We start from the raw sequence: 57,671 nt of genomic DNA, 5'->3' as shown, positions 1-57,671 counted from the left end.
GAAGGAATCTCTTCTACTATGCCTTCTCCATCCACCGCAAACAGCGGATAAACAAGGGACTGCCTGGATACTCTGGTCTCCCTGACCATCTTTCTTAAGGATTCAGATGTTCTGAGTCTTCTAGGTCTGAATAATAAATCCATTTCCATTACCTCCCTTTTATTCCTGTCCTATTATACACCCTCTCAAATAAGATTCAAGTAATTCTTGCGGCATTGGAAAAGATTGCTTATAATAGCAGATGTACAATACGAACCAGAAATGAGGTACTTTATTATGGAAGAATTCTATCAGGCAATCGAAGAAGCCATACGTAATACCGGATATAACGGGCCGGCGAACGGACAGGAAATCTACGATGAGATCTGTGATGAAATTGAAGACAGGGAACCGGGAGCTTATGTGTTCATGTCTAAAAAAACGGAGGAAATTTTCTTTGAGTACAAGATTCAGATCTTTGAAGATCAGTTTAATTTAAGTGCCATTGACATTCACTCCCCGGATAAGGTTTACCACGCAGACCTTGATTAACCGGAAAAAGGATATCCGAAAGACTGTGTTCATCTTCCGGATATCCTTTTTTCTTACTGTTTCACTGTTTTTCTGCGTTTTAAGCGTTCTTTCGCCCAAATTCTTTTATTCACGGTTTCTCTTAAAACAGCATAGAAGACGGAGCAAAGCGGGATAAAAATCAGCATCCCCACAATTCCCATGGCACTGCCGCCTATGGTTACCGCTACCAGAACCCAGATAGCAGGAAGACCAACCGAATTCCCCACCACATGAGGATAGATTAAATTACCTTCAATCTGCTGCAGAACGAAAAAGATGATGAGAAACAGGGCAGCATCAAAGGGTTTTACCATCAGCATTAAAAAGGCTCCGATTGCACAGCCGATGAATGCCCCGAACATTGGAACCAGCGCGGTAAACGCGATCAGCACTCCAATGAGAAGTGCATACGGAAGACGCAATATGGATAAAGTGATAAAGAACATACTTCCAAGTATAACTGCCTCCACACACTGTCCTGCAAGGAAATTGGAAAAGGTACGGCTGGCGAGACTTAATATTTCCAAAATTCTCTCAGATGCATGGTCAGGAAGAAATGCTTTCATAAGTTTTTTCATCTGCCTGGATAAATTTTCCTTCTGCAAAAGAATATAAACTGCAAACACAAGACCAATTGCAAAGGTGGTTACTCCGCTTATTATGCTTAAAGCTGCAGATATAGTGGAGGATAATACAGTACCGGCGCCAACAGATAAAAATTGCACAATCTTCTCAAGATAAGATTTCCAGTCAATATGGATGTTGTTAATATAATCTGCTATTTCCGGATATTGGAAAAACAGCTTTTCTGCCTCTGCCTTTACTCCGTTCCAAAAAACAGGTAAACTGTACTGCAGGCTTAAGACTGTATCAAATAACTGGGGCATGACTACAAAAATAACCAGAAGTAAAATTCCAATTACAAACAAAAAAGTCAGGCACAGGCTTAAGGGACGGCGAAACTGACTCTCTTTTTTTACCGGCAGAATCCCTTCTATAGCGCGCATTGGAACATTTAAAACAAATGCCATGACACCTCCTAACAAAAAAGGAGTAAGAATCGCAACTGCCCGTACAAGAAGGGCAAATAAACTTCTATAATTAATACCTGCTACTACGGCAACCACAGTAAATACAATCAGCCAGCGTATTTTTTTAATTGTGCTGTCATTTAATTCCATTCAATCCTCCTCTTAAAGCTCTTCTTTAAACACTTTCTGAATTTCCTGAAACGATGTCTGGAAGGTTCCCTGCGCCAACAGGGTGTTACCGCCTCCGCGTCCATTTAATCTTTCATTTAACTGACGGCTGAGTGCCCGCATGTCTGCCGTGCTGCTTCCTGCTGCATATTGATACAGACCTTCTTCCCCGGAACATACCAATACGATGCTGCCCTTTTTTTCTTCGTACAGCATCGTGCAGAACTGTCTTAGCTGCGCCGGCAGAAGATTCTCTTCTAGCACCAGCACAGGGGCGTCAGATTCCGGATATTCTGCTGCCTTTCGCACGAGCAGCTCTCTGGTAAGGCGGTTTCGATCACTGTCCTTCCTGATTCCTTCCTCTTTTAGCTTTGAAACCGCATCGGACACACTGTCCGGCTTTGCCGATAATAATACGGAAATGTTCTGGACAGCCTTTAATTTTTTCCGGTAATCAAGCAGTGCCTCCCTGCCGCACAGCAGTGACACTCTCACCCCGCCTTTATAACGTGCCAGCCCTGTAACTTTTAAGATGCCAATCTCTCCTGCAGTCATTACGTGGGTTCCGCAGCAGGCACATACATCCGCTCCCGGAAATTCGATAATCCGGACCTGTCCGCTTAATTCCTTCTTGCTTCTGTAATCCAGAGCATCCAGTTCTTCTTTTGAAGGATAAGTCTCCAGAACCGGTATATTCTGCCAGATCAGTTCATTGACCTCTGCTTCCACTTCTTCTAACTGTTCCATGGTCAAAGTTCCGTTAAAATCCACCGTCACTTCATCTTTGCCCATATGAAATCCTATATTATCGTAACCGTAATGCTTATGTACCACGCCTGAAAGCAAATGCTCTCCGGAATGATTCTGCATATGGCTGAATCTTCTCTCCCAATCCAGGATTCCAGTTACCAGCGTCTTTTCCGGAATGGGCCTGTCCGTAATATGAACGATCCCCTCCGGACGCTCCCTGACATCGCAGACAAGGGCTTCTCCCAACGTTCCTGTATCCGCAGGCTGCCCTCCTCCCTCAGGGTAAAAGGCTGTCCTGTTTAACCGAACCAGATAGTTTCCATCTTTATCAGGTCTGCACTCAACTACCTCTGCTTCAAATTTCTTCACGTAGGGTCTCTCATAATATAATTTTTCCATCTTTTGCTCCTTTTAATCCTGTTGCTACTAATTATACACAACATTTCTTTAAGTTCAATCATATCAAATCTAAAATTTTTCAGAAAAAATGGAAACAGTGGCAAGCTGACTTTCATACACTTACAGTGTAAACAAATTATTTGGAGGAACCAATATGAGTGATCTGGCAGCAACTAACTGTGGATGCGGATGCGATTGCAACAACGGAGGATGCGGTAACAACGGTTGTAATATTATCTGGATTATCCTTCTTCTGTGCTGCTGCGGCGGTAATGGCTTCGGCGGCGGCGGATGCGGCAACGGTTGTGGCGGTTGCGGAAATGATGGTTGTGGCAGTTGGATTTGGATCATCATTCTTCTGTTCTGCTGCGGCGGCTGGGGCGGCGGATGTGGCGGCAATAACTTCTGCTGCTAAACAAAACATAAAGCAGGACCCGAACCACTTTTGGTTCGGGTCCTGTTTACGTTTACCCCCGGCTCTGTCCCTTCTCCTGCCCCGGTCTCGTAAAAGAAGCCTGATTCATTGTGCCTTCCTGTGTATTTCTGTTTTGTTTCTGTTTCATGCATTCATCATCAATTTCGTAAACTGCATTTCCATCTATGATTAATCGGTTTCTCATATATATCACTCTCCTGTAATACTAATATATGCGGCTGCATATATTGTCAACAAGAAAAGTAAGGATCCCTTTGTAATGAATAATGAACAAAATTTGCATGCAAATGAATTAGACTCCCGTATCGGCGATAATCATCTTGATATGATGAAGGCTGCCCTGCCTTATATGAATGTTCCCCAGCAGCGTTTTATCTCCACCTTTGTCAAATTCAGGGAACTGCAGCGTACCATAAACTTATTTGAGGATGATGAAGTGGCAGCCATGGGAATCTGCTCTGTAGGTGAAAAGGAGCGGTCTGACTCCCCTATCGAAATGTTAAACACCATCAAGCCTTATGCCAATCCTTCCGAGCAGGATTTAATTGATTTATTTATCAACATTTTCCAGGGATTTAACCTGGCAAACGCCTACTCAGAAGTTGTACCCAGTTCTACGATTCCGCTGCAGACACAGGAACAGCCGCAATCCCAGTCACAAAACCAGACTCATTGTGACGGACAAAAACGTCCCAATAATACCCGCCGCCAGAACAATCCGTTTGGAAAGATGCCCTTAGAGCAACTAAAAAACTTCATGCCGCCGGAACAGCAGTCACGCCTGGAAACCATGCAGCTTATGATGTCCGCCATGCAGCAGATGAATTAACGTTTGGCTGTCCCCAACCCGTTTTTTTACATATTCACAGGAAAGGAAGCGTATCAACTTATGAATACCAACTGGAAACAGGACCCACGGTTAAAAAATATGAATCCCCAGAAGCTATCCATGCTGACCGAATTCGCAAAGCGGGCAGAGTCCGCTCCAAAAGACCAGCTGTTCCCGACTCTTATGAGCCTGAGTGCGGAGGCCAGTCAAAAGGGCATCCAGTTCAGCGATGAGGAAACGGATCTTCTTATTTCTATTATCAGCGCCAATATGAATCCAAGTGAACGGCAGCGGGTGGAAACCATTCGCATGCTTTCGAAAAATATGATGAAACGAAATGGAAAGAAATAAAGAACCGGTGCCAGGATCACAAGCCCTGGCACCGGCTTTTTATACAAATATAGTATTTTACTAAAAACTTAGTGCTGCCAGAAAAACTTGAATCAGTAACACTGATAAATAAGAACTTCGAATACGCAGTCTGTATATATATCCAATGGTACAATATATCAGCCACATTTTCAGAACATTAATTGCTATTACTCCATCCTTAACAAATATCAGAATCGCAGCACTGATACAAATGCTTCCAAGCAATATTACCAGCCTAAGTATATCCCCCATCCGGAACAATATATCTTTGAATTTTGTACGACTGGAAAAATACATAATACCATCTGAGCATATTCCTTTACCTTGTATAATATCGTAAATGTCACCTGCAAAATATAACAGAAAAACAATATTCAATGCCAGGTAAAGCACTAAACTCATCTGATTGAAATATAAATTTCCTTTGTCTATCAATAATATTTTCAGCACCAGACTGATTATAGAAAGTATGAGTAATATTAAAATAAGAGCTGCAGATTTTTTCAAGGGAATGCCAAGTAATTTATTTTGTTTTTTTACAATATCTGATTTTGATCCATCAGCTTCACTGGAGGGGATTCCAAATATGATATAATGATTATTCTGGCATAGCATTTCCATTTTTTCAGCTTTCATTTTTTCAATTTCTGCATCTATCTTTTCATCTAAATGTTTGTGATAAATTATGCATGACTCTGGTTTTTTAGTTTTATCATAACAAAATTTTAATATATTGCTGGATTCACCTATTATGCCACAAAGATAATATCCTTCGTTCATCTGCTTTTCTATCAATTCAGACAAAGCGGTATTCTCATAAAACTGATAATTATTATATACTATTTTACATTTGTTTTTCTGTCTCTCAAACACTGGAATCAATCCTCCTTCGCTTTTATTGAATTCTATCACTCAGCATATACCCAATGCGAAGAGTTATCAACCCAAATGCCAAAATTATATACATTGAGTGCCAAAATCAGCATTTACCCCCGAATCAGGCATTGAACCAAAATAAGGACACTACAACTGTACTTCTACAGTCATAGTGTCCTTACCTTAATGCTCATTATTTTTTCTTACTCCAATGCATCATAAACTATTTGCAGACAATATTAATAATCCTTCCAGGAACATAAATTTCCTTCACAATGGTTCCGGTAATCTTATCCGGAATCAGTGCTTTGCCTGCTTCAATTGCATCTTCCTTTGAAACATCCGCCGGAAGTTTTACCACAGCTCTTGTTTTTCCATTCACCTGAACGGCCACTTCGATTTCATCCTCTTTCATGGCCTCTTCACTCCACTCCGGCCATGTAGCATGGAATACAGAGTCTGTGCCGCCAAGCTGCTGCCACAGTTCCTCTCCGATATGAGGAGCAAATGGTGCGAGAAGAATTACAAAGGTTTTTAACGTCTCTTTATCAATGCCGCCGGCTGTTTTGGCAAGCTCGATCAGCTTGTTGTTATATTCCATAAAACCGGAAATAACCGTATTTAAGTTAAACTGGTTGAAACGCTGTTCAATGTCAAATACCAGTTTGTTGCGAAGACGGATCATTTCCTTTGTCGCTGCCACGTCCTGACCGCAGTTATCTGATACCAGATTATAGAAACGGTTTAAGAAACGGCTGACGCCTTCAATTCCTCTGTCATCCCACTCTGCATCTAACTCCGGCGGTCCTACAAAGAGCTCATACATACGGAGAGAATCACATCCATAATCCTGAACAAGCTCGTCGGGAGATACCACATTGCCCTTTGATTTACTCATCTTAATTCCGTTTTTACCGGTAATCATTCCCTGGTTAAACAGTTTGGTAAATGGCTCATCAAAATCCACCACACCGATGTCAGATAAAAACTTGGTGTAGAAACGGGAATACAGAAGATGGAGAACCGCATGCTCCACACCGCCGATATACATATCAACAGGAAGATATTTATCTGCCTTTTCTCTGGATACCAGTTCCTTATCATTGTGGCTGTCTACATAACGGAGGAAATACCAGGAAGATCCCGCCCACTGAGGCATGGTATTTGTCTCTCTCTTTGCAGCTGCTCCGCATACCGGACAGGTGGTGTTTACCCACTCGTCAATATCTGCAAGAGGGGATTCTCCTGTACCAGTGGGCTGGTAGCTTTCCACTTCCGGAAGGGTAAGAGGAAGCTGGTCTTCCGGTACCGGAACATTGCCGCAGTGAGGACAGTGAATGATCGGAATCGGCTCTCCCCAGTAACGCTGTCTGGAAAATACCCAGTCACGAAGCTTGAAGTTCACCGTTTTCTTACCAAGACCTCTTGCTTCGATCATGGCAGGTGCTTCCTTTTTAAGAACTGCTGATTCCATGCCGTTCCATTCGCCGGAATTGATCATGGTTCCGTTTGCCTCTGTATAAGCCTCTGTCATGTTCTCAATTTCTTTGCCGTCTTTTGCAATTACCTGAATGATGGGGATATTGAATTTGGTTGCAAATTCAAAGTCTCTGTCATCATGAGCCGGAACGCACATGATTGCGCCCGTACCGTAGTCACCCAGTACGTAATCGGAAATCCAGATCGGAACCTTTGCACCGCTTAAAGGATTAATAGCATAAGTACCCGTAAATACACCGGTTTTTTCCTTATCCTGCAGACGGTCAACATTGGATTTCATGGAGGCATCATAGATATACTGGTCCACTGCCGCTTTTGTCTCCGGTACTGCAAGAGAAGACGCAAGCGCATGCTCCGGTGCAAGCACCATAAAGGTTGCTCCGTATAACGTATCAGGTCTTGTGGTATAAACCGTTATGGCCTCTTTTCGTCCCTCTACTTTAAAGTCCACTTCTGCACCGTAGGATTTTCCAATCCAGTCCGTCTGCATCTTCTTAACCTTTTCCGGCCAGTCAAGCTTATCTAAATCATTTAAAAGACGGTCTGCATACGCAGTGATTTTTAACATCCACTGTCTTAAGTTCTTCTTTGTTACTGTAGTTCCGCAGCGCTCGCAGCAGCCGTTTACCACTTCCTCATTGGCAAGGCCTGTTTTACAGGAAGGACACCAGTTAATGGGGAATTCCTTTTCATAAGCCAGACCCTTCTTAAACATCTGGACAAAAATCCACTGAGTCCACTTATAGAATGCAGGATCAGTCGTATTGACTTCCATATCCCAGTCATAAACAGCAGCAATCTCATTAATCTGCCTTTTAATATTGCTCACATTCTCAGCTGTGGATTTAGCTGGATGAACACCCATTTTAATTGCATAATTTTCTGCAGGAAGGCCAAATGCATCCCAGCCCATGGGGTGGATCACATAATGGCCCTTTAAAATCTGATAGCGGCTCCATACGTCAGAGATTACATAACCTCTCCAATGTCCTACATGAAGACCGCTGCCGGACGGATAAGGAAACATATCCAGACAATAATATTTAGGTTTTTTTCCATCGTCAACATTGATCGGGTTCTTCGCCCAATTCTCACGCCATTTTTTTTCAATGGCACTGTGGTTATAAGATGATGCCATAACAATATTCCTCCTTTTGTGAAAGGGATTGCCCCTATTTTTTAACATTCACGGGTAAATCAATTCTGACTGCATAAAAAAAAGCGCCTCCAACCGTAATAAAACGGCTATAGAGACGCAGAATCTACCGCGTGGTACCACTCTATTTCATACAAACTGTATGCGCTCAACCGGACAGACTCTCCTGTCCGCCCGCTGTAACGGTCGGGATTCCGGCTATACCTACACAAAAGCCATGGCTTTCTTCAGTATGCTACTCAAAGGCCAGTTCAGCTGTCTTCCCCAACCGGCTCTCACCAGCCGCCGGCTCTCTGAATGATTCAGACTGCTTACTACTCCTAATCACAGTATTTTTGCTAACTGTAAATGTAACATAATCGGCCGAATGTGTCAACCCGATTTTATGAAAACTCTGCGATAACAAAGGAAATGGCAGACAATACAAAAAATAATATCATTCCAGCATTCAAAAATAGTACTTTACCCGTTCCTCTGCCCCATACTGCTTCGTCGCCCTGCCAGAAAATCCAATCTCCCTTCGTGATAAAAAACAACACGATCCCTGCAATCATGGACCCGTACAGAAGCATAGCATAGATGCCTGCAAGCACTAAGTTATTCTGAATATAAATCGCTGCGGCCGATCCCAGAAAGTTAATGATCATATGAAATAAAATGGTATAGCGAAGCCTGCCTGTTCTGGTATAAATGTAACCAAACACAAGACCAATTCCGAACGCGTAGAAGAACTGATAAAAGTTCCCATGGCAGAGTCCGAAAATTACTGCAGATACCAAAATAGCAGCTTTATCTCCATATCTTCGTATCCGGTCAATTAAGAGTCTGCGAAAGAGATATTCTTCACAGACCGGCGCCATAACCACCATAATTGCAATGATAGTTCCTGTATTCAGCCCCTTAAGCACTTCCTCAACCGGATTGATCATGGGCTTTCCTTCCAGAGCACTGATTACGGTCATGAGAAGCCGTCCCAATAAATTTCCGGCTATCAATGCGCTGATGCAGATAAAAAAAGAACAGATTAACAGCTTTTTTTCCGCTCTCCGGCTTACCGGTTTATGGGTAACAGGCATATTCTTTATAATCAAAAATAAAACCAGCCCTCCTGCTGCATAATTTGCCAGAGAAGCAGCAAACAGATACCAGCCCCGTGACAAATTCAAAATTCCTTCCTGATCTAACACATGAACCATAACCTTTAAAATTATCTGTAAAACAATTGATGCACTAAGAAAACCGGTATATCCGATCCCTATTCTTCCAAAAACTTTTCCTGCGGTCCTCGTCTCTTCCACTTAAAACCTTACCTCCTGCTGAACTGATACCAGTTTAACACAGATTCATCAATTACGCAATTCATCCGGCAGCCGCAGCCTGATTCAGAAAATGGCGGATCCATTTATTCTTTGGATCCGCCAGGATTATCACTTCATTTAAACATCCATACGGTCAACCTTGGCTGCCCGTTCCTCTACCTCTTTCTTTTGTACATCTCCCGGAGCCAGTTCATAGCGGCTGAACTCATATTCAAAAGTACCGATACCCCCTGTCATGGAACGAAGGTCTGTGTTATAGCCAAACAGCTCGGATACGGGTATATCAGCCTCAATGACCTGCTTTCCATGGTGATTGGAGTTCATTCCCAGAACCCGTCCTCTTCTCCGGTTTAAATCTCCCATAACATCTCCGGTAAACTTATCCGGCACTGTGACTTTTAAGGATGCGATTGGTTCTAAGAGCACCGGATTGGCGTCCATAAAGCCTTTTTTAAAGGCAAGCGTTGCAGCCATCTTAAAGGCAAGCTCTGAGGAATCCACCGGATGATAGGAGCCATCAGTCAGAGTCGCTTTGATACCCACAACGGGATATGCAGCAAGAGGGCCTTTTAAAACGCACTCCGCAATCCCCTTCTCCACAGCAGGGAAATAATTCTTGGGAACAGCTCCTCCAAAGACACATTCTTCAAATACATAGGGAGTTTCCAAATCCCCGGAAGGCTCAAAGGTCATCTTTACATCACCGAACTGGCCATGACCGCCTGACTGCTTCTTATATCTTCCCTGGACCTCCACTTTTTTACGGATTGTCTCGCGGAAGGCAAACTTAGGCTTGCTTAATTCAATCTCAACTTTATAGCGGTTTAACAGCTTGCTGACCACTACCTCCAGCTGCTGGTCACCGATTGCATACAGAAGAGACTGCCGGTTCTCCGTATCATTCACTGCTTTTAAGGTCCAATCCTCTTCCGTCAGTTTCGCCAGTGCGTTGGAAACCTTATCATCGTCACCCTTTGTCTTCGTTTTATATCTCATATAGGTATACGGGGTGGAAATCTCAGGCTTATGATATACGATGGGTGCGGATCGAAGCGCTATGGTATCACCGGTCTGTGTCACGTTTAATTTAGATACGGCACCGATATCCCCAGCCTTTAATTCCGGCACCTCTATGGCATCCTTTCCTCTCAGCAGATAGAGTTTTCCAATCTTTTCTTCCGTGTCCTTATTTACATTATAGATCGCGGAATCCGATTTCAGTGTTCCCGTACAGATCTTTAACAGGGAATACTTTCCGATAAACGGATCCAAGATTGTCTTAAATACACGGGCTGACAGAGACACATTGTCGTTGTATCTGGCAGTAAACCGTTCTCCGGTGGAAACGTCCACACCAATACATTCATAGCGCTCCGGTGAAGGGAAATACTTGTCAATCGCCTGTAAAACCATCTTGACACCCTGGGCATTAATTCCGGAGCCCAGCATAACCGGAACTATATTGCCCTGTATTACATGTTCCCGCAGTGCAGAAGAAATCTCTTCCAGGGTAAACTCATCTCCTGAGAAATACCGTTCCATGTATTCCTCGCTGATCTCAGCAACTGCCTCCATCAGAGCTTCTCTGGCTATTCCTAAATTCTTCTGGCTGTAATCAGGAATCTCACATTCAACATAATCGCTGTTAACGGTAAAGCGCCGCCCAGCCATTTTCACCACATTCACAAATCCTACGAACTTTTCATTCTCTCTGATAGGAAGGTGGAACGGTGCTATTTTTCTTCCGAACTCTTTTTCCAGCTTTAAAAGCAGCTCACGAAAGCTGGCCTGATCATCATCCATATTGGTTACAAAAAACAGTCTGGGAAGCTTGTACTTTTCGCAAAGCTCCCATGCCTTTAACGTACCAACTTCAATTCCTGCCTTGCAGTTTACTACGATTACAGCAGCATCTGCTACGCTGATTGCCTCTTCAACTTCACCAACAAAATCAAAATAACCGGGAGTATCAAGTAAGTTAATCTTGATCGGTCCATCCTCTCCTTCATATTCCAACGGAATCAGGGAAGTGGAGATGGAGAACTGTCTCTTAATCTCTTCTTTGTCATAATCGCTGATGGTATTGCCATCGGAAATTTTTCCCATTCTGCTGATGGCTCCGGTCACTAACGCCATAGCTTCAGCAAGGGTAGTTTTACCGGCGCCCCCGTGCCCAAGTAAGGCGACGTTACGGATCTGTTTGGTTCCATACACGTTCATAAACATTCCTCCTGTTCGGTATTTAAGTCTATAACAATATTTTACTAAAAATGTCTTATAATTGCAAGCAAAAGGTACAATTTGCACAAATATTTTTCGACATTTTTCTATTTTTAGATAAAAGAAAAGAGGGTTCACCTCTCCCTCTCTCTCATTTTTGCCTAACAATATTATCTTTTTCCCTAAATCCGACTTTTCAGCGCGTAAGACTGCTTTTCTCTGCAGCCTGAAGTGCAGCATCAAGGGCCGTGATACGGGGTATGGCAATTCTCACCTGATGCAGCCCGTTTCGGGCTTTTTCTTCCACCATACCACGGAGAATATCGTTTTTCACCAGAAGACTTCCCCATAACCAGAGGTTAAGTCCGTCCGTTTTCATCTTAGCTGCTGTATCGCGGATCAGCCCCCATAAAGCATCTGCACACTCCCGGTGAATGCCCATGGCTGTCTCATCTCCTGATGCTGCCGCCTGATATGCAAGAAGGGAAAATCTGGCTATCTGGGACTTTTCCATCAGATTGGCATTGATATAGTCATCGATTTTCCCCAATGTATCAAGCCCGGCTGACTTTATAAAAAGCGGCGTGAGAATGGGACTCTTACCCCGTCCGGATAAATCATTTGCAACTGCCTTTAACACCTTCAGTCCCAGATCAAAGCCGCTTCCCTCGTCACTTATAATATGATTAAAACCGCCTGTCCGGTATATGGACCCATTCTGATCTCTGCCAAAGCAGACAGAGCCTGTACCGGATACGATTACAAGAGCCGGCAATTCCGTCAGATAAAGAAATACTTCACAGTCATTCATTACCATCAGCTTATCTGGCAAGAATCCCATCTCTTCAAAAAAGGATCTGCATTCCTGCTCATGAAACGGGGAATCAATCCCACTTGCTGCCACGCAGATTCCCAGACAGCAGCCAGGAGAAAGTTTCAGTTCCTTAAGGGCGGGCATCACCAGTTCGCGGTAACGCAGCCTGCTTTTTTCCGCTCCGTCTGTATTAAGGCTGCAGCCAGGAGCCGTAAATTCGCCCAGTACGTTTCCTGTGGGACCGCAGACCTTTAGTCGTCCGTTGGTTCCCCCCACATCCAGTCCGGCATAATATCCTGTCATATTCAAGTATTCCTCCCAGTTGTCATTTCCATGGCATAAAACCCGCTGTGGTAAACATCTCATTTCCGTCCAGAAGATACTTCTTTAATGAGGTCTGCAAGGATGTGGTACAGGAAAAATCCTCCAGCGCTTCCATGGAAAAATCAAACCCCATGACCCGTTCCAGTATCTGTGGACGCTCTGTCATCACGGGCATTTTATAAAATCTCTTCATAAAGCTGATGAGCCTCCCTGTTTGAGGCAGGATTTGCTCCAGATGCGCATCCAGCATCCAGCTTTCGCAGACAAGAATATCATTCTCATAATAGTTCTTTGCAGTCTTTAAAGAAGAATCAACACTGCCCGGAGACAAATCAGAACCTTCCGGAATATGAACAGCAACCGCCTTCTCTCCCGGAGCAAGCTTAATCTCCCACTCATCCAAATTTAATGAGACAGGTGTATTCACGCTTACAGTTCCCCTTTTTAAATCCGCAGAGTATCCGGTTACAGTCCTGTCTTTAAAATCCAGATAAGTTCTTATTTCTCTTATCATGCTTCTTCCGTTTGTACCGGAAATATATCCGTCCTGATCAATCAGAACCTCCGGGCAGGCCAGTGCCATAAACGCTCCGGATTGTCTGTTTTCAAAGACCAGAAAGGGAAATTCATAAGTCACTTCCTCGAACTGCAGGCTGCCGTATCTTCGTACTTTTCCGGCCAGCGAACGGAACACCCACTCAATCCGGTCAAGCCCGGCCTGTCCCTGGTGATATTTGCGGTATGACTGAATCCAGATTTCAACGTCCTTTAAGGACTCCCAGACAACAAATTCCGGAATGCCCTGTTTTTTCAATTCTTCTTCCAGCTCCGGCAGCATCCAGTCAATGTAAACAACCGGCAGCAAAAAATCATCCAAATGAAGGAGCCTGGCATGCCTGATTCCAAACATCACGGCTTCTGCTGCTTTCTCAGGATCTTTTTCCACCAGCAGAAGCTCACGGCATCTGCTGTAATTTCTCATAAAATAATCGTTACTTTCATAGGCAGCGGAGGAAAAATCCACCGCCGCCTGAGTATCTTCATTAAATATATTGTGTTTTGTCATTGTTATCTGTAAATCCCACTTTTAACGGTCCTGCTGTTAAAATACGTTCTTTCCCATCAAATACCGGTCGGAGATTCTCTGCATAGGCCGAAAATTCAGCCAGGGATTTAAAATCCTGATTGCTGCCGCATACACAGAAATATGCAATATCATCCCCATAGGTCCGGTATTCGCATTCAAACAGCTGGTCATCGACGGGCTCCAAAGCACTGCTGCACCAGAGTGCCGCAAAACCTCCTGCCTTACTGCCGAAAAGCCAATTGCCGGAGATCTTCGTTTCCAAAAACTTCGGTGCTGGAAAATAAGCATGTGTAAAATGAATCGGGTGTTCCTCCGGTATATGATAAACAGCTCCCAGTAAATTCCCTTCCTGAACCAGCGCAGGCATTACCCCATTTCCGTACCAATACCCCGGCCTCATGGAACTGGAATCACAGGTTCCGCCCGGGTGGTTCGTAAAGATATCCGTTTCCTTATCAAGGGCAGCATACCACATGTGCTGCTGATATCCATATACTCCAGGCTCAAAGCAGGTGGTTCCATGAAACCGCTCGTTCAGTGACTTGGTGTATTCACAGGTGGTTGTATCTGAATCCGGATCCAGGGTGAGGTTCCTCCAGCGTTTAAATTCCGGGTCCGGTCTGGGGGACTGAACGGAAGTCATACAGTACTCCGGCGTTTTCTTCAGCCTTATGAGAGCATTTCCTGTGGAATAAGCGATATCTGTCTGGTGCTCCATGAGTTCCTTTAAGCCTTCCGGAAGCTGATAACTGCTGCATGAATAAAAGCCCAGCCAGCCCTCTCCGTATGAAAAAGGGACGTCAGGATTGATTAAATTCATCAGCGCCTGGGCTCCCTGCTCAAAGGGATGGACAACTTCTCTGTAAACACGTCCCATAGGAGCAATGACAACACCGTCATAGGTGTGGCGGCAGAGCATTTCGAGAAGCTTATCCGTAATCTTAACTGCCCGCGCAGAAATGGCTTCCTCAGAAAAATCAATTACATTTAACAGCGCCGCAAAGGTAACACACATATAGACTGTACTTAAAAATTCTTCAAATCCATGCTCCTCCACATCGGCCAGCCACGCTTCCACCTTGGCTCTGCCTGTTTTAAAAAGTTCTCTGCCGGTCATGTCAGCCCGGGGGAAATACTCATCCGGATACATTTCTCCTGCATTCATGGCACAGGTATAGAACATAAGAGAATGATTTTCACTCCAGAAGCACATGGCATCAGACCCATTCTGGTCCATCCAGTAGCGCCAGTTCAACAGAACCTCTTTCACCCGTTTGGCCAGATCCTCATTGACCGGATAATTCTTTAAATAACGGACAAGACCGCATACCAGAAAATCGGAACAGTCATATCTGCTTTCAATCTGGTCCAGTGTTTCATAAAGAAGCTCTATATCCCGATCCCGGTCTATGCCAAGGGCTTTCCTTGCAAGGATATTGGAAATGGAAAAGCCGAACTTATCCCCTCTGGATAAGCTTTCTGCTTCTGCAATTCTGTTAAAAATGGCTTTTTTATTTTCCTCAAAGCCTTTGTCTTTGGAATACTCCGGTCTTTGTGCCAGAATATTCTCCACTTTTCTTGTGAGAATTCCATGTTCATTTTTAACGCTAACTATAATCACACCCGGCTTTTCTTCATCAAGCTTTACCTGATTCTTTCTGCTGATCTCCTGCCATTGCTTACGGCTTTTCACTTTGGCAAAATCAGGGCTCTGGCTGTCATAGGCCAGATAAGTTCCTGCCGGAGCATTTTCCCGGAACGTCATGAGAGAATTCTTAATGGAGATGGAGCCAAGCCAGTTTTCAATCCTGACCATTTCATCGGTGTGCTTCTCATCAGGCAGTACAACAAAGAGAGCTTCCCTATGATCCAAAATCTGAATACCGAATAACGTTCTTGTATCCCTGACACCCAGCGTCTGAAGACTGACATAGATTTCATTGATTCCTTTTTTCAGCCGTAGCTCCATATGTTTCTTTTTAATCGGTTTATAAACCGGCGTATCCATACGGCACACCAGTTCCTTGTTGCACCAGACATCTACAGCTGCATAGGACCATACGACTGCATTCACTGTTACATCCTCTTTTACCTCGATTCCCGTCACTGCATCAAGTTCCACCTTCTGCAATGTGGAATAAAATGTGCTTTCGTCTACAAACCAGTTTCCATAGTGATAATAATACTTCCACGGCATCTGAAGCCTGCTGCTTTCCCCAAGGATAACAGGGCCATCCGGGCAGGATCTGTTTAAATCCGCTACAATGGATCTTAAATGCTGTTCATAACGCAGCTGGTTGTCATCTGTTTCGTGATTGATAAAATCCGTTTCTTTTGGACCGGATAGCAGATAATTGGTAAGAAACCCGGTTCTGTTCAATTGTAATTTTTCCATTGTCTTATCCTTTTGCTGCGCCATCAGTCGGTCTGTGATAAGATGACGTCTGGTGCATATATAAATATTTTTTTATATGGTATATAGCTATATTAAATGATTTCACGAAAAAATCACATGGCATTTTCAACGTTTCATGTAACTTTTTTTAACATCTCATGGATATGACTGCTTTTTTAAACAAAAATGCTGCATACCAGGCCGCTTTTTTCAGTTTAAATTATCCGATCATCAGGTCTTAAATAACATTTTGCTTTAAAGTGTAAAAGTTTAACGTATAAAAGCGTTGACAACTTCCCTGCTATCTATTACAATGGGGATTAATCATTTGTAAGAAAAGAGGAAAAAGGGATATGATTATTATTATGAAACCAAACGCTTCTGCAGAGGCTGTGAGTAAAGTAAAGAACTTCATTGAATCCAACGGCCTGACCGCTCATTTATCAGAGGGAACGGAAGTAACCATAGTCGGTGTTGTAGGAGATAAGACGAAAATTCAGGGTGCGAATATTGAGATGATGGATGGTGTGGATAAAATTGTTGCAGTTACAGAAAGCTATAAGGTGGTTAATAAGAAGTTTCATCCGGAAGATTCTGTAATCACTGTAGGCAATGCAAAAATTGGTCCCGGCCACCTTGCCATGATGGCTGGCCCCTGTGCCATAGAAAACCATGACATGCTTTTAGAAACTGCCTGTGCAGTAAAAAAAGCCGGTGCCCAGTTTTTAAGAGGCGGTGCTTACAAACCAAGGACTTCCCCCTACGCATTTCAGGGTCTGGAGGAAGAAGGATTGCAATACATGAAAGAAGCCAGAGAAGCAACCGGACTGAATGTAATCTGTGAGGTAACCAGTCTGCGCGCACTGGAAACAGCAGTAAAGTACGTTGATATGATTCAGATCGGTGCAAGAAACATGCAGAATTTTGAACTTTTAAAAGAAGCAGGTAAGGCAGGTATCCCTGTTCTCTTAAAAAGAGGTCTCTGCGCTACCATTGATGAATGGTTAAATGCAGCAGAATACATCGCTTCCGAAGGCAATCCCAATATTGTTCTTTGTGAAAGAGGAATCCGCACATATGAAACTGCCACCAGAAACACTCTGGATATCAGCGCAATTCCGGTTATCCGCGCCAAGAGCCACCTTCCGGTTATCGTAGATCCCAGTCACGCCACCGGTGTACGGGCTTACATAGAACCAATTTCAAAGGCAGCTCTTGCAGTTGGGGCAGACGGCTTAATTGTGGAAGTTCATCCCTGTCCTTCCTGCGCATTATCGGATGGGCCCCAGTCTCTCACCTTTGAACAATTTGAACACTTAACAGAGCAGTTACAGCCTTACGCAAAACTATCAGGGAGGGTTTTTAATGAATGATGAAGTCATTGCCTTTATCGGGCTTGGTCTGATCGGGGGGTCCATCGCCCGTGGGATCAAGCGCGAAGCACCGGGGACAAAAATAATGGCTTATATGCGGACACGTTCCAGGCTGATGAAAGCCAGAGAGGATGGCATTGTTGATGTAATTCTTGACGGAATTGGAGAAGAGCTGTCAGAATGTGATTTTATATTCCTTTGTACGCCAGTAGAATATAATGCTGACTATTTAAGTAAGATCCGGCCCTTTTTAAAGCCTGGAGCCATTGTTACCGATGTGGGAAGCACCAAAACCGACATTCATGAAGCCGTGATCCGCCTTGGTATGGAATCCTGGTTTGTCGGCGGCCACCCCATGGCAGGTTCCGAGAAAACGGGCTATGAAAATTCCACGGATCATCTGCTGGAAAATGCCTACTATATTATTACTCCCACGGCCAAAACCACGGAGGAACAGACGGAACGTCTCGTCCATATAGCAGAAATGATCGGTTCCATTCCAATCGTTCTGGATTTTCATGAACACGATTTTGTAACAGCTGCCATCAGCCATCTGCCCCACATTGTTGCCTCCAGTCTGGTTAACCTGGTAAAGGACTCTGACAACCAGCAGGGGCTTATGAAAAGGCTCGCTGCCGGAGGCTTTAAGGATATAACACGAATCGCCTCCTCCTCACCGGAAATGTGGGAACAGATCTGTATGACAAACCACCAGAATCTTTCCCTGATACTGGAGCGGTATATCGCTTCATTAAATCAGATTCTGGATCAGTTAAATAAGAAAAACGGCAGCTACATCAACCAGCTGTTTGAAACCTCCAGGGATTACCGGAATTCTTTTTCAGAAAAAGCAACCGGACCGATTGCGCCTGAATACTCCTTTACCGTTGATATGGCGGATGAAGTGGGTGCCATATCAACCCTTTCCGTCATCCTGGCTGCCAAAGGAATCAGCATCCGCAACATCGGAATCAATCACAACCGGGAACACGGTGAAGGAACCCTTCGAATTGCATTTTACGACAGGGAATCCATGGATGAAGCCTGGAAACAGCTGGAACGCTATCATTATGATTTAATATCCAATTAAGAGAGGTATCCTATGAAATTTACAAAAGCCTCCCCTCTCAGGGGAGAACTGTCCATACCCGGGGATAAGTCCATTTCCCACCGCAGTATTATGTTCGGCTCTCTGGCAAAAGGTACAACGGAGATCACCAATTTTCTTCAGGGTGCTGACTGCCTGTCCACCATTGCCTGCTTTCATAAGATGGGAATCGATATTGAAAATAACAAAGACTCTGTGATTGTTCACGGAAACGGCCTTTTCGGGCTGAAAAAACCGGAGACAATCCTGGACTGTGGAAACAGCGGAACCACAACCCGGCTCATATCCGGTCTCTTATCTGCCCAGAACTTTGACGTCACCCTTACCGGCGATGATTCCATTAAAAAGCGCCCGATGAAGAGGATTATGGATCCGCTTTCCCACATGGGTGCGGACATAAGAAGCCTGGAAGGCAATGGCTGTGCGCCTCTTGCCATTACAGGAAAGAAGCTTTATGGCATTCATTACACCAGCAGGGTAGCTTCTGCCCAGGTGAAGTCTGCCATTCTTCTGGCAGGTCTTTATGCAGAGGGTGAGACGAAGGTGACAGAACCTTATGTTTCAAGAAATCATTCTGAAATCATGCTGAAACACTTTGGCGCCGATGTAACCACGGAAGGCACAACTGCCTCCATACGGCCTGCCAGGGAACTGTATGGCAGCAGAATCATCGTTCCTGGAGATATTTCCTCTGCGGCTTTTTTCATCGCAGCAGGTCTTCTGGTACCAGGTTCTGAAATTCTGATGAAACATGTGGGTATTAATCCGACCAGAGACGGAATTCTTTCTGTATGCCGGGATATGGGGGCAGATATTACCCTGCTCAACAAAAATACGGATTCCGGAGAACCAACTGCGGACATCCTTGTAAAATCCAGTTGTCTTCGCGGAACAGAAATCGGCGGTGCCATTATCCCCACTTTAATTGATGAACTTCCCATAATAGCAGCCATGGCATGCTTTGCAGAAGGTGAAACCATAATAAAGGATGCAGGGGAATTAAAGGTAAAGGAATCCAACCGGATTGAGGTAATGGTACAAAATCTTTCCGCAATGGGAGCTGATGTAACAGAAACAGAGGACGGAATGATCATTCGGGGAGGAAAGCCACTTCACGGAGCGGTTATTGACAGCAGGCTGGACCACCGGATCGCCATGACCTTTGCTGTCGCGGGATTATGTGCAGATGGGGAAACGGAAATTAAGGGAGCTGAATGCGTAAATATCTCTTACCCCGGTTTCTACCAGGATTTAGAACGTCTGGGCAAATAACAGTTAAATGCAAAAAAGCAAAAAAACAGCTCCATCACATGTTTTTTTGCTTTTTTATGTTTTGATTATAGTATGGTGATCTGGCACATCTTCATGGCATTTAATGCATTCTCGTGGCTTTTTGGTGTAACTCCTGCACAGCAGGAAGAATCAACCAGAATCGGAATCTCCGGAAGAAATGCCTTGATTAACAGTGCGTTGGATATGACGCAGATATCGGTGCACAGACCAATGAGCTCTATGGATTTATAACCGCCTGACGCCGCGTATTCCCCCACTTCTTTACTGGCAAAGGTATTCTTCTCAAACCGCCTGCCCGGAATCTCTTTTAAAGCATCAGCCAGTTCCCAGCCGGCAGTCCCCTTCACACAGTGAAGGACCGGAAGATTCTTTCCCTCCTGGGTATCCATATAATCATTTCCGTGGGTATCCAGAGTAAATATCACATCGTCTCCTGCTGCCTGATACTCTTCAATTTTCTTTTTTACATTATTAACGATCGCTTCCGCTTCTCCGGTTCCTAATGAACCGTCTATAAAATCCTTCTGCATATCCACCACAACTAACAGTCTGTTCATAAGTTCTCCTTCCTTCGCATGTCTTTTTCCTATTCTATCACAGATTCCGGGAAATAAATAAAGTTTTTTCAATTACCTGTTGACAAAATTCCTTTCACGCATTAATATATTGATTAATAAAAGAAACCGTTGAAAAAGAAGAGTAAGCTTTCCCAGCAGTATTTCAGAGAGCCGCCGGTGGTGTGAGTGCGGTATAGTGCAGATAGCTGAATGGACTTTTGAGGGCAGCCTTGAACCGACTGGCAGTAGGGGCTGACGGAATCCACAACCGTTATATGACGTGGCATATATGTTAGTATATGAAAAGAGGGCTTATATTAAGTCAATTTGAGTGGCACCACGGATTGTATGATTCGTCTCAAGTATGTGAATAACATACTTGAGACTTTTTTTATGCAATGAAAGCTTTTCTATCAATAAAAATAAATTTTAGGAGGAATTATTTATGAAAAAATCTGTAAAAATCATGTTACTGGCAGCACTTGCTGCTGCTCTCACCGGATGTGCTTCCGGTAAAACGCCGGAAAAGACACCGGAGTCCACTTCTGCAGCTTCTGCAAAAAGTGAAGGAACATCAGCCTATACCATCGGAATCGCCCAGTTTGCAGAGCATGGTTCTCTGGATAACTGCAGGGAAGGTTTTTTAAAGGGACTTGCCGAGGAAGGTCTGGAGGAAGGAAAGAACCTGACAGTCCTTTATGAAAATGCACAGGCAGACGGCGGTACTGCAAGCCAGATCGTAAACAACTTTCTTGCCAAGAAGACCAATCTGATCTGCGCCATTGCAACTCCCATGGCACAGGCAGCCTACGGCGGAGCAAAAAAAGACAATATTCCTGTTATTTTCACAGCTGTTACAGATCCGGTAGCTGCTGCCCTTGCCAAAGAAGACGGTACCCCGGTAGGTGAAATAACCGGTACCAGTGACAAGCTTCCTGTTGAAAAGCAGCTGGAGATGATCCGCAAGATACTTCCTGATGCAAAGAAAATCGGAATTCTTTACAGCACAAGCGAAGTAAACTCAGAAACTGCCATTAAAGAATACAAAGCGGCTGCCGCAAATTACGGATTTGAAATCGTGGAAGGACCAGTTACCTCCACCGCTGATATCTCCCTGGCAACTGACAGTATTTTAGAAAAGGTTGACTGTCTTAACAATTTAACCGATAATACAGTAGTCAGCTCTCTTCCGCTTATCCTCGATAAAGCCGGCAAGAAAAACATTCCGGTTTTCGGAAGCGAAGTGGAACAGGTAAAGATCGGCTGTCTTGCAGCAATGGGGCTTGATTATGTGGATTTAGGAAAACAGACCGGCGTCATGGCTGCCAAGGTATTAAAGGGAGAAGCCAAAGCAAGCGAATTAAACTTTGAAGTAATCAAAGATGCTGCCTTTTACGGAAATTCCAAGGTTGCTGAAACACTGGGCATCACATTACCAAAAGATCTGACCGATTCTGCAGCTGAGATCTTTACTGATATTTCAAAAGGAACAAAATAAGAAGAAACATACTGGAGGAAGTTTAATCATGTCAATTATACTTGGCGTTTTGGAAGAAGGTCTGGTTTATGCCATTATGGCGCTGGGAGTATATATCACCTATAAGATTCTGGATTTTCCGGATCTGTCTGTGGATGGTACTTTTCCCCTTGGAGGCGCTGTTACCGTTACACTGATTTTAGCCGGATTCAATCCACTGGCAACTCTGTTTATCGCATTTGCCATAGGAGCTCTGGCCGGATGCATCACCGGTTTTATCCATGTAAAATTAAAGGTGCGGGATCTTCTGTCCGGTATAATCGTCATGACTGCTTTGTACTCCGTTAATTTAAGAGTTGCCGGAAAAGCCAATGTTCCATTTTTCAATGCCACCACTATTTTTGAAAACAGCCTGGTTAACAGGCTGTTTCCGGCGTCTCTGAGCTCTGTTACCATGGTTATTATTCTGGCAGTCATTGTATTTGTTGTTAAATTCATTTTAGACCAGTACTTAAAAACCCGTTCCGGTTATCTGTTAAGAGCGGTGGGCGATAATGAAACACTTGTCACCTCCCTTGCAAAGGACCGTGGAATGGTTAAAATCGTTGGTCTTGCCATCGCAAACGGTCTTGCTGCACTGGCTGGTTCCGTATACTGCCAGCAAAAAGGATTTTTCGAAATCAGCATGGGAACAGGAACCATTGTCATAGGACTTGCCAATGTAATTATCGGAACAAAGCTTTTTAAGCGGATCGGATTTGTTAAATCAACCACTGCTGTCATTATAGGCTCTATTATTTACAAAGCCTGCGTATCTTTCGCAATTTACTTAGGAATGGAAGCTTCTGATTTAAAACTGATTACATCGGTTCTGTTCTTAGCCATTCTGGTACTGAGCAACGGCAGGGAAAAGAAGGTGAAAGCATGATTGAACTGAAAAACATTCATAAATATTACAACCACGGGACTGTCAATGAAATGTGCCTGTTCCGCAATTTTGATTTAATTATAAAGGACCAGCAGTTTGTATCGGTTGTGGGAAGCAACGGATCGGGAAAAACTTCCCTTTTAAACCTGATCTGCGGCAGCATTCCTTTAGACAGCGGAGCCATACTCATTAACGGAACCGATATCACCAACATGCCGGAATACCGCCGCCAGCGGCGCATCGGACGTGTCTATCAGAATCCGGCCATGGGAACCTGCCCTAACATGACCATTCTGGAAAACATGGCACTGGCTGACACGAAAGGAAAGCCCTTTAACTTGCTTCCCGGAACCAATAAGCAGCGGATTGGTTATTACAAAGAACAGCTTCACACCCTAGGTCTCGGTCTGGAAGACAAACTTCACGTAAAGGTAGGTGTCTTGTCCGGAGGCCAGAGACAGGCCATGGCACTTTTAATGTCAACCATGACACCGATCGAATTCCTGATTCTTGATGAACATACAGCAGCCCTTGATCCCAAAACGGCTGAGATCATCATGCAGCTGACAGACAAGATCGTGAAAGAAAAACAGCTGACTACCATCATGGTGACTCATAACCTCCGTTATGCAGTGGACTATGGAAACAGGCTTCTGATGATGCATCAGGGAAATGCAGTTGTGGACTGCGCAGATCAGGATAAAGACGGACTGGATATCAACTTTATTCTTGAGAAGTTCAACGAAATCAGTGTAGAATGCGGAAATTAACAAAGGCAAAGCCTGGATCAGTTTTTCATGGATCCAGGCCTTTTTCTAATCCTTCTCTCCCATTGATTTTCAGCACTGCTCCTCTGCTGTAAGGAGGGTACGATACTGCAGCGAGCTTCTATAACACAAAAAGCGAAACAGGATTATAAATATCCTGCTCCGCCTGTCTTTTCATAAACCTGCAGCGCTATCTGCTCATCTCACTTTGAGGTCCCTTATCATTGTGTTCCCGAATTACGGTATTAACCTCACTTAAGTCAGAGGTAGGAAGATCACCTGGTATGGTGTTTTTTAAAGCTGCAGTGGCATTGCCGTACTGAACCGCCTTCATGCAGTCCCCGCCAGTGCTTAAAAGACCATAAAGCGCACCTGCTATATAGGCATCTCCGCTTCCGATCCGATCCACTACATCAATATTATGGTAAGGTTCTTCCTCATAATATTCGTTTCTCGCAGCATCGTAAATAATAGAACCGAATGTATGGCTCTTCGGACTATGTACGATTCTCTGCGTAGATGCCACGATGGAGATGGGGTAATCTTTAGTAAAGCTCTTCATCATCTCTTTGGCTGTTCCTTCTTTCTTAAAGGTCAGTCTTGCCGTATCTTCTGAACAGAAGAAAATATCCACATAAGGAAGTATCTGCTCGATGCAGGCCCTTGCTTCCTCTCCTGTCCATAAATTTCCACGGAAATTTACATCAAAAGAAATGATAGTGCCGCTTTCTTTGAATTTGCGTATCATATCAATGGCGGTTTTTCTTGTATTCTCACATAAAGCGAGGGTAATGCCGGTGGTATGAAAGCAGGTAGTTGCTTTATACATATCATCCGGAAAAGAGGCTTCACTGATATTATAGAAAGAGCTGTTCTTTCTGTCGTAGATCACCTTGGGTTTTCTGGGATATGCACCATATTCATAATAATAAAGACCAAGTCTGGCATTGGAACTTTGATCATACACGAAATAATCATCACTGATTCCATAAGAACGCACTTTATTCTTTATAAAATTTCCCATGTCATTGGCTGGAAGCTGTGTTACCACACCGGTATGAAGCCCTAAAAGAGCCGCACCTACCGCAACGTTTAACTCTGCTCCGCCAACCTGTTTTTGAAAGGAATCTCCCCGGACCAGCCTTTCCACTCCATCCGGAGACAGACGTAAAAGCAGTTCTCCCAGGCTTAATAAATCAAATGGTCTGTCACTCATCTTGATCGTTCCTCCATAGATTTTAAAAAAAGGGGGTCATTGCATAATGACCCCCGATGTCTTTCTCCGTTCAGTTAGAGGCAGTCATATCTTCTGCCAAAATCAGTCCAGTTAAATTATCTCTGAACACGTCCTGATCCGTCACCGCCAGCCAGGCTGTCAACATCTTCTCTGGATACAAGGTTGAAGTCGCCAGGAATGGTATGTTTTAATGCGGAAGCAGCTACTGCATATTCCAGAGCAGCCTTGAAATCTTTCTTATCAGCCATACCGCAGATTACGCCTGCTGCGAAGGAATCTCCGCCGCCTACACGGTCTACGATTGGTGTGATGTGATACTTTCTTGAATGATAGAATTCGCGGGTTGTACCATCCATAATGCATGCAGACCAGCCGTTATCGGAAGCAGAATGGCTTTCACGTAAAGAGCTGATTACATACTTGAAGTTGAACTTGTCAACCATCTGATTGAAGATATCTACATATCCCTGTAATTCCAGTTCTCCGGAAGTTACATCTGTGTTGCCTGGCTTGAAGCCAAGTACTTTCTCTGCATCTTCTTCGTTACCAATACATACATCAACATACTGCATTAAGTTTGTCATAACCTTCTGAGCTTTCTCAGAAGACCATAATTTCTTACGGAAGTTTAAGTCAACGGATACAGTCACGCCGTGTGCCTTAGCTGCCTTTAAAGCTGCCTCAGTCAGTTCTGCTGCACTGTCGCTGACAGCAGGAGTGATTCCTGTAAAGTGGAACCAGTCTGCGCCCTCAAAGATCTCATCAAAGTTAAAGTCTGCTGCTGTTGCTGTAGAGATAGAGGAATGCGCTCTGTCGTATACAACGGTAGAAGCTCTCATGGCGGAGCCTGTCTCTAAGAAGTAAATACCAAGTCTTTCTCCGGTCTTTGCAATGTGCTTTGTTCCAACATTATATTTTCTTAATGCCGCTACTGCGCACTCTCCGATCGGGTTCTTCGGAACTGCTGAAACGAATTCAGCCTCGTGTCCGTAATTTGCAAGTGAAACGGCTACGTTTGCTTCGCCGCCGCCGTAGTTTACATCAAATTCATCCGCCTGAATAAATTTTTCATTGTTCGGGGTAGATAATCTTAACATGATCTCGCCCATGGTTACGATCTTTGCCATTTTGTATTCTCCTTAATTCTTAAGTTGTTTTCTATTATTTGCGAGCTGCTGCCACTGCCTCAACAAATTCTCTTGCTTTTGCGGTAACTGCTGCAAAATCGCCTGTATTTGCGCCCTTTGTCAGGCTGCTGCCTGTACCAACGGCATATGCGCCTGCCTTGATCCACTTGTCAACGTTATCAACGTCAACACCGCCGGATGGCATGAAGTCACCCTGTGGAAGGGGTCCTTTAAAGGAGCTGATCGCTGCCGGTCCCATGATGTTGCCCGGGAAGATCTTGATTACATCACATCCGCACTCCAGTGCAGTGATTGCTTCGGTAGGAGTCATAACGCCTGGAAGCATCGGTACTCTGTAACGGTTGCAAAGCTTGATTGTCTCTACGTTTAAGCCTGGGCTTACCACATAGTTTGCGCCTGCAAGGATTGCTGCTCTTGCAGTTTCAGGATCAAGAACAGTACCTGCTCCGATTACAACATCATCATTGGCGCTATATTTTTCAGACATTCTGGCGATGAATTCAATTGGGTTTCCTTCATCCATAGTCATAGTGATTTCAATAAAATTAATTCCGCCTGCAATAATTGCATCAACGACCTTCTCGCCCTGTTCCAGGCTTTTCGCACGAACAACAGCAACCAGACAGTCTTTTTTCATCTTTGATAAAACTTGTTCTTTTTTCATGATTGTTCTTCTCTCCTTTTTTAAATTCGCATATACGAATCAACTTCATATTTACGATTCTTATACTTGAAATATTAATCGCTTCCAGGCATTTTGTCAATAAGTATTCCTCATATTTTTCCAAGAAAGCCTAATAACCTGGAAACCTCCATTCCCTTCCTGGAGACCAGCTTTCCAAGAGCCTCGTAATCCTCTGCCGGCTTATATAAGCTGGATATGCTGATTGCTCCCAGTACGTTGCCATCCCGGTCAAAAACCGGAGCACCCACGCACTGCATATGCTCTTCCATCTCTCTTGCATCAAAAGCGTACCCTCTTTCTCTGACCTTTTCCAGTTCAGCAAGAAGGCCTTCTCTGTTTTCAATGGTTCGTTCTGTATGCCGGGTAAATCGGATGCGGCTGATGATCTGATCTCTGTTCTCCTCATCACTGTAAGCCAGAATCACCTTCCCCAAGGAAGTACAGTACATTGGATTTTTCGATCCAACCGTAGCTGTTGTAATGATAGGATTCTCCGGTTCGAACTTACATATGTATACAACATGATGATCCGATGGAACTCCGAAAAAAACGGTTTTGCCTACTTCCTTTGAAAATGCCTTCAGTACCGGCTCAATGGTTCCGATAAAGTTTAGATTATTGGTATAATTCACACCGATCCGGTATGCCATTAAACCAATGGTATAGTTCTGCTTCTGCCCCCGGGTCACATTAACCATGCCCATCTCTCCCAGAGTGGTTACGATATCGTAGGCGCTGGTCTTGGGGAGGTCCAGTTTCTGGCAGATATCATCCAACGTCGCGCCTTCCGGTGTTTTCGAAATAAGCTTCAGGATTTCTACTGTACGCTGTGTGGTTCTGTTAAGTTTCATGGTATAGCCTCCATTTCCAGAATCTAGTATACTCCCGGGATCTATAAAAAAGCAAGATTATTTTCGCATATACGAAGTATTTGTAAGTGTTTACAGGATTATACGGATTTTCTGTATTAATTTACAAAAAAAATAAATGAGGGATTGTAATATATACCATAATTATGTATAATAACCTAGGAATGTAAATACTTACAATTACGGAGGGAATGCTTTTGAATATTTACGATGTTTCCGAACATGCTCATGTTTCAATCGCCACCGTCTCCCGCGTGATTAACGGGAATCCCAATGTCAGTGAAAAGACCAGGAAACGGGTTCTCGCTGTCATGGACGAGCTTGGCTATACACCGAATGTGTTCGCCAGAAGCCTGGGGCTTAACACCATGAAGACCATTGGAATCATGTGTGCGGATTCCTCTGACCCATGGCTTGCAGAGGCTGTCTATTATCTGGAAAAGCAGCTGAGAAGCAGCGGATATGATTCCATCTTATGCTGCAGCGGCTATCTTCCCGAAACCAAAAAGAAGTATCTGGAACTGCTGCGTTCCAAGCGTGTGGATGCCATTATTCTTACCGGTTCCCATTATGTGGAGGCGAAAGACAGAGACAATGCATATCTCATGGAAGCCGCCAAAGACATTCCCATTATGCTGGTCAACGGCTGTCTGGAAGGGGGACAGATTTACAGTACGGTCTGTGACGATCAGGCTGCTGTTTATTCTGCTGCAACAAAGCTTTATGAGTCAGGCCGGTCAGCGCTTTTATATCTTTATTCCGGCACCTCTTACAGCAATCTGCGTAAGCTCTCAGGCTATCGCCAGGCTACAGTCTCCGCCAATTTACCGGTGCGGGATGAACTTATGGTTCTCTGCTCAAAAGATCCCGATCTTGCCATGGAACAGCTTAAGGAACTGTCCGCTTCCGGAATAAAATTTGACTCCGTTCTTGCTGCTGAGGATATTTTGGCAGTTGGTGCGGTAAAATATGCAAATCAGACCGGAATATCCATCCCTGAGGGTTTAAGCATCATCGGATATAATAATTCCATATTGTCCCGGTGCACCACACCCGAAATTACTTCCGTGGACAACAAGGTTGAGGCTCTCTGCACCACTACCGTCAATACGTTGATGAGGGTGTTAGAAGGAGGCAATGTGCCTGCTAAGACTACCATTACTCCAGAGCTGATTAAACGAGGTACTACTAATTTCTAATCACATATATTTAAGGAGGACTCTCTAACATGAAACAGTTTATGGACAAGGACTTTTTACTGTCTACCCAGTCTGCAAAAGATCTTTATCACAATTATGCGGCAAAGATGCCTATCGTAGACTATCACTGCCACATTAATCCACAGGAAATTTATGAAGACCGCAAATTCGATACCATCACTCAGGTATGGCTGGGCGGCGATCATTATAAATGGCGTCAGATGCGTTCTAATGGTGTAGAAGAAAAATTCATCACGGGAAATGCCACTGACAGGGAAAAATTTCAGAAATGGGCAGAAACCATGCCAAAACTGATCGGGAACCCGCTTTATCACTGGAGTCATTTAGAGCTTCAGAGATATTTTGGCTATACCGGCTATTTAAATGGAGATACAGCGGAAGAAGTCTGGAACTTATGCAATGAAAAGCTTCATCAGGACTCCATGAGTGTCCGCAATTTAATCAGACAGTCCAATGTAACATTAATCTGTACCACGGATGATCCTGCCGATACCTTGGAATGGCACCAGAAAATCGCTGCAGATTCCACATTTGAGGTAAAGGTTCTTCCGGCATGGAGACCGGACAAGGCTATGAATGTGGAGAAGCCTGATTTTGCAGCTTATATTGCAAAACTGTCTGCCGCAAGCAGCATGGAAATCAAGGATTTTGCTTCTTTAAAGGCCGCTTTGAAGAACCGTATGGAATTCTTCGCCAGCCAGGGCTGCTGCGTTTCTGACCATGCTCTTGAGTACGTGATGTATGTACCTGCCGACGATGCAGAGCTTGATGCAATCTTTGCAAAGAGCATCTCCGGAAAAGCTGTAACAAAGGAAGAAGAACTGAAATACAAAACTGCATTTATGGTATTTGCGGCAAAAGAATACAACCGCATGGGATGGATCATGCAGCTTCATTACGGCTGCAAGAGAGACAATAACGCCCTTATGTTTGAGAAGTTAGGACCTGATACCGGATTTGACTGCATCAACAACTACGCTCCTTCTGCACAGATGGCTGATTATCTCAACGCTTTAAGCGCTACAGATGAGGTACCAAAGACAATCATCTATTCCTTAAACCCCAATGATAACGCTTCCATCGGAACAATCCTAGGCTGCTTCCAGAGCCAGTTCCCAGGCAAGATCCAGCAGGGTTCTGCATGGTGGTTTAATGATCACAAAACCGGAATGACAGAGCAGATGACCTCTCTTGCTAATTTAGGCTGCCTTGGAAACTTCATCGGTATGCTCACCGATTCCAGAAGCTTTTTATCTTATACCAGACATGAATATTTCCGCAGAATTCTTTGTGAGCTGGTAGGCGGCTGGGTAGATAACGGAGAATATCCGGATGATCAGAAAGCATTAAAAGAGATTATCGAAGGCATTTCCTATAACAATGCTGTAAAATATTTTGGCTTCTAAATTATTTTCAGAAAAGCAGTGTGCCGCAAAAAATTGCTGATTTACAGCGACTTTGCGGCACCTTTTCTTTTATCTGTACTATTACTGCTTTTCATAATTCTGCGGAATTAAATATACACTTTCTTTCCCGCTGTCTGAATCCGGCTGCTTTACAATCAGGAGTTTCTCCCCATAGGAAAGCATGTCGCGGATGCTGGATGTGTCATTTTCCAGACTAAAATTCTGCATCTCAATTTTTCCTGTTCCTGTATCCAGCTTATAGATTTCGTTGGTATTTCTTTTATATAGAAATTGATATGGACTGGGTTGGGAATAATCACGGACACACTCAACATCATTCTCATATAAAAGAACCTGGTTATCACCTTCACCAAACTTACAGACAATCGTATTATTGGAATAATCCGTAATGGAAAAATAATTGTGAAACACGAAAAAGGAACCTATCCCACTGGTTATTTCATACTTCTTCAAGACATCTGTTATGTCTGTTTCACTGATAAAGGAAAAATCCGTATCATATTTTGCAATAAAGCAATTCATATCTGAACCGGAATTACTTTTTTCTATAGTATATAAATATTTCTCATCACTTGTAATATATAAAATCTGTCGTGATCTATTATCTTTGTTGGAATCCTGCATCTCAGCTTTTGTATGCGGCCTGACCTGTACCATGTTTTTGCTGCTGTCCAGGGTCTCCATAAAAGATTTTACTCCCCCAGTTTCTGAGTAATCCCCTTGCAGAGATACCAGTTTATTATCCAGGTTTGTTAATGGAATCAGCTTCTGGGAATACATGTTTTTTGATTCTGGAACCATTTTATCTGTTGAAAAATCCACGGCATACAAGCTATTCTCTAATTCATCCCCATTATATAAACTAACATAAAAATAGAGAGTATTCTTTATTAATGCATTGCTTATCCCTTTTAAAGCAAAATTATCTACGGTTAAAATTTTTTTGTTGCTTCCGTCCTGAAAATTATAAATAAAAAAATCCGCAGCCGGTCCATTCATCTCCATATACAATAATTTGGTTTCATAAATATCAATATACGTCCTTAAAGCAGAGTTATCAAAGGTCGCATTGTATGCCTGGACTTTACTTGATGAGTATTCACCGGTGCTTCCCTGGTCAGAACGGATCTGACAGCCTGACAGGAATAGGATGCATAGCATGATTAACGGCACGATAAAACCTTTGATTTTCCTGTTCATATATTCAAAAACTCCCTCTCTACACAGGAAAAGACGAAAGGGAAATATCCCCTCAGTCTTTTCCAGATCCTGATATTAATAAATTTAATACATTAATCCAATATTTACTTTATTATATGCCTTATAAAGAGTAGCAGCGGACTTGGTATATGTCCAGGATTCTCCGCCTAACCCTGAACCGGAATACCCGATCCATGGATCGCCCAGAGCAAATGCGGACTTATCACTTTTTGCTCCGTACACGGACATAAAATGGCCATTTGTTGAATAGAGCCATCCGTCACTGGTTGAAAAGGTCAGTCCAATGATAGGTGCTGCGTTTGATGTGGATACTCCACTGTACAGTAATCTGCTCATCTCAGATGAGGACTGGTTATATTTTCCAACATATTTGTTCCTGGTCTGCTGCCCATTAATATATGTTACCATATCAGCAATATAAGAACCGTTGGTGGTTGTCCTGCAGCCTCTTGCAATGTCCGACTGGTTGCGGGAAACGCCAAGATAATTTAATGCTGCCTGAACACACGCCGGACCACAATTATAATTAGTGATCTGGCTGTATACGGTATATCCGTTTAAATACTTCCAGGAAGTTGATGCCTGGCGTGAAAGACTTTCGCTCAGCAGATCATCCTTTTTAAAACCTGATTTATCCTGTGGTCTTGCTGAACGTGCACCTTTTGGAGCTTTTACAATATCTCCGCCTGCAGGTCTGCTTTCCCCGTTTACAGATACCGTTTTCGCTTCTATATATTCCTTTGCTGAGTCTCCCTGGGCTGCAAAGGAAATGCAGTTGGCGGACACCGCCATCGTTAAAGTCAAAAACATTAAAAGTAACTTTTTCATATTGATTACCCTCCATTTTCTTTTGTTGGTACTTCCGTTTACTATTGCCGGATAACCGGTTAATCTTCGTGAAATACACTTAATGCGAAAAGCTGATGTATAAACTTTTTGGACTCACCTCCTAAACTTACACCTTTTAAGAAACCGGTTCCAACTGCAGTTGCAAGTGAATGAATCACAAATTCAGTATACAACAAAATTCTACAAAAAACGGGATGATGTTGAAAATAGCAGTTTATATGTAGTAAAATGCGCCTTTCTGGGGTGGATGTATTTTATTACAATAAAAAGAATGTTGAGAGTGTGCTTTTCAGGCACTCGCCCAACATTCAGTATCGAACCTTTTCCTGCCGTATATCCGTTGTGTTCTCCTTCCTTCCACTGCTTACTGTCAGTAATATCGTATTATAATTATTTGTTTTTTTCTGTCAAATCCGTTTAAAAATATGTATAAAATAAGTGCTGCAATAAAAGATTATTATAAAACAATCAATATTACAGCACTCTTTTCTTATACTATATAATTACCTTAACCGGACACTTAGCAGCACATTTACCGCAGTTGGTGCATTTCTCATAATCAATAACTGCAACGTTATTGTCCATATGAATGGCATCAAATTCGCACTGCTTGATGCACATGGTACAGCCAATACAGCCGACATCGCATTTAGCCTTAACATCTTTTCCTTTGTCGTGGGAGTTACACTGAACTAAGTACTCTGCCTTATAAGGAACCAGATCAATTAAGTTGTTTGGACAGGAAGCCACGCATTTGCCGCAGGCAACGCACTTCTCCTTATCAACGACTGCAATGCCGTCCACAACATGGATTGCATCAAATTCACATGCTTTCACACATGATCCGTATCCCATACAGCCATAAACACATGCCTTCTCACCAGCACCTGGTACGACTGAGATCTTCCGGCAGTCATCAATTCCGTAATAATTATACTGAACTTTTGTCTTATCACAGGTACCTTTACATTTAACAAATGCAACCTTTTTCTCAGCTGCACCAGCAGATACACCCATGATCTGACTGATCTTTTCTGTTACGGAGGCACCGCCTACAGGGCAGGCACCAACATCAGCCTGGCCTGCAGCAATGGCTTTTGCAAGAGCATCACAGCCCGCATAGCCGCAGCCGCCGCAGTTGTTTCCCGGCAGTTCATTTCTGACCAGGATTTCTTTTTCATCAACTTCAACTTTAAATTTCTCGCTGGCAATGCCGAGGAATACGCCAATCAGAATACCGATAATGCCTACAACGGCTGCCGCAAAAATAATTCCTGTTATCATATTCTTTCGTCTCCCCCCTTAAATTAATCCGGAAAATCCGAAAAATGCAATCGCCATCAGGCCAGAGGTAATCAGAACAATCGGTGATCCCTTAAAGGAATGAGGAACGTCATTATATTCGATTCTTTCACGGACACCAGCCAGCATGATAATGGCAATGGTGAAACCAACGGAAATACCCACACCGTTTACAACACTCTCCAGAATATTATAATCCTTCTGCACATTGGTCAGTGCCACACCTAAAACAGCACAGTTGGTTGTAATCAGAGGCAGATACACACCCAGTGCCTCATAAAGTGCAGGCATGGATTTCTTTAAAAACATTTCTACAAACTGTACCAGGGCCGCAATTACAAGAATAAATACGATGGTCTGTAAAAATTCCAGATGAAGTCCCACTAATACACTCTTATAAATGACACTGGTAACAAATGATGCGATGGTAATAACAAAGATAACAGCCGCGCCCATGCCGGCAGAAGTTTTCACATTTTTGGAAACTCCAAGGAACGGACAAAGGCCGAGAAACTGACTGAGCACTACGTTGTTGACCAGCGCAGAGCCAATGGCAATTAATAATAATTCTTTCATCGATCCACTCTCCTATTCGTCTTTCTTGGAAGTTGCAGCTTTCAATTCTGCTTCTTTTCTGGCTACTTCTGCTTTCTTAGCTGCAAGCGCTTCTTCTTCTGCCTGTCTTTTTCTGGTTTCCAAAACCTCATGGTTTGACATACAGGAAGAACCGGAACAGGACATACAGTTGCCTCCGCAGGCTAACTTGGATGGAGGAACTGAACCATTGGTTGCAGACGGCGCTTTGAATTTGTTCTGCAGGGCAGTTAAAATTGAAAGTACAAAGAATGCCCCCGGAGCCAGAACAAAAATAGCGATATGGTAGTTCTCCGGAATAAAGGTATGACCGAATACTGCACCTGAACCTAAAATCTCACGAACAAGTCCGATACAGGTTAAGGCGATAGTAAAGCCAAGTCCCATACCAAGTCCGTCAAAGGTGGAGGCCACCACCCCGTTCTTGGAAGCATAGGATTCCGCACGTCCTAAGATAATACAGTTAACAACGATCAGCGGAATATAGATTCCAAGAGCGGAATACAGGCTTGGTACATAGGCCTGTAAAAGCAGCTGCACAATCGTAACAAGAGTCGCTACAATAACAATGTAAGCCGGAATTCTGACACGGTCCGGAATAATCTTACGCATAGCAGAAATAATCAAATTGGAAAATAACAGTACCACAGTCGTGGAAAGTCCCATACCTGCTCCGTTTATCGCAGATGTGGTAACAGCCAGAGTCGGACACATACCGAGCATCAGCACGAAGGTCGGGTTCTCTTTTACGATACCGTTAAATAAACGTTCTGTACATTTGTTGTTCATCTTCCCACCTCCTACTGATTCATATAGTGATGCACATAATACAATGCCGCATTGACAGCATTGGTAGTTGCACTTGATGTAATGGTAGCACCGCTGATGGCATTGATCTCAGCATCGCCTGCATTGCCGGACTTGGTAACAGTGAGTGATTCTGCACTCTTACCATTATACTGGTCTTTAAATGCCGGTTCCTTTGCCTTAAGTCCCAGGCCCGGAGTATCACTGATTGCCAGGAATTCAATTCCGCTTATACTTCCGTCAGCTTTAATTCCCACAGAAAGTTCTACTGTACCGCCATAGCTGTCATCCGAATGGGACGTGATAACATAACCAAGGAGCGTACCGCTTCCATCTACCGCCTGAAGTGCATTGTTTACGCCTACATTGCCAAAGTTCTGTGTCAGCAGTTCTGTATTGCAGGTTTCAATGGCTGCCTTCATCTTATCATCAGACTTAAAATCCGCCGCTTCCGGAAACACTGCTTTATATGCCTCAATATTGGCTGCAAGAGTTGCTTTTTCAATCGGTGCCTTCGTAATCTGATAAGCACCGCCTAACAGAAAGCCGGAAGCCAGAGTAATGACAAATAAAATTAACGCGTCTTTCATAAATCCGCCACTCTTCATCTTATTTGCCCTCCTTTCCAAATGCTTTTGGAAGAGATATCTTCTCAATCAGCGGCACAAGAATATTGCTGATGATGATCGCATAGGATACTCCCTCTGCAGACCCTCCGAAAAGCCGGAACAGACCGGTAAGTACACCTAAAAGAATACCAAAGTAAATCTGTCCCTTTGGGGTAACCGGACTGGTTACATAATCAGTTGCCATGAAGAATGCACCAAAAATAATACCGCCGCCGCACAAATGAGTCAGCACATACATCAGGTCATGCTGTCCGAAGATAAAAACGAACAGGGAAAATGTTATTAAATAGGCTGCCGGAATCCGGATTGATATAACTTTTCTGGCGATTAAATATGCTGCACCAATGAGCAGCGCGATAACGGAAACTTCTCCAATGGTACCTGGAATTCTTCCGATAAACATGGAAGCCACATCAACAGACTGCCCTGCTTTAAATGCTGCAAGAGGTGTAGGGCTTACGACCGCGTCATTATATGTAAACGTGGTCATGGGACCTGCAAAGGAGATCAAAAGAAAGCATCTTGCTGCAAGAGCCGGGTTCATAAAGTTCTGTCCCAGACCGCCGTAAAGCTGTTTTACAACGATGATCGCAAATACACCGCCTAAAAATGGCATCCATAACGGAATTGCCGGAGGCATGTTAAGTCCAAGAATCATTCCGGTTACAAGTGCACTTCCGTCACTGACAGTCACCGGCTTACCCATCAGGGTTTCAAATACATATTCACTTAATACACAGGATAAAATGCTGACAAGCAGAACCAGTGCAGCCTTTACTCCAAACTGATATACACCATACGCAGTAGCCGGGATCATGGCAATTGCTACATCCAGCATTAAATTTTGTGATGTTACCTGATCTCTGACATGAGGTGATGATGATACGTTTAATAATTTACTCATACTTCACCCTCCTACGCTTTCTTTCTGCTTGCAATCACTGTTTTGCGCATCTCTTTAAATGCCTGGGTTAAAGGCAGTTTTGCCGGACAGGCATACGCACAGCAGCCGCATTCGCAGCATTCCATACCATCTAATTTTACAAATGCATCTATGTCAGATCTTACAGCCGCCTGCATCATCATCTGTGGAACCACGCGGCTGGGGCATACGTTTACACATCTGCCGCAGCGGATACAGGCTGTCGGCGCATTCAGTGCAACCTCATCCTTTGACATACAGGTAAGCGCAGAGGAGGTTTTTGTAACAGGTATATTCATGTTGAACAGCGCCTGCCCCATCATCGGTCCTCCGGAAATCACTTTTTCCGGTTCTGTCTTAAATCCGCCGGAAGCCTCTAACAGCTCAGCGTAATTTGTTCCTGTCCTCACATTGTAATTCTGTGGATTTGTTATGGCATCGCCGGTAACCGTAATAATTCTTCTGATTAACGGGGTGGACTTTGCTACGGCATTGTAGATGGAAATAACCGTATCCACGTTATCCACGATACAGCCTGCGTCAGCCGGAAGCATGGAAGAATTGATCTTTCTTCCTGTAACCGCATAGATCAGGGAGCGCTCTCCGCCCTGTGGATATTTTGTCTTTAACGGACAAACCGTGATTCTCGGTTCATCTTTTACAAGCTCTGTCATCAGTCTGATTGCTTCCGGCTTATTGTCTTCTATACCGATTACGCCCTTTGCATTGTCAAACAGCTGAAGAATGATATTCAGACCTTTCACAATGCTGTCCGGCTCTTCGAGCATCATCCGGTAATCGGATGTCAGATATGGTTCGCATTCTGCTCCGTTTACGATGATGGTATCAATTTTTGTTTCATCTTTTGGTGTCAGCTTTACGTGTGTGGGGAATCCTGCTCCGCCAAGACCTACGATACCGGCCTCCTTTACAATATCACGTATCTCTTCTTTTGACAGGGCTTTGGGATCCCTCTCTTTTCCAAATCCTTCCGTCTCCTGATATTTTCCGTCATTCTCAACGATGATTGACATTACCATGGAGCCGTTTGCGACCATTCTTGGTTCAATGGTTTTTACTGTTCCTGAAACGGAACTGATTACACAGGCAGAAATAAAACCTCCTGCCTCTCCGATCTTCTGACCAACTAATACCTGGTCACCTGCTGCCACCAGAGGCTTTGCAGGCGCGCCGATATGCTGGGACAGCGGGAACACCATCTCGCCTTTTGGCTGCAGTACCTGCACTGGTTTATTTTCCGACAGTTCTTTTCCCTCATAGGTGTGAATGCCGCCTTTAAATGTAGCCAAACCCATTAGACTAACCCTCTTTCTCTACAATTCTTTATCTCTCCCGACAAATTTTTCTCATTTTGTCACCGAAATAAGTATAACACAATCCGGAATGTGAAACAATCCGAAATTACATATTGTATACTGTGTTCCAAATGCAGATCTTTCCATTCGTGGAACAAAACAGCACTTGAAAGTCAGAATTTATTGTTAAATGTTAAACAATTATGCGTTATAACAATCGTTTATGTTTTCTCAAAAAAACAATCATTTCTTTTTGCACACATTTAAAAACAAAATAAATAAGATTTAGAACTATTGTTTTTATTTTTATACATTTTGTCTTGTTAAATTTTTATTAAATTTAACTCATTGTTAGAAAGTTAACTATCATATTCATAAATATTTTTCATTAATAAGCCCATTTATTTATTAAAAAAAATAATAACAAAACAGGAGCATCCGACATGCCAGAACAGGAAATTTTTTCCTGTTCATAGCTTTGTCCAATGCTCCCAGACTGATACAACTGGTAAAAACGATAGATTAATCCAGTTCTGCTGCTCCGGTATGAAGCTGATAATACCGTCCCCTCTGTTTTAACAGATCTTCGTGATCGCCCCGCTCAATAATCTCACCGTTTTCCAGTACCATAATGGCATTGGCATTTCTTACCGTGGACAGACGGTGTGCAATAACAAAGGTGGTCCGGTTGGTCATAAGGCGGTCCATTCCCAGCTCAATGTGCTTTTCCGTTCTTGTATCCACGGAGCTCGTCGCTTCGTCAAGAATTAAAATGGGAGCTTTGGAGATGGCTGCTCTTGCTATATTGAGAAGCTGTCTCTGACCCTGGCTTAAATTGGCTCCGTCTCCTTCCAGAACCGTTTGAAACCCGTCGTGCAGCCTCATGATGAAGGAATAGGCAGAAGCTGTTTTTGCTGCCTCAATGACCTCTTCATCGGTTGCATCAAGCCGCCCATAGCGGATATTCTCCATTACGGTTCCTGTAAACAAATGGGTATCCTGGAGCACCATGGCGATGTTTCTGCGAAGGTTTTCCCGTTTTATGTTTCGGATATTTACGCCGTCAATGGTGATTTCTCCGCCCTGAATGTCGTAAAAACGGTTGAGCAAATTGGTGATTGTGGTTTTACCAGCTCCGGTTGAGCCTACAAAAGCAATTTTCTGACCCGGCTTTGCATAAAGGCTGATATCTTTTAAGATCACTTTTTCCGGACTATAACCAAAGGTTACGTTCCTTAATTCCACAAATCCATTCATTGGTTCTAACTCTTTTGCATCTTCCCCATCTGCAGGCTCCGGACTTTCATCCATAATTGCAAATACCCGTTCTGCGCCTGCAAGTGCGGAGAAAACGTTGCTGATCTGCATGGAGATTTCATTGATCGGCCGGCTGAACTGTCTGGAAAAGTTTAAAAATACAGTCAGTCCGCCTACATCGAATCCTCTGATCACACACAAAAGAGCACCGATACAGGCAGTTAAAATATAATTTAACTGGCTTAAGTTAAACATAACCGGCATCATGACACCGCCAAAAAACTGGGCATGTATCATGTTATTTTTTAAATCCTCATTAAGAATACCAAATTCCTCTTCCGCATCCTGCTCGTGGCAGAATACCTTTACCACCTTTTGCCCGCTGATGGTCTCTTCAATATATCCGTTGACTGCTCCCAGGGAACTTTGCTGGGCGGAAAAGTATTTCTGGCTTCTTGCAGCAATCATCCCTGCCGATTTCATCATAACCGGTATGAGCACCAGAGTCACCAGGGTCAGCCAGATATTTGTATAGATCATAAGAAACAGGGTTCCCACAATACTTAATGCTCCTGAGAATAGCTGGATTAAGGTATTGCTCAGCATCTGGCCGATGGTATCCACGTCATTGCTGAACCGGCTCATCAAATCACCGGTATTGTTGGTATCATAAAACCGCACCGGAAGAGTCTGCATCTTTTTAAACAGATCATCTCTTATCTTCTGGAGGGCATTCTGGGCAACTGTGATCATGATTTTAGACTGGACATAGTTAGCCAGCACTCCCACCAGGAAAACCGCCGCCATGACAGCAAGACCTTTTGCAAGACCGGCCGCATCTCCCCTGCTTCCGTCTAACGGAGCAATGAACCGATTCATTATGGGGCGCAGCATATAAGCGCCGCCCAAATTGGAAAGAGTTCCGATTATTACACAGAGGAATGCAATTGCCATCTGTGCTCTGTATTCTTTTAAATAAGCCAGCAAACGTCTGGCGGTGACATTGGCATTCTTTGGAGCGCCTTTTTTCATTTGCCTTCCATGTCCAGGCCCTCCCATGCCTCTTGCGCCCTTTGGAATCGGGGCAGACCGGCCGTAACGCCTTTTTAAGCTTTCGATCTTCTTTTGTTCATCCATTATGCACCTGCCTCCTTTTCCCGGTCTTTCTGTGAATAATAAATCTCCTGATAAGCCTCGCAGGTTTCCATAAGTTCCTGGTGGGTTCCGATTCCGGCTATTTTTCCTTCATCCAGAACAATTATTTTATCCGCATATTCCACTGACCCGATTCTCTGGGCAATGATGAATTTAGTAGTATTCTTAAGGGTGGTTGTAAAGCTCTGTCTGATTTTTGCTTCTGTCGCCGTATCCACTGCAGACGTGCTGTCATCGAGAATCAGGATTTTAGGCTTCTTTAAAAGGGTTCTTGCGATACAAAGCCTTTGCTTTTGTCCTCCGGAAACGTTGGATCCGCCCTGTCCCAAGTCTGTATCATACCCGTCTTTAAAGCTGGTAATGAATCCATGGGCCTGGGCACTTTCCGACATGAGGATTATTTCATCCATACCGGCTGTTTCATTTCCCCATCTTAAATTTTCTTCAATGGTTCCGGAAAAAAGAACATTTTTCTGCAGCACCATTCCAACTCCTTCTCTTAAATTCCGGATGGAATAGTCTTTTACATTGATTCCGTCCACCAGCACTTCTCCCTCATCTGCATCGTAAAGACGGGGAATCAGCTGAACCAGAGAGGTTTTACCGCTTCCGGTCGCACCGATTATACCGATGGTCTCACCAGGATTTGCAGTGAAGTTTATATGATCCAGGACCAGATCCTCTGTTCCCTTTGTATACTGAAAACACACATTCTTAAACTCAACTTTTCCAGCAGCGATCTGTGCCGATTTTTCTGAAGCCTGTTCATCGGTTAAGTCAATTTCCGTATCCAAGACCTCTTTTACTCTCTTTAAAGAGGCCATTGCACGGGAGGCCTGTAAAAAGACCATGGAAAGCATCATCAAAGACATCAGAATCTGAACAATATATATGGTAAATGCAGTTAAATCCCCCACAGGCATTCTGCCTGCGATAATTAAATTTCCTCCATACCATACGACGGCAATGGTAGTGATGTTCATCATCAGCATCATCAACGGCATGGCAGTAATCACTACCTTCATCGCGTTTAAGCTGCCTTCTTTTAAATCCCGGTTGGTCGTTTTAAACTTTTCTTCCTCATGGGTTTCCCTGACAAAGGATTTAATAACCCTGACATTGGTTAACGCTTCCTGCACGCCGGAGTTTAACCGGTCGATTTTCTTCTGCATGACCTCAAACCGTGGAAACGCTACAACGAGTATAATTGCGATCAGGATGACCAGAACCGGAATGACCACCAGAAGAATGCTGACCAGCTGCCTGTTCATTAAATATGCCATAATCAGCCCTCCTATGAGCATACCCGGAGCCCGAAACATCATACGAAGGGTTAACATCACTACGTTTTGAATCTGCTGGATATCATTGGTCAGTCTGGTCACCAGTGATCCTGTACTGAAATCATCAATATTTTTAAAAGAAAAATCCTGTACTTTATGGAAAACATCTTTTCTTAAATCTGTGCTGAAGCTGATGGAGGCCTTTGCCGAATAAAAGGCGGCTCCGATTCCCCCAATTGCCATAATGACAGCTATCAAAACCATGATAATACCCATTTTTACAATATAGGCTTCATTTCTTTCCAACACTCCGTTATTGATAATCATGGAAGTCAGCCTGGGCAGCAATATCTCTCCAAAAACTTCCGTGAGCATGAGAATGGGAGCCAGAATAAAAGCACCCAGATAGGGTCTTATATATTTCCAGTATCGTTTCAAGTTGTTATTCCTCTCTTTCTGCCATGTCCTTTTCTACAGGTATCTGGGATAAATTATCATAAATGCGGTCCAGCACCTGACCCATGTAAATTAAATCTTCATCGGAAAAGCCCTGAAACATCTTGATTTCTACATTACGGAAATATTCCCGGCTTTTGCCTACCATATCCTTCCCTTTCTCTGTCAGACACAGCTGATTCATCCGATTATCCTCTTTGTCCACGATCCGGGTAATGTAACCTCCTTTTTCCAGCTTCTTTACTGATACCGCAATGGTCGCAGTAGAAACATAAAGTCGTTTTGCAATCTCCTTCTGAGATACATTGGAATGCTCTGAAAGCATCATTAAGATCTGATGCTGGCTGCGGTACACCCCGGTCTGCTTCCCCTGCTCATCCAAAAGGCACCGGTGCATCTTCATGATTTTCATATATTTTGTCATTACGCTGTGCATCGGCGAACTCATCTCCATTGATCCTTCCGCTCTGAAATGGCACATCGGTTTCATTCTTACGCCTCCTTTTGTTAGCCTGTTAATAATTAGCTAATTAACTATATGGAATTATAACACCGCCTGGTTCCGTTTGCAATCATATAATTCATGGAATTCAGGCGGCTGGTTTCCTGTTTTTTTGTATGTTTTTGATATAAAATCTCAATTATGCAGCTAGAACAGCCTTAGTTCCTGCTGTTCATACTCCTGACGCCGTTTCAGAGGGATCTGCCTCTCCGCCAGCATACTGCGGAACGCTTCTTCATGGGAAAGCCAGTCTTCGATCTCACTCTTTTCCAGAATCAGCGGCATCCGGTCATGGACAGGCGCAACAAAAGGATTGGCATTGGTAGTGAGAATGACAAACCGGTCTTCCTCTCCATGATTGTAAAAACCTGCCAGAAACATGATGGGAGCACCTTCCCGGTAAAATGCTGCTTTCTCCCTGTTTTTGCTCCATTCATAAAATCCGCTGCAGGGAATGACTGCCCTGCGCCGCAGGATGCTTTCACGGAACATGGGCTTTTCAAGCACTGTTTCTGATCTGGCATTAAAGATCACACCTTTTTTCTGAAAGCCGGGTAATCCCCAGCGCTGCAGGGCAGGCATTACCTTGCAGTCCCTGTTTATAAGGACCATGGCCTGATCAGCCGGATGAACGTCTCCTGTAAGCCTCTCCCTGTTTATTTTATGATCAATTTCCTTTACCAGCTTTTCAATCTCCCGTGCTGTCTCATCATCCACATAATACCTTCCGCACACGCTTTACTCCCTTCCCTTCGCTTTTATTTTGGTAATATCATAACCCATTTACAGGCTTCCATGTAAAATATCAGCTTAAATTCATGGCGTATTCCTCCGATTATGGCTTCGCATGCATATTCTTTTGAGGGAATTCCCGAATAATTTTTATTCTCACTATGCTTTACCGTAATCTCTCTCACAGTCCGGATTTCTCCGTCATCGCCCTCAAACTTAAAGCTTAAGGGCCTTAAATTACAGCTGGCCGTAAACCACGCCTTACACGCTATATGATACATTTTACCTTTTAATTCTCCGCTGTCAATCGCCTCTGCATTGATTCCGATTCCAAAAGAGGACATCCTTCTCACTTCCTGTTTTTATAAAATAGTCTGCCTGCTGTAATCCACGGTCCTTTTCTCCCTGCTGATTCCCCCTCCCATATGGTCCAGACACCAGGCAGGTCCGTTCTGGGGTGATGTTAAGAACGAGGCTCTTATAATGGAATCATTGCCAAACCGCTTTCTGATCTCATCCACGGTCCGGTCAAGGCGTTCCAGCCGCTCATAGTCCCCTGTATCAAACAGGCCAAGCTGCCTTTCACTCCCCTTAGTGATCTGACTCGTGTGGATACCAAGATGGCGGACCGGCAATTTATCCCAGGCCTCATCGAATACCCGGCACGCTGTCTTAAAAATCTCTTCGGTTATATTGGTAGGCGAAGAAAGAGGGGCCTGATGGCTGTAATAATGAAAATCCCAGTCTTTGATTCCCACAGACAGAACTCCGGCACGGACTTTATCGGACCGCAGTCTTGCTGCCAGTGTCTCGGCAAGGGATAAAAGCACCAGATGGGCATGTTCCCTCTCCGTTACATCAAAGGCAATGGTAGTACTGTTTCCATATCCTTTATTGGGCGGCGGCACCGGTTCTACCGCTGAAAAATCCAGTCCGTGGGCAAATCCCCAGATCACCTCTCCCATTTTGCCGAAATGGCTTTTTACCAGGCCAGGATCGGTTCCTGCCAGATCTCCGATGGTCTTTATCCCAAGCTGGCCAAGCTTTCGGAATGTAGCCCTGCCTACAAAAAACAGGTCACTGACCGGCAAAGGCCACAGCTTTTCCCGGATTTCCCCGGTCCAAAGCGTATGAACCCGGTCCGGCTTTTTAAAATCCGATGCCATCTTCGCTAAAACCTTATTATCCGCAATACCGATATTAACGGTAAATCCCAGTTCCTCCCTGATTCTCTTTCCGATTTCCAGAGCGGCGTCCCCGGGTTCCCCAAAAAGCGCCTCCATCCCCGTCATATCCATGTATGCCTCATCAATGGAATACTGTTCCACTGTGGGAGAATACTCCTTCAGAATGCGGATAAAAGCATCGGAAGACCGCTGGTACAAATTATAATTAGGCGGAACCAGTAAAAGCCCGGGACATTTCTGCAGCGCCTCCGTAACAGACTGTCCTGTGTGAATGCCATACTTCTTTGCCGGGATGCTCTTTGCCAGAATGATGCCATGACGCATGGTAACATCTCCCCCCACTGCGGAAGGCACCAGCCGCAGGTCCAGATTCCCGGAAAGATGCTTCAGCCGGTAGACCGCTTCCCAGCTTAAAAACGCAGAATTTACATCAATATGAAAAATAACCCGATTCATATGCTCACCTCTGAGTATATGATAACCGAATGTATGTTCGATTAATAGTGGAAATAAAAGGATGTATTTCTTATGGGAATACATCCTCTCATTTTTCATTCAAAAGCCGCTTCGCCTCTGTTTCGGTAATCACTTCATAGCATTCAAATTCCGGAGCATCGGGATAAAAATATCCCAGCGACAGTCCCCGCCTCACCCATTCTCCGTTTTCATAGCCAAAGAACTGCCTTCCTGCCTGCTTAATCACAGTCCCTTTGTTTTCATAATCGGTTAATTTAAGAAACCTGATCTCATCCATGACATTTCACCTTTTCTATACCCTTTGGAATCTCCATAGAATCAGAAAGTTCAAACATCTGATCACCCAGTTCTATGTATTCCCTGCTGCTCACATCCCTTATCAGCCTCTGTTTCTCATACAGTTCATGTATCTTCCCGCTCTTTACTCCGAAGCTCTCCGGTGTATGATACTGGAGCTCAAATGCCTGCCCCTGGGGGGAACGCAGAATGGTATTGATTCCATTATAGGGATTTTGACTGTCAAGCCAGTAATTCTTAATTTCAACCGTATTATAACCTGAATCCTGATAGATCTCAATGATTTTTATTACTTTTTCTGAAAGCAGCTCCGGAGAAACCGTATAGGTGTAGCGCAGGATATCTTTTATTTCACATGCCTGCCCTGTCTGGCTGTATTTCCTGCAGAATTTTTTTAAATAAGAGCTGACTGTCTTAATCCGGTATTCGGTGCCGGCCATCTCCACATCAGTCTGTTCTGCCACGCTCTTTACTTTTGCTGTGATGAAGGGTTCCCGCTTCAGCGCCTGTTTGTACCAGAGTATGCCTTTGATCCACGCTCTTAATGCGTTTCTCTCTCTGCGGACTGCTTTGAGACAGCAATATGGTTTCCTCACCGGAAGACAATCCCGGTAGTATTTCCCCCTTTGCATGGTTCTGAATTTCCTTTTATATTTTTATAGTACCATTCAGAATATGCTGCCCGCCCTTCATTTGTGTCTGTTTTATTTTTTCCATGTGAAAAGCGGAAGTCCATACAACCGGACCTCCGCTCATTTTAACTGCTTCTTTAAGCTTCCTTGTTTTTAAAAATAACCCGGAAGATGGGGAAAAATACCCAGAATGAGACAGCCGAATTAATCAGCATGGTAATCACATCTGCCATCGTCTCTCCGCCTCTTCCCAGATTGAGCCTGTTCATAAACAGATCATAGACCGGTGCCTTATAAAGTCCCTGTAAAGCGGCTGCACCGATGGTAATAATCACGTAGGCAATCACATACCACATGGCAGCCTTAAGAGCACTGTTACTGGCTTTAAATGTCACATTCCTCTGGAGGAAGAAATTAATTACCTGCGCAATGGCCATGGTAATCTCCACTGCCAGAAAATAAGCAAGTCCTCCGCCTCCCCCATCTGAAAGCGTTCCTGCTGCATAATTAAAAATATAATACGGAGAGCCATCCAGATTGGAGCCGATGTGTCCGATCTGGAAATTCGTGTCTGCAAGAGCGGTCATTTCAAACACATTCCGGAAAACCGGCATTAAAACCATCTGCAGAAGCGTTACTCCGTTGGATACGATAAAAAATATTATAAATTGCGCCATTGCAGGATGTTTGCCGTTAAACGACTTCCATCCCTTTTTCAAACCTGCCAGCATTCCATCACTCCAATCTATTTCCCGGATAGTTTTTTTTCATAAGTCCTGTTCGCTTTTGCATTGGAAAAAAAGCCCCCTATCACCTTTTTCATTCCTTTCAGGAAATGTCCGTTAACGGCCAAAACCATTCCTTCTGCCATTTCCATGCTGACAACTCCATTTGTCATTTTGGCAATTCCCCGAAACGGCATGCTGTAAATAAAAAGAAGGTTTAAATCCGGTTTTCCTTTTGCTTCACTTTTGTTTTTCAAACCTGTCAGGATGCCATAGACCAGCCTTGCCAGCCTGCTCTTTGCATAGTACATCTGGCAGAATGCATCGTTAATTCCCAGCTCCCCGCTCCATTTTCCGTCGGGAATGGGGTGTCCCAGCAGCGCTTCAAATTCTTCAGCGGATACATCGGTGATAAAACCCGTATAATAGGATTTCATTTTTTCCGGTGTGTAAGGCAGTATATTCGTGGTACCTTCAAGTGCAAAAGTTGTTCTTAATCTTAAATCTTTTACACTGGCTCCAATGTATATGGTATAATCTCCCTTTTCCACTTCAAAGCGGTTCGTCGCCACATTCCAGTACCGAAAAGTCTTATCGTCAAAGGGGATCTCCACGGTCTTACTCTCCCCCGCTTTTAAATAAACCTTTGCAAAGCCTTTCAATTCTTTAACCGGACGGAAAATTCTTTCTCTGGGTCCGCCCACATAGAGCTGGGCCACCTCTTTTCCATCCCGGTCCCCCTTGTTGGTAATCGTAAAACGCACACCGCTTTCGGATAACTGCAGATCGGAATACACAAATGTTGTGTAAGACAATCCAAAACCGAAAGGATAACAGACGGGAATTCCTGCCGTGTCGTAATACCGGTATCCCACGAAGAGCCCTTCCCTGTATTCTGCGCAGCGTTCTTTTCCCGGAAAATAATGATATGCCGGGGTATCCCCAAGCTTTACGGGATAACTCTCGGCTAAGCGGCCGGAGGGATTGACCTCGCCGGTTATCACCCGTACCATGGCCCCCGCACCTGCCTGGCCTCCTAAGTAACCATGAAGAATGGATTTGCAGCAGGACTGCCACGGAAGTTCAATGACAGAGCCGGCACTTAAAATTCCCACAATATTGGGATTTACTTTGGCCAGAGCTTTCAGCAGACTGATCTGGCTGCCTGGTATTTCCAGATGGGTCCGGTCCTGCCCCTCTGATTCACTCAGTTCGTCAAGCCCGAAGCAGTAAAGAACTGCATCGGCTTTTGCAGCCAGTTCAAGAGCCTCTTTTTTAAGCGTTTCGTCTTCTTTTCCATTTCTCTGATACCCTTTGGAACATCCCACCAGGTTTAAGTCGGCACTCTGTATAACCGACTCAATCGTCTCCAGGGACAGAGGATTTACAATGGAAGATCCTGCCCCCTGATAACGGGGGGTAAATGCAAAATCTCCGATTACCGCGACTTTACAGCCGGAATCCAGGGGAAGCAGCCCATCTTCATTTTTAAGCAGAACAATGCTCTCCAGAGATGCTTTCCGGGCCAGTTCATGATGTGCCTGTAAGTCAAAGGATTTTTTTCCGCTCTTTTGAGCAGCTGTAAGACTCAGTACAGCATCTAATAAGTCATCCACACAGGCATCCAGTTCCTCCATGGTGAGCGTGCCATTTTCCACTGCCGCTATTAATTCCCTTGCAGAACCCAGTCCCGGCGCCGGCATCTCTAAATCAGATCCTGCAGCAACGCCTTCCACATGACTATTGGAACCGCCCCAGTCTGTGATGACAATTCCGTCAAACTTCCAGTCACCGCGAAGAATATCCTTCAGAAGATGCTTGTTTTCATTGGCATAAACCCCATTTACCGCATTGTAGCTGGTCATAATGGATTTTGCGCCGCCCTCTTTTACTGCAATTTCAAAGCCTTCCAGATAGATCTCCCTGAGTGTCCGTTCATCGAGAATGGAATCAACCGACATCCGGAGCCGTTCCTGGCTGTTGACTGCGAAATGTTTCGGGCAGGCATAGACTCCCTGGCTCTGGATTCCCCTTATATAGGCCGCCGCCATCTTTCCGGACAAAAGAGGATCTTCTGAAAAATATTCAAAATTCCTTCCGCAGAGAGGACTTCGTTTGATATTAAGTCCCGGTCCCAGCAAAACATTTACTTCCTGGCTGGAAGCCTCTTCTCCCAGGGCCTTTCCGATTTCCTCTGCAAGATTCTCATCCCAGCTGTTCGCCACGGCCGCAGCCGTGGGAAAGCAGGTAGCCGGCAGAGACGCATTGAGTCCTAAATGATCCCCTGCACCGGCCTGTTTACGGACTCCATGGGGACCATCCGCGCAAAATATGGAAGCAATCCCCAGCCGGTCGATATTCCTGGACTGCCAGACGTTCTTTCCGCTTAAAAAGGCCGCCTTTTCTTCCATAGTCATTTTTCGAATGATATCCTCATGCTTCATTATGCCATTCCTTCCTCTTCCATCCGTTTTTTGTAGCTTTTTATAATTCTCACTTCCAAAAGGATAAACCCTGCTGCCAGAACCACGTCGATTATGATCGCAGCGATCTGCCACATGAGCAGACTTACGTTTGCATTATCCCCTTCATAGGCACGGCTGTTTACCACTGTGTACATGATATTTTTGCAGGATTTGCGCATGGCATTTAAGCTGGTGGCGCTGGTCTTGTCTTTTACATGATTTGTCTCCGTATCATAGGCAACCAGCATGGCATCATTCCCGTTGCGGATCTCCTGATCTGCATTCTGGTATCCATAGCCTCCAAAATAATCGGTGAGAACAAATCCCCGGAATCCCCATTCGTCACGAAGAACCTTGTTAAGCAGTGTATCATTGGCGCCGGAGTACACGGTTCCTATATAGTTAAAGGAAGACATGACTGCCTTTGCGTGCCCCTCTTTTACTGCAATTTCAAAGGGTTTTAAATAAATCTCGCGGATTGCCTGCTCGCTGGACCATGTACAAAGCATGCTTAAGCGGTTTGTTTCCTGGTCATTTAATGCAAAATGCTTGATATATGCATAAACTCCATGCTTTTCTGCTCCTGTAACCGCACTGGCTGCCATATGTCCCGAAAGTACGCCATCCTCGGAATAATACTCAAAGTTACGGCCTGCAAATGCACAGCGGTGGATATTCATAGCCGGTGCATACCAGCCGGATACCTTCATCTCGTCTGCCATCCTGCCGATTTTTTCTCCAAATGCTTCTGCAATATCACGGTTCCAGGTACTTGCAATCATGACGGCAGACGGAAAACCGATGGAGCCGGTCCCTGTAAAGTTGTTATTGATGGAAGCAGGACCATCGCAGTCCACTGTTCCGACTTTATTCACACTTTTTGCCTCTGAGGTCTGATATCCTCCGATTGCAGTCATCGTATCCATATCGCTTACAGTCAGCTGGTCAAGCAGCTTCTCCCACTTGGGATCATCAAAAGACAGTCCCCGCATATCAGCAAGCTTCAGCCCGTTTCTGGCTCCTGTCACCGGCATCTGATCGCTGTCATTGTTATGGGCGGCGGGATCGTAATTGCTGTTGTTTACAAAGGTTTTCCTGTATTTTTCCGGCATGCTCATACTTTTCGGTGCTGCTGTGGCTTTCTCATAGTTGGCAAATCCATCTGCGCGGGAAAGATAAGTCAGCTCCCCGCCGGCATCTGCAAACCGGTTCACTGCTGCTGTTTGATCTGAGGTACGTGGTTTCGACTCATTATACACCACAGTGGATGGTACGTGATAATTCTGTTCTGCAATGATGGTGTGGGAATCGGACCGTATGGATATGCCATAATCGCCGGATTCCAGCACATAGCAGCCGTTGCCGGCCTCATCAAAAGAGGCCATATCTTCTGCCTGAATGGACATCTTGACAGTCTGGGACTCCCCTGGTTTTAAAGTACCGGTTTTATCAAATGCGATCAGGTTTGCAGAAGCTTTTTCAATTCCTTTGTTGGTATAGGGGGGATTGTAATAAACCTCCACTACGTCCTTACCCGCGTTATTACCTGTATTGGTCACGGTCACATCAAATGAGATTGTTCCGTCTTTTTCCGTTAATTGTCCCATCTCCTGCTGAAAAGTAGTATAGGATAATCCATAACCGAATGGATAGAGCACCTCTTTCTTATAATCAATCAGTCCCTCTGCAGCCGCTGTCTCATAAAAACGATAGCCTGTATAAATGCCTTCTGTGTAGTTTACAAAGCTTGGATAAGTATCTGCTCCCTTAAATGCCTTGCCTTTGAATTCATTCATGTTATCGTAGGTAAAGCTGCCAAAGTTCTTATAATTGGGCGCTTTGGTTAAATCCGTCACAAATGTATCACTGGTTTTTCCCGATGGATTAACTGCTCCGCTTATAATTTCACCCAGTCCTTTAAAACCGGACTGACCGGTGCCAGGGCACCAGATGGCGCTTTTAATCTGGCTGTAATCATTGACAAAGCCAAGCTCCATGGCATTGGCACCGTTGTATACCACAATGACATGATCAAAACTGGAACATACCAGATCCATCAGATTTTTTTCTGTCCGGCTTAACTGCAGATAATGCTCTCCCGGCTCAAAATCCTTATAATCCTTGGAATTATCAGTATATGTAACCTTACTTACATCGGTGGGAAGATCTGCTCCCTCTCCTCCTACCCGGGTAATGACTACCATAGCCGTATCAGAAAAAGCTTTGGCATCTTCTATGAGTTTACTGCTGTAAGTGTCTGCTGCCGGCTCCGGCAGCGTCCAGTCCTGATCCCACATGCCGACGCTCGGGCGGTCTGTACGGTAAGCCGTATAAAAATCAGTCAGGCTGGTATTAAGCTTAAACCCTGCATCCGTGAGGCCCTGAAGCAGCGATACCGTCTCATATGCCTTTGACAGAGATCCGGATCCGGTTCCTCCATAGCATGGGTTTGTGGAAGCCCAGCCAAATACATTTAAATTGGAATTATTCTTTAACGGAAGAAGGTCTTCATTATTTTTCAGAAGAACAATCCCTTCCTTCGCAATCTCAGTACAAAGATCTGTTGCCTCATCAGATGTCTCCTGTGAAATGGTTCCGCTGCCGGTAGCCAGTGATATCAGATTGGACATAGGCCCCCAGCAGATTAAGTTTACAACCACAACAAAAGCCAGAAGCATAGCCATAAGGCTGTTTTTGCGGATCAGATACTTCGTGGACCCCTTCCTCTTTCGGCATACCACCATAACTACGGCTGCAGCTGCAACAACTACGGCAAAGCCGATGAGATATGGTACACACAGTTTGACGATTTTTAATACATCATCAATGTTAATCTGTAACATTTCTTTCATCCTCCTCCATGCATAATACCAGAAACTGGTTTTGTCTTTTTACTTTAACACAGTTATGGTTTACCGGACCGTCAATTGCATAACCGGTCGGTTTTTCTGCATAAAAAGCAGCGCTGCCTGTCCGGTTAGGGAGGTTAGCGCTGCCGGATTTTAACTTATTCCTCCCTGGGAAGGGGGATGACCACATTCAGTTTAAACCAGTTATCTTTCGTATCAATGGTTACCCAGCCATTGTATTTTTTAACGGTGTATTTAATACTTTTGATGCCATATCCATGATACTCCTTATTTGCCTTTGTGGTTGCGGGCTGATTGTTCTCAAACCGGATATTTCCTTCAAAATAATTTTCAAACCGCATGACAACAAATTCTTTTTTGGAAAGGACCTCTGCGTGGATCAGCCGTTTCTCCTTGTCTTCGATTTGTATTGCACATTCAATGGCATTATCCAAAGCATTTCCAAGAATCGTACAGATGTCCATGACATGGATAAAATTCAACAGCTTTCCATCGACCACGGAAGTCAGTTCAATCTCATGCCTCTGGCAGGTCATACTTTTCCCGGTGAGTATGGTATCCACTACGGAATTGCCTGTTTTGTTCTGAGTTTCATAGGTGCGGATCTCACTTTCCATCTCATCTAAAAATGCCAGCCGTTTTGCAGCGTCCTGTTCTGCTCTCAAAACAGCGATCTGGTGTTTTAAGTCATGATATTTCCGGTTAATCATCTCTATGCTTTCCCCTGATTTCCGGTACTGGGAATACTGGCTCTGGAGGATGTTGCGCATAGCTTCCAAATCATATTTTACCTGCATCTCCTGCCTTAATATGTGATAAGCAAAAAGGATTACAAGGCCGCTTAGATCCACAAGTGTCCTGATGTTAAAGATCTCCTTTGTAATCTGACTGCTGAAGGGAGAATTGGAATATACAAAGCTTAAGTTGCTGACAAAAAATACAGTCACTCCGGTTGCTGTCACAAACAGCAGTTCTTTCAGTGTAATATTTTCCTTACGGATGTGCTTTCTCTCCAAAAAATAAGCGCCTCCGAAAACAGCCGCGAAGACGATGAAAAAAACAAGAATATCCAGCCACACCGCCGAGATCTGGGTATTGAGTACCGCATTATAATAAAGCTGCCACTCCAAAGATGCCGTAAATTCTGCCAGAATAAACGACCGTACACAATAATATGCTGCGCTGCCAGCCGTAACCTCACAGGTAAACATGAAATATGCCTGCATCAGGCCGATTGCCAGAAGCATTCCTGGAATCCACAATGATTTTGGAAACGTTCCTGCTGCCAGCTGTATGCCGCATTGGAGAAGGCATGCAATGCCCATGACGGCCGCCAGGGAAAGTCCCTTGAATTTTCTTTTCAGATTCAAGACGTAGATGCTGCATGCGGCCCACTCCGCAATCCCGGTGTAAAGCCTTGGAATCTCTGTCAGTGTAATATGGTTCATGATAAAACCCCTCCAAGATAATTGGTCAGTTCTTCCATAAACTCCTTTTTTCTGGTCCTGCTGATGGGCAGCCGGGCTCCTTTCATAAGCACGCACCCATCCTGCACACCTTCCACATGCTCCAGATTCAGAAGATATCCCTTACTGCACCGGAAAAAATTTGAATTTTTCAGTTTTTCCTGGGCATCCTTCATCGCTCCAAAGGTCACATACTCACCGGTGAGGGTATGAAAAATAAGCCGATGCCCAAGACTTTCCACATAACAGATATCCGGGAGGTAGAGCTTCACCGTCCCCCCCTTTATATTAACCGCCATAAACTTTTTAACATTCCGGTTCATGCGCCCGACCACCTTATCAAGCCTCTGGGAAAAAGAAAAATAGGAAACCGGTTTTAACACATAATCCGTTGCACGGACGGTATAGCCTTTAATGGCATACTGGGCCATATTGGTGATGAAAATAATAACGACCTCCGGATCCTTTTCCCTGATCAGCTGGGCCGCCGTCATTCCGTCCATAAATCTCATTTCTATATCCAGTAAAATAATATCGTACTCCGCCTTATAGTTTTCAACAATTTCATCTCCGTCAGAAAAAGTGAGAATGTGAAACAGCTCATTCCGTTCGTTCTGATACCGGAGTAAATATTCCTTTATCTGCGAAACACTCCCTGCATCATCATCCACTACTGCAATACGAATCATAACTCTCTCCTCCGGTGCGATTAATCGTTACATCTTACTTAAGGATACACCAAAATTTTCCAGCTGGCAAGATGATTGGATTTGGATTCTCATCAAAAAAAGAGATACCCAAACGGTACCTCTCATAAAAAATTTTGTTTATTTTGTTCTGGAAATCAGGAGTTCTTTTAACTCGGTAATTGACATTTTCTGCTGATCCAGAATGGAAGATACTTCCTTAAACTGTTCCAGACTGATCTTTTCCTGGATTTCCTTTTCTTTTTCTATTAATTCAGCAATTGAATTCTTGTGCTGCTGAATGGATTCCTGTACATCTGCCAATTCCTTCTGAAGCTTTTCAAGCGATGATTTTCTTACTCCTCTTGCCATATTTAAGTCTCCTTGCTGATTCTGGTATTCTGACCATATATTAGCAATAATTAGACTAAAAATCAATAATATTTCCAAAATATGGAATTGGTAATTATTTCCAGTTATTCTGTTAAATTATTTTTTACGGAATTAGGATCAGATGACCAGGATTCGTCTGTCTGTTTACCGGAGAATATACGTCTTACCCCATTGGACTTTTGCATATAAACATCCTCATCGGGATAATAACAGGTATCCTCATTCTCCTTTGTTCCCACGTCAAGAATCACCAGAACCTCATTGCCGGAATTAAAGAATGTATGAGCAATGTCTTTCCCGGCCGGTTTTGCGATAAAATCATCTTTTCCCACTTCCATTTCCTGCCCGTTTAACCGCAAAGTCCCTTTTCCAGACAGAATCAGGAAAAATTCCTCCTGCTGTGAATGGCTGTGGTATTTCGTGCTGAATGCTCCGGGAGGAACATAATCAATATTTACATACAGCTTCTGGCTTCCTGCCGATTCCCCTAATGATTTCGTAACCAGCCCCGCTTCATCACTCCAGATAAACTGCTTTGAGAGTTTTTCTATATTTTCTATATTCATTTTATATTTCTCCATTCTGATATGAATCTTCCACTGCAATTTCCCTGCACTGATTAAATATTGAAAACCGTCTGATTGCAGCATCAATGGCTTCATCCATTGCCTTTGACCGCTTAATGCCTGGTTCGAACCAGATATTTTTTACCAATAATATCTGTTTTTTCGTATCGGCAGATGCCTCAATTCTGCCGATAAAACGATCACCATAAATCACTGGCAGCACGTAATGTCCGTATCTGCGTTTTTCCGGGGGAGTGTAAATCTCCCATTTGTAATCAAAGCCAAAAAGTGCCTGGATTAACTTTCGGTCCCACATTAAGTTATCTAACGGGGCAATAAATTCACATCTTTTTTTCCAGTTTGTATGATCTTTACATTGTCTGGCTAATGAAACATCCTCCATCAGCATATACAACTCTTCTTTGACCCCTTCTACCTGGACTTTCGTGATTTTTTCTTCATCAAAGAGCCGGGCAAAAGCAGCACTTCTCTCCGCTGATTTCAGGCCGCTGATATTCAGCCAGGCGTCAGAAGCCCGGTTCCACATAAGGCCCACGGCGCCGATTCTGCGTAAAATGCGCCATGTCTGATGGTCATACTCATCCGGATACGGATCAGGACTTGACAAAATCGTCTCAGGAATGCAGGTTTCAATGAGATCATAGTACTTGACCGATCCCGTTTTATGATGAACCGCCAGCTCGCCGGTAAAATACATATGCTCAAGCACTGCTCTGGACAGTTTGGTACGGCTCCAGTACCAGTCCACCTTATCCGGCATATCCAGGTCCCCGGAACACACCGGACCGAGATCTGCGATATATCGCTTCACCTGACACTGTGCCCCATGAACCGCCTCATGACTTCGCTCCCACTGCCGGTGCTGCTTTCGGTAACGTTCAAAATAAGGCCAGTCACCGACAGGAAAAACAGAAAGGTTTTTATCAAAATAATCTACCAGTACACGGTCCTGATATAAAAGATCATAGAGCATCTGTTTTGAAAAGTTTTTTATCCGTGACTGCAAAACCAACTCAGCATTTTTTCCGCACACATCCACCGGGTCAAACTGAATACAGCCAGCCTGACGGATAAAGTCCATGATCCCCTGCTTTCCCTCAAACCGATAGTCTCCAAGCAGTCCATGCTTCCGAAGCAGAAAACGGCATGCCTGTCTCTTTGTAAAAGATATCATTTCCATCTCTTCCCTCTCTTTGCAAATGTCCCTGAAATATGTATTACTCTCAGAAAATACCAGTGTACTTAATGTAATTACTGATGTAATATATTAAAAAAAACATAAGGGGTAATACATAATGCCAAATTCATATTTTAACAAAAATGACTCTTGCCAGAATGGCTTAGCACTGGGCATCAGCATTGGTTTAATCTGTGCATCAGTAATTAATAATCTTGGAATCGGATTAGCAATGGGGATCGTCTTTGGTATGTTATTTCAAAATGGTTTTTTCAGAAAAAAGCTGTAATACATAGAATCAGAGTTATTCTCCCATAAGCGTTTTCTGAAAAACTGTCTGAAACAAAGAAGCAGGTATTTCCTGATTCAAATAGATTTGAAGCATCCCTCTGGGCGTCATTTTATATTGCTCCAGTTCGGCCTTATGGGACAATAATGCGGCATCCTCAATATTGATATGATCTTTAAACGGGGTAAGACGGACAAACGTCTTCACTCATAAGAAACACCTCCCACAGTCAAGAAGACCGGACCGGAGCAGTCATCTCAATATGATTGCCTTCGCTGTCCTTAAATTCACAGACCCAGTTTGCACCAATTTTACTAACCGGAAAGACCACCTGCAGTCCATTCAGTTTCTGTTCTAAAATATCCTTGCCGGCAACCTCAAGACTTGGGAGGCAGTTGCTGCCGAATGTATGATGCTCTCCCTTTCTCTCATAAGCAAATAGTCCAAACCGGAATCCATTTATATCGAAAACGCTGTATATCTCATCTCTGACAGTGACTGGCTGCTCTAAAAATACTTCATAAAAATCAATGGCACGTTTCATATCATGAACGCATAAATATAAAGAGTTTAAATTACACCTCATAGAATCGGCCTGCCTGTCTTCATATTAAGACGCCATTCAGGAATTTCCCCGTCATCGCCCCAATACTCATCCAGCTGTTTAATCTTGCCTTGTTCCATATGAAAAAAAGAAACAACATGACAGGATACCTCATCCGACCAGATATGGGCGACAGTAATAATCTGATTACCAGTCTGCTCCATTCGTTCCATCTTTCCGTTCCATTTTCCCGGATATTCACAGTTCGCTTTTATGAATTCAGGAACAGTAAACTGTTCATTTGTACAATGCCAGCGAATCACCCCATTCTCGTGAAAAAAAGTCAAAAGCTGATCTGCATTTTGTTCCGCCACATACTTCCAGTAGAGATTCATTCTGTCTCTTTCAACCATATTTCAATCCTCCAAACTTAGTCTGCGCAGAATTCATCAGGCGCAGAATGATCATATCACAGAAAGAAAGACAGCTGTATGTCATGTTTTATAAAAGAAAAGGTATTAAAATCGGTCTCTA

Annotated in this window: 56 protein-coding genes and 2 other annotated features (1 of these 58 running past the window's edge); of the genes, 13 read left to right on the top strand and 43 right to left on the bottom strand. The window is 44.0% G+C overall.

Features of this window, described 5'->3' with window-relative positions:
- Positions 1-143 carry the 5' end (the start) of a porphobilinogen synthase gene (gene hemB, locus DS742_RS14830; protein ID WP_117417756.1) on the bottom strand. It extends 841 nt beyond the left edge of the window, so only the first 143 of its 984 coding nucleotides appear in the window; it begins with the start codon at positions 141-143; its stop codon lies beyond the left edge, outside the window.
- A 133-nt stretch (positions 144-276) separates the two neighbouring features.
- Between hemB and DS742_RS14825 the strand changes: the two genes are divergently transcribed.
- Positions 277-531, top strand: coding sequence for a hypothetical protein (locus DS742_RS14825; protein ID WP_117417755.1), 255 nt, complete (start codon positions 277-279; stop codon positions 529-531).
- Positions 532-584: 53 nt separating this feature from the next.
- On the opposite strand, the gene DS742_RS14820 is transcribed toward DS742_RS14825, so the two are convergent.
- Together DS742_RS14820 and DS742_RS14815 are read right to left on the bottom strand one after the other, a co-directional pair.
- Complete coding sequence (locus DS742_RS14820; RefSeq protein WP_117417754.1) at positions 585-1,733, bottom strand: AI-2E family transporter; 1,149 nt, start codon at positions 1,731-1,733, stop codon at positions 585-587.
- 12 nt (positions 1,734-1,745) lie between these two features.
- On the bottom strand, positions 1,746-2,900 hold the full coding sequence (locus DS742_RS14815; protein WP_117417753.1) for an alanyl-tRNA editing protein: 1,155 nt from the start codon (positions 2,898-2,900) through the stop codon (positions 1,746-1,748).
- Positions 2,901-3,054: 154 nt separating this feature from the next.
- Between DS742_RS14815 and DS742_RS14810 the strand changes: the two genes are divergently transcribed.
- Positions 3,055-3,315, top strand: coding sequence for a hypothetical protein (locus DS742_RS14810; protein WP_117417752.1), 261 nt, complete (start codon positions 3,055-3,057; stop codon positions 3,313-3,315).
- Between the two features lie 52 nt (positions 3,316-3,367).
- On the opposite strand, the gene DS742_RS28885 is transcribed toward DS742_RS14810, so the two are convergent.
- Positions 3,368-3,520: a hypothetical protein gene (locus tag DS742_RS28885; RefSeq protein WP_170313470.1), complete on the bottom strand. Its 153-nt coding sequence runs from the start codon at positions 3,518-3,520 to the stop codon at positions 3,368-3,370.
- Positions 3,521-3,595: 75 nt separating this feature from the next.
- On the opposite strand from DS742_RS28885, the gene DS742_RS14805 reads away from it, so the two are divergent.
- Together DS742_RS14805 and DS742_RS14800 are read left to right on the top strand one after the other, a co-directional pair.
- Positions 3,596-4,165 (top strand): hypothetical protein, encoded by a 570-nt coding sequence (locus DS742_RS14805; protein WP_117417751.1) that lies wholly within the window; start codon positions 3,596-3,598, stop codon positions 4,163-4,165.
- A 60-nt stretch (positions 4,166-4,225) separates the two neighbouring features.
- Positions 4,226-4,516: a hypothetical protein gene (locus DS742_RS14800; protein WP_117417750.1), complete on the top strand. Its 291-nt coding sequence runs from the start codon at positions 4,226-4,228 to the stop codon at positions 4,514-4,516.
- Between the two features lie 60 nt (positions 4,517-4,576).
- On the opposite strand, the gene DS742_RS14795 is transcribed toward DS742_RS14800, so the two are convergent.
- The 7 genes from DS742_RS14795 to DS742_RS14765 form a co-directional block, all read right to left on the bottom strand.
- A complete protein-coding gene (locus tag DS742_RS14795) occupies positions 4,577-5,410 on the bottom strand; it encodes a hypothetical protein (RefSeq protein WP_117417749.1) in 834 nt (277 codons plus the stop codon).
- A 226-nt stretch (positions 5,411-5,636) separates the two neighbouring features.
- Positions 5,637-8,051, bottom strand: a complete 2,415-nt coding sequence (leuS, locus tag DS742_RS14790; RefSeq protein ID WP_117417748.1) for a leucine--tRNA ligase — start codon at positions 8,049-8,051, stop codon at positions 5,637-5,639.
- Between the two features lie 108 nt (positions 8,052-8,159).
- Positions 8,160-8,406: a binding site (T-box leader), on the bottom strand.
- A 46-nt stretch (positions 8,407-8,452) separates the two neighbouring features.
- Positions 8,453-9,367 carry a CPBP family intramembrane glutamic endopeptidase gene (locus DS742_RS14785; RefSeq protein WP_117417747.1) on the bottom strand — a complete coding sequence of 305 codons (915 nt, stop codon included), beginning with the start codon at positions 9,365-9,367 and terminating at the stop codon, positions 8,453-8,455.
- 138 nt (positions 9,368-9,505) lie between these two features.
- Positions 9,506-11,608, bottom strand: a complete 2,103-nt coding sequence (locus DS742_RS14780) for an elongation factor G (protein ID WP_117417746.1) — start codon at positions 11,606-11,608, stop codon at positions 9,506-9,508.
- A 196-nt stretch (positions 11,609-11,804) separates the two neighbouring features.
- Positions 11,805-12,725 carry a BadF/BadG/BcrA/BcrD ATPase family protein gene (locus DS742_RS14775; protein WP_117417745.1) on the bottom strand — a complete coding sequence of 307 codons (921 nt, stop codon included), beginning with the start codon at positions 12,723-12,725 and terminating at the stop codon, positions 11,805-11,807.
- 22 nt (positions 12,726-12,747) lie between these two features.
- Entirely contained in the window at positions 12,748-13,812 is a 1,065-nt protein-coding gene (locus DS742_RS14770; RefSeq protein ID WP_117417744.1) for an acyltransferase domain-containing protein, read from the bottom strand.
- Positions 13,790-16,228 (bottom strand): hypothetical protein, encoded by a 2,439-nt coding sequence (locus tag DS742_RS14765; protein WP_117417743.1) that lies wholly within the window; start codon positions 16,226-16,228, stop codon positions 13,790-13,792. Before DS742_RS14765 ends, DS742_RS14770 begins: the two co-directional genes overlap by 23 nt.
- Before the next feature lie 353 nt (positions 16,229-16,581).
- Between DS742_RS14765 and aroF the strand changes: the two genes are divergently transcribed.
- From aroF to aroA, 3 genes are read left to right on the top strand one after another with little or no spacing between them, the layout of a single operon-like run.
- The gene (gene aroF, locus DS742_RS14760) at positions 16,582-17,601 is read left to right on the top strand and encodes a 3-deoxy-7-phosphoheptulonate synthase (RefSeq protein WP_117417742.1); all 1,020 of its coding nucleotides are present in this window, start codon (positions 16,582-16,584) and stop codon (positions 17,599-17,601) included.
- Positions 17,594-18,691 carry a prephenate dehydrogenase gene (locus DS742_RS14755; RefSeq protein ID WP_117417741.1) on the top strand — a complete coding sequence of 366 codons (1,098 nt, stop codon included), beginning with the start codon at positions 17,594-17,596 and terminating at the stop codon, positions 18,689-18,691. The genes aroF and DS742_RS14755 overlap by 8 nt, the downstream gene beginning before the upstream one ends.
- Positions 18,692-18,703: 12 nt before the next feature.
- The gene (aroA, locus tag DS742_RS14750; protein WP_117417740.1) at positions 18,704-19,981 is read left to right on the top strand and encodes a 3-phosphoshikimate 1-carboxyvinyltransferase; all 1,278 of its coding nucleotides are present in this window, start codon (positions 18,704-18,706) and stop codon (positions 19,979-19,981) included.
- Between the two features lie 65 nt (positions 19,982-20,046).
- Here the strand turns inward: aroA and DS742_RS14745 are convergent, their stop codons facing one another.
- A complete protein-coding gene (locus DS742_RS14745) occupies positions 20,047-20,559 on the bottom strand; it encodes a cysteine hydrolase family protein (protein WP_117417739.1) in 513 nt (170 codons plus the stop codon).
- Positions 20,560-20,679: 120 nt separating this feature from the next.
- Positions 20,680-20,923 (top strand) — a binding site (T-box leader).
- Between the two features lie 81 nt (positions 20,924-21,004).
- Here DS742_RS14745 and DS742_RS14740 point away from each other — a divergent pair.
- From DS742_RS14740 to DS742_RS14730, 3 genes are read left to right on the top strand one after another with little or no spacing between them, the layout of a single operon-like run.
- The gene (locus DS742_RS14740) at positions 21,005-22,057 is read left to right on the top strand and encodes an ABC transporter substrate-binding protein (RefSeq protein WP_117417738.1); all 1,053 of its coding nucleotides are present in this window, start codon (positions 21,005-21,007) and stop codon (positions 22,055-22,057) included.
- A 28-nt stretch (positions 22,058-22,085) separates the two neighbouring features.
- Positions 22,086-22,964 (top strand): ABC transporter permease, encoded by an 879-nt coding sequence (locus DS742_RS14735; protein WP_117417737.1) that lies wholly within the window; start codon positions 22,086-22,088, stop codon positions 22,962-22,964.
- A complete protein-coding gene (locus tag DS742_RS14730) occupies positions 22,961-23,734 on the top strand; it encodes an ABC transporter ATP-binding protein (RefSeq protein WP_117417736.1) in 774 nt (257 codons plus the stop codon). Before DS742_RS14735 ends, DS742_RS14730 begins: the two co-directional genes overlap by 4 nt.
- Positions 23,735-23,921: 187 nt before the next feature.
- Here DS742_RS14730 and DS742_RS14725 read toward each other — a convergent pair whose 3' ends face one another.
- From DS742_RS14725 to DS742_RS14710, 4 genes are all read right to left on the bottom strand, one after another.
- Positions 23,922-24,947: a sugar kinase gene (locus tag DS742_RS14725; RefSeq protein ID WP_117417735.1), complete on the bottom strand. Its 1,026-nt coding sequence runs from the start codon at positions 24,945-24,947 to the stop codon at positions 23,922-23,924.
- Between the two features lie 116 nt (positions 24,948-25,063).
- Positions 25,064-26,095, bottom strand: a complete 1,032-nt coding sequence (locus DS742_RS14720; RefSeq protein WP_117417734.1) for a sugar kinase — start codon at positions 26,093-26,095, stop codon at positions 25,064-25,066.
- Positions 26,096-26,129: 34 nt separating this feature from the next.
- Positions 26,130-26,780, bottom strand: a complete 651-nt coding sequence (locus tag DS742_RS14715; protein ID WP_117417733.1) for a bifunctional 2-keto-4-hydroxyglutarate aldolase/2-keto-3-deoxy-6-phosphogluconate aldolase — start codon at positions 26,778-26,780, stop codon at positions 26,130-26,132.
- A 110-nt stretch (positions 26,781-26,890) separates the two neighbouring features.
- On the bottom strand, positions 26,891-27,652 hold the full coding sequence (locus DS742_RS14710; RefSeq protein ID WP_117417732.1) for an IclR family transcriptional regulator: 762 nt from the start codon (positions 27,650-27,652) through the stop codon (positions 26,891-26,893).
- Between the two features lie 215 nt (positions 27,653-27,867).
- On the opposite strand from DS742_RS14710, the gene DS742_RS14705 reads away from it, so the two are divergent.
- Positions 27,868-28,869 carry a LacI family DNA-binding transcriptional regulator gene (locus DS742_RS14705; protein ID WP_117417731.1) on the top strand — a complete coding sequence of 334 codons (1,002 nt, stop codon included), beginning with the start codon at positions 27,868-27,870 and terminating at the stop codon, positions 28,867-28,869.
- Positions 28,870-28,898: 29 nt separating this feature from the next.
- A complete protein-coding gene (gene uxaC / locus DS742_RS14700) occupies positions 28,899-30,296 on the top strand; it encodes a glucuronate isomerase (protein ID WP_117417730.1) in 1,398 nt (465 codons plus the stop codon).
- A gap of 81 nt (positions 30,297-30,377) precedes the next feature.
- Here the strand turns inward: uxaC and DS742_RS14695 are convergent, their stop codons facing one another.
- The 24 genes from DS742_RS14695 to DS742_RS14575 form a co-directional block, all read right to left on the bottom strand.
- Positions 30,378-31,517 (bottom strand): hypothetical protein, encoded by a 1,140-nt coding sequence (locus tag DS742_RS14695; RefSeq protein WP_117417729.1) that lies wholly within the window; start codon positions 31,515-31,517, stop codon positions 30,378-30,380.
- Between the two features lie 84 nt (positions 31,518-31,601).
- Positions 31,602-32,366 (bottom strand): C39 family peptidase, encoded by a 765-nt coding sequence (locus DS742_RS14690; RefSeq protein ID WP_117417728.1) that lies wholly within the window; start codon positions 32,364-32,366, stop codon positions 31,602-31,604.
- Positions 32,367-32,882: 516 nt separating this feature from the next.
- Complete coding sequence (locus DS742_RS14685) at positions 32,883-33,671, bottom strand: RnfABCDGE type electron transport complex subunit B (protein ID WP_117417727.1); 789 nt, start codon at positions 33,669-33,671, stop codon at positions 32,883-32,885.
- Between the two features lie 18 nt (positions 33,672-33,689).
- Entirely contained in the window at positions 33,690-34,265 is a 576-nt protein-coding gene (rsxA, locus tag DS742_RS14680) for an electron transport complex subunit RsxA (protein ID WP_117417726.1), read from the bottom strand.
- A gap of 12 nt (positions 34,266-34,277) precedes the next feature.
- Positions 34,278-35,072 (bottom strand): electron transport complex subunit RsxE, encoded by a 795-nt coding sequence (gene rsxE / locus DS742_RS14675; protein ID WP_117417725.1) that lies wholly within the window; start codon positions 35,070-35,072, stop codon positions 34,278-34,280.
- Positions 35,073-35,083: 11 nt separating this feature from the next.
- Positions 35,084-35,698: an RnfABCDGE type electron transport complex subunit G gene (locus DS742_RS14670; RefSeq protein WP_117417724.1), complete on the bottom strand. Its 615-nt coding sequence runs from the start codon at positions 35,696-35,698 to the stop codon at positions 35,084-35,086.
- A 1-nt stretch (position 35,699) separates the two neighbouring features.
- Complete coding sequence (locus DS742_RS14665; protein WP_117417723.1) at positions 35,700-36,623, bottom strand: RnfABCDGE type electron transport complex subunit D; 924 nt, start codon at positions 36,621-36,623, stop codon at positions 35,700-35,702.
- Between the two features lie 11 nt (positions 36,624-36,634).
- A complete protein-coding gene (gene rsxC / locus DS742_RS14660) occupies positions 36,635-37,957 on the bottom strand; it encodes an electron transport complex subunit RsxC (RefSeq protein WP_117417722.1) in 1,323 nt (440 codons plus the stop codon).
- A 522-nt stretch (positions 37,958-38,479) separates the two neighbouring features.
- Positions 38,480-40,351: an ABC transporter ATP-binding protein gene (locus DS742_RS14655; RefSeq protein WP_117417721.1), complete on the bottom strand. Its 1,872-nt coding sequence runs from the start codon at positions 40,349-40,351 to the stop codon at positions 38,480-38,482.
- Complete coding sequence (locus DS742_RS14650) at positions 40,351-42,090, bottom strand: ABC transporter ATP-binding protein (protein WP_117417720.1); 1,740 nt, start codon at positions 42,088-42,090, stop codon at positions 40,351-40,353. The genes DS742_RS14655 and DS742_RS14650 overlap by 1 nt, the downstream gene beginning before the upstream one ends.
- Before the next feature lie 4 nt (positions 42,091-42,094).
- Positions 42,095-42,598: a MarR family winged helix-turn-helix transcriptional regulator gene (locus DS742_RS14645; RefSeq protein ID WP_117417719.1), complete on the bottom strand. Its 504-nt coding sequence runs from the start codon at positions 42,596-42,598 to the stop codon at positions 42,095-42,097.
- Between the two features lie 159 nt (positions 42,599-42,757).
- A complete protein-coding gene (locus DS742_RS14640) occupies positions 42,758-43,345 on the bottom strand; it encodes an SOS response-associated peptidase (RefSeq protein ID WP_117417718.1) in 588 nt (195 codons plus the stop codon).
- A gap of 23 nt (positions 43,346-43,368) precedes the next feature.
- On the bottom strand, positions 43,369-43,686 hold the full coding sequence (locus DS742_RS14635; protein ID WP_117417717.1) for a hypothetical protein: 318 nt from the start codon (positions 43,684-43,686) through the stop codon (positions 43,369-43,371).
- An 18-nt stretch (positions 43,687-43,704) separates the two neighbouring features.
- Positions 43,705-44,985, bottom strand: coding sequence for a DNA polymerase Y family protein (locus tag DS742_RS14630; protein ID WP_117417793.1), 1,281 nt, complete (start codon positions 44,983-44,985; stop codon positions 43,705-43,707).
- Between the two features lie 88 nt (positions 44,986-45,073).
- Positions 45,074-45,283, bottom strand: a complete 210-nt coding sequence (locus tag DS742_RS14625) for a hypothetical protein (protein WP_117417716.1) — start codon at positions 45,281-45,283, stop codon at positions 45,074-45,076.
- Positions 45,276-45,935 carry a hypothetical protein gene (locus tag DS742_RS14620; RefSeq protein ID WP_147325800.1) on the bottom strand — a complete coding sequence of 220 codons (660 nt, stop codon included), beginning with the start codon at positions 45,933-45,935 and terminating at the stop codon, positions 45,276-45,278. Before DS742_RS14620 ends, DS742_RS14625 begins: the two co-directional genes overlap by 8 nt.
- Positions 45,936-46,072: 137 nt before the next feature.
- Positions 46,073-46,666: a hypothetical protein gene (locus DS742_RS14615; protein WP_117417714.1), complete on the bottom strand. Its 594-nt coding sequence runs from the start codon at positions 46,664-46,666 to the stop codon at positions 46,073-46,075.
- 14 nt (positions 46,667-46,680) lie between these two features.
- Positions 46,681-49,104 (bottom strand): beta-glucosidase, encoded by a 2,424-nt coding sequence (locus DS742_RS14610; protein WP_117417713.1) that lies wholly within the window; start codon positions 49,102-49,104, stop codon positions 46,681-46,683.
- Complete coding sequence (locus DS742_RS14605) at positions 49,104-51,968, bottom strand: glycoside hydrolase family 3 N-terminal domain-containing protein (protein ID WP_117417712.1); 2,865 nt, start codon at positions 51,966-51,968, stop codon at positions 49,104-49,106. Before DS742_RS14605 ends, DS742_RS14610 begins: the two co-directional genes overlap by 1 nt.
- A 164-nt stretch (positions 51,969-52,132) precedes the next feature.
- The gene (locus DS742_RS14595) at positions 52,133-53,443 is read right to left on the bottom strand and encodes a sensor histidine kinase (RefSeq protein ID WP_117417710.1); all 1,311 of its coding nucleotides are present in this window, start codon (positions 53,441-53,443) and stop codon (positions 52,133-52,135) included.
- The gene (locus DS742_RS14590; protein WP_117417709.1) at positions 53,440-54,150 is read right to left on the bottom strand and encodes a LytR/AlgR family response regulator transcription factor; all 711 of its coding nucleotides are present in this window, start codon (positions 54,148-54,150) and stop codon (positions 53,440-53,442) included. Before DS742_RS14590 ends, DS742_RS14595 begins: the two co-directional genes overlap by 4 nt.
- Positions 54,151-54,288: 138 nt before the next feature.
- Complete coding sequence (locus tag DS742_RS14585; protein WP_117417708.1) at positions 54,289-54,519, bottom strand: hypothetical protein; 231 nt, start codon at positions 54,517-54,519, stop codon at positions 54,289-54,291.
- Positions 54,520-54,623: 104 nt separating this feature from the next.
- On the bottom strand, positions 54,624-55,106 hold the full coding sequence (locus tag DS742_RS14580; RefSeq protein ID WP_117417707.1) for a cupin domain-containing protein: 483 nt from the start codon (positions 55,104-55,106) through the stop codon (positions 54,624-54,626).
- A gap of 1 nt (position 55,107) precedes the next feature.
- The gene (locus DS742_RS14575; protein ID WP_242996485.1) at positions 55,108-56,307 is read right to left on the bottom strand and encodes a winged helix-turn-helix domain-containing protein; all 1,200 of its coding nucleotides are present in this window, start codon (positions 56,305-56,307) and stop codon (positions 55,108-55,110) included.
- Positions 56,308-56,422: 115 nt separating this feature from the next.
- On the opposite strand from DS742_RS14575, the gene DS742_RS28880 reads away from it, so the two are divergent.
- Entirely contained in the window at positions 56,423-56,593 is a 171-nt protein-coding gene (locus tag DS742_RS28880) for a glycine zipper domain-containing protein (protein WP_170313469.1), read from the top strand.
- A gap of 15 nt (positions 56,594-56,608) precedes the next feature.
- On the opposite strand, the gene DS742_RS14570 is transcribed toward DS742_RS28880, so the two are convergent.
- The 3 genes from DS742_RS14570 to DS742_RS14560 are packed head-to-tail and all read right to left on the bottom strand — an operon-like array spanning position 56,609 to position 57,550.
- Positions 56,609-56,800, bottom strand: a complete 192-nt coding sequence (locus DS742_RS14570; protein ID WP_117417706.1) for a hypothetical protein — start codon at positions 56,798-56,800, stop codon at positions 56,609-56,611.
- 22 nt (positions 56,801-56,822) lie between these two features.
- The gene (locus DS742_RS14565; protein ID WP_117417705.1) at positions 56,823-57,179 is read right to left on the bottom strand and encodes a VOC family protein; all 357 of its coding nucleotides are present in this window, start codon (positions 57,177-57,179) and stop codon (positions 56,823-56,825) included.
- Complete coding sequence (locus DS742_RS14560; protein ID WP_242996484.1) at positions 57,176-57,550, bottom strand: nuclear transport factor 2-like protein; 375 nt, start codon at positions 57,548-57,550, stop codon at positions 57,176-57,178. Before DS742_RS14560 ends, DS742_RS14565 begins: the two co-directional genes overlap by 4 nt.
- Positions 57,551-57,671 lie beyond the last annotated feature (121 nt).

The sequence above is a fragment of the Lacrimispora amygdalina genome, from assembly GCF_003432035.1.
GTDB classification, from domain to species: domain Bacteria; phylum Bacillota; class Clostridia; order Lachnospirales; family Lachnospiraceae; genus Lacrimispora; species Lacrimispora amygdalina.
This window is presented reverse-complemented; position numbering and strand designations above follow the sequence as displayed.

Coding starts and splice junctions, on each gene's coding strand:
- DS742_RS14825 (WP_117417755.1), top strand. CDS start 277: ATGGAAGAATTCTATCAGGCAATCGAAGAAGCCATACGTAATACCGGA.
- DS742_RS14820 (WP_117417754.1), bottom strand. CDS start 1,733: ATGGAATTAAATGACAGCACAATTAAAAAAATACGCTGGCTGATTGTA.
- DS742_RS14815 (WP_117417753.1), bottom strand. CDS start 2,900: ATGGAAAAATTATATTATGAGAGACCCTACGTGAAGAAATTTGAAGCA.
- DS742_RS14810 (WP_117417752.1), top strand. CDS start 3,055: ATGAGTGATCTGGCAGCAACTAACTGTGGATGCGGATGCGATTGCAAC.
- DS742_RS28885 (WP_170313470.1), bottom strand. CDS start 3,520: ATGAGAAACCGATTAATCATAGATGGAAATGCAGTTTACGAAATTGAT.
- DS742_RS14805 (WP_117417751.1), top strand. CDS start 3,596: ATGAATAATGAACAAAATTTGCATGCAAATGAATTAGACTCCCGTATC.
- DS742_RS14800 (WP_117417750.1), top strand. CDS start 4,226: ATGAATACCAACTGGAAACAGGACCCACGGTTAAAAAATATGAATCCC.
- leuS (WP_117417748.1), bottom strand. CDS start 8,051: ATGGCATCATCTTATAACCACAGTGCCATTGAAAAAAAATGGCGTGAG.
- DS742_RS14780 (WP_117417746.1), bottom strand. CDS start 11,608: ATGAACGTGTATGGAACCAAACAGATCCGTAACGTCGCCTTACTTGGG.
- DS742_RS14775 (WP_117417745.1), bottom strand. CDS start 12,725: ATGACAGGATATTATGCCGGACTGGATGTGGGGGGAACCAACGGACGA.
- DS742_RS14770 (WP_117417744.1), bottom strand. CDS start 13,812: ATGACAAAACACAATATATTTAATGAAGATACTCAGGCGGCGGTGGAT.
- DS742_RS14765 (WP_117417743.1), bottom strand. CDS start 16,228: ATGGAAAAATTACAATTGAACAGAACCGGGTTTCTTACCAATTATCTG.
- aroF (WP_117417742.1), top strand. CDS start 16,582: ATGATTATTATTATGAAACCAAACGCTTCTGCAGAGGCTGTGAGTAAA.
- DS742_RS14755 (WP_117417741.1), top strand. CDS start 17,594: ATGAATGATGAAGTCATTGCCTTTATCGGGCTTGGTCTGATCGGGGGG.
- aroA (WP_117417740.1), top strand. CDS start 18,704: ATGAAATTTACAAAAGCCTCCCCTCTCAGGGGAGAACTGTCCATACCC.
- DS742_RS14745 (WP_117417739.1), bottom strand. CDS start 20,559: ATGAACAGACTGTTAGTTGTGGTGGATATGCAGAAGGATTTTATAGAC.
- DS742_RS14740 (WP_117417738.1), top strand. CDS start 21,005: ATGAAAAAATCTGTAAAAATCATGTTACTGGCAGCACTTGCTGCTGCT.
- DS742_RS14735 (WP_117417737.1), top strand. CDS start 22,086: ATGTCAATTATACTTGGCGTTTTGGAAGAAGGTCTGGTTTATGCCATT.
- DS742_RS14730 (WP_117417736.1), top strand. CDS start 22,961: ATGATTGAACTGAAAAACATTCATAAATATTACAACCACGGGACTGTC.
- DS742_RS14725 (WP_117417735.1), bottom strand. CDS start 24,947: ATGAGTGACAGACCATTTGATTTATTAAGCCTGGGAGAACTGCTTTTA.
- DS742_RS14720 (WP_117417734.1), bottom strand. CDS start 26,095: ATGGCAAAGATCGTAACCATGGGCGAGATCATGTTAAGATTATCTACC.
- DS742_RS14715 (WP_117417733.1), bottom strand. CDS start 26,780: ATGAAAAAAGAACAAGTTTTATCAAAGATGAAAAAAGACTGTCTGGTT.
- DS742_RS14710 (WP_117417732.1), bottom strand. CDS start 27,652: ATGAAACTTAACAGAACCACACAGCGTACAGTAGAAATCCTGAAGCTT.
- uxaC (WP_117417730.1), top strand. CDS start 28,899: ATGAAACAGTTTATGGACAAGGACTTTTTACTGTCTACCCAGTCTGCA.
- DS742_RS14695 (WP_117417729.1), bottom strand. CDS start 31,517: ATGAACAGGAAAATCAAAGGTTTTATCGTGCCGTTAATCATGCTATGC.
- DS742_RS14690 (WP_117417728.1), bottom strand. CDS start 32,366: ATGAAAAAGTTACTTTTAATGTTTTTGACTTTAACGATGGCGGTGTCC.
- DS742_RS14685 (WP_117417727.1), bottom strand. CDS start 33,671: ATGATAACAGGAATTATTTTTGCGGCAGCCGTTGTAGGCATTATCGGT.
- rsxA (WP_117417726.1), bottom strand. CDS start 34,265: ATGAAAGAATTATTATTAATTGCCATTGGCTCTGCGCTGGTCAACAAC.
- rsxE (WP_117417725.1), bottom strand. CDS start 35,072: ATGAACAACAAATGTACAGAACGTTTATTTAACGGTATCGTAAAAGAG.
- DS742_RS14670 (WP_117417724.1), bottom strand. CDS start 35,698: ATGAAGAGTGGCGGATTTATGAAAGACGCGTTAATTTTATTTGTCATT.
- DS742_RS14665 (WP_117417723.1), bottom strand. CDS start 36,623: ATGAGTAAATTATTAAACGTATCATCATCACCTCATGTCAGAGATCAG.
- rsxC (WP_117417722.1), bottom strand. CDS start 37,957: ATGGGTTTGGCTACATTTAAAGGCGGCATTCACACCTATGAGGGAAAA.
- DS742_RS14655 (WP_117417721.1), bottom strand. CDS start 40,351: ATGGATGAACAAAAGAAGATCGAAAGCTTAAAAAGGCGTTACGGCCGG.
- DS742_RS14645 (WP_117417719.1), bottom strand. CDS start 42,598: ATGAAACCGATGTGCCATTTCAGAGCGGAAGGATCAATGGAGATGAGT.
- DS742_RS14635 (WP_117417717.1), bottom strand. CDS start 43,686: ATGTCCTCTTTTGGAATCGGAATCAATGCAGAGGCGATTGACAGCGGA.
- DS742_RS14630 (WP_117417793.1), bottom strand. CDS start 44,985: ATGAATCGGGTTATTTTTCATATTGATGTAAATTCTGCGTTTTTAAGC.
- DS742_RS14625 (WP_117417716.1), bottom strand. CDS start 45,283: ATGGATGAGATCAGGTTTCTTAAATTAACCGATTATGAAAACAAAGGG.
- DS742_RS14620 (WP_147325800.1), bottom strand. CDS start 45,935: ATGCAAAGGGGGAAATACTACCGGGATTGTCTTCCGGTGAGGAAACCA.
- DS742_RS14615 (WP_117417714.1), bottom strand. CDS start 46,666: ATGCTGGCAGGTTTGAAAAAGGGATGGAAGTCGTTTAACGGCAAACAT.
- DS742_RS14610 (WP_117417713.1), bottom strand. CDS start 49,104: ATGAAGCATGAGGATATCATTCGAAAAATGACTATGGAAGAAAAGGCG.
- DS742_RS14605 (WP_117417712.1), bottom strand. CDS start 51,968: ATGTTACAGATTAACATTGATGATGTATTAAAAATCGTCAAACTGTGT.
- DS742_RS14595 (WP_117417710.1), bottom strand. CDS start 53,443: ATGAACCATATTACACTGACAGAGATTCCAAGGCTTTACACCGGGATT.
- DS742_RS14590 (WP_117417709.1), bottom strand. CDS start 54,150: ATGATTCGTATTGCAGTAGTGGATGATGATGCAGGGAGTGTTTCGCAG.
- DS742_RS14585 (WP_117417708.1), bottom strand. CDS start 54,519: ATGGCAAGAGGAGTAAGAAAATCATCGCTTGAAAAGCTTCAGAAGGAA.
- DS742_RS14580 (WP_117417707.1), bottom strand. CDS start 55,106: ATGAATATAGAAAATATAGAAAAACTCTCAAAGCAGTTTATCTGGAGT.
- DS742_RS14575 (WP_242996485.1), bottom strand. CDS start 56,307: ATGGAAATGATATCTTTTACAAAGAGACAGGCATGCCGTTTTCTGCTT.
- DS742_RS28880 (WP_170313469.1), top strand. CDS start 56,423: ATGCCAAATTCATATTTTAACAAAAATGACTCTTGCCAGAATGGCTTA.
- DS742_RS14565 (WP_117417705.1), bottom strand. CDS start 57,179: ATGAGGTGTAATTTAAACTCTTTATATTTATGCGTTCATGATATGAAA.
- DS742_RS14560 (WP_242996484.1), bottom strand. CDS start 57,550: ATGGTTGAAAGAGACAGAATGAATCTCTACTGGAAGTATGTGGCGGAA.